The 57,671-nt window shown below is 38.8% G+C and carries 54 protein-coding genes and 2 riboswitches (2 of these 56 cut by a window edge); of the genes, 17 read left to right on the top strand and 37 right to left on the bottom strand.

Annotated elements, in window-relative coordinates; all coding sequences use genetic code 11:
* Positions 1–200 carry the 5' portion of an MgtC/SapB family protein gene (locus AC4HCY_RS10995; RefSeq protein ID WP_491094276.1) on the bottom strand. Its footprint begins 463 nt before the window's first position, so only the first 200 of its 663 coding nucleotides appear in the window; its start codon is at positions 198–200; the stop codon falls past the left edge of the window.
* Between the two features lie 188 nt (positions 201–388).
* Here AC4HCY_RS10995 and AC4HCY_RS10990 point away from each other — a divergent pair, with 188 nt between their 5' ends.
* Positions 389–1,222, top strand: a complete 834-nt coding sequence (locus AC4HCY_RS10990; RefSeq protein WP_491094275.1) for an aminotransferase class IV — start codon at positions 389–391, stop codon at positions 1,220–1,222.
* A 64-nt stretch (positions 1,223–1,286) separates the two neighbouring features.
* On the opposite strand, the gene AC4HCY_RS10985 is transcribed toward AC4HCY_RS10990, so the two are convergent.
* Positions 1,287–2,657, bottom strand: a complete 1,371-nt coding sequence (locus AC4HCY_RS10985; RefSeq protein ID WP_491094274.1) for an alanine/glycine:cation symporter family protein — start codon at positions 2,655–2,657, stop codon at positions 1,287–1,289.
* Positions 2,658–2,961: 304 nt separating this feature from the next.
* On the opposite strand from AC4HCY_RS10985, the gene AC4HCY_RS10980 reads away from it, so the two are divergent.
* Genes AC4HCY_RS10980 through AC4HCY_RS10970 form a run of 3 tightly spaced genes read left to right on the top strand, consistent with a single transcriptional unit; the run spans position 2,962 to position 4,205 of the window.
* Positions 2,962–3,405, top strand: a complete 444-nt coding sequence (locus AC4HCY_RS10980; RefSeq protein WP_491094273.1) for a cell wall hydrolase — start codon at positions 2,962–2,964, stop codon at positions 3,403–3,405.
* 18 nt (positions 3,406–3,423) lie between these two features.
* Positions 3,424–3,873 (top strand): hypothetical protein, encoded by a 450-nt coding sequence (locus AC4HCY_RS10975; protein WP_491094271.1) that lies wholly within the window; start codon positions 3,424–3,426, stop codon positions 3,871–3,873.
* A 26-nt stretch (positions 3,874–3,899) separates the two neighbouring features.
* A complete protein-coding gene (locus tag AC4HCY_RS10970) occupies positions 3,900–4,205 on the top strand; it encodes a hypothetical protein (RefSeq protein WP_323433130.1) in 306 nt (101 codons plus the stop codon).
* Positions 4,206–4,222: 17 nt separating this feature from the next.
* Here the strand turns inward: AC4HCY_RS10970 and AC4HCY_RS10965 are convergent, their stop codons facing one another.
* On the bottom strand, positions 4,223–5,971 hold the full coding sequence (locus tag AC4HCY_RS10965) for an ABC transporter ATP-binding protein (protein WP_323433131.1): 1,749 nt from the start codon (positions 5,969–5,971) through the stop codon (positions 4,223–4,225).
* 619 nt (positions 5,972–6,590) lie between these two features.
* Entirely contained in the window at positions 6,591–8,588 is a 1,998-nt protein-coding gene (locus AC4HCY_RS10960; RefSeq protein ID WP_491094270.1) for a methyl-accepting chemotaxis protein, read from the bottom strand.
* A 252-nt stretch (positions 8,589–8,840) separates the two neighbouring features.
* Here AC4HCY_RS10960 and AC4HCY_RS10955 point away from each other — a divergent pair, with 252 nt between their 5' ends.
* Positions 8,841–10,118 (top strand): GGDEF domain-containing protein, encoded by a 1,278-nt coding sequence (locus AC4HCY_RS10955; RefSeq protein WP_323433134.1) that lies wholly within the window; start codon positions 8,841–8,843, stop codon positions 10,116–10,118.
* Between the two features lie 30 nt (positions 10,119–10,148).
* Here the strand turns inward: AC4HCY_RS10955 and AC4HCY_RS10950 are convergent, their stop codons facing one another.
* Together AC4HCY_RS10950 and AC4HCY_RS10945 are read right to left on the bottom strand one after the other, a co-directional pair.
* Positions 10,149–10,682, bottom strand: a complete 534-nt coding sequence (locus tag AC4HCY_RS10950; RefSeq protein WP_323433135.1) for a cob(I)yrinic acid a,c-diamide adenosyltransferase — start codon at positions 10,680–10,682, stop codon at positions 10,149–10,151.
* 109 nt (positions 10,683–10,791) lie between these two features.
* Complete coding sequence (locus AC4HCY_RS10945; RefSeq protein ID WP_323433136.1) at positions 10,792–11,484, bottom strand: Crp/Fnr family transcriptional regulator; 693 nt, start codon at positions 11,482–11,484, stop codon at positions 10,792–10,794.
* A 99-nt stretch (positions 11,485–11,583) separates the two neighbouring features.
* Here AC4HCY_RS10945 and AC4HCY_RS10940 point away from each other — a divergent pair, with 99 nt between their 5' ends.
* From AC4HCY_RS10940 to rbr, 4 genes are all read left to right on the top strand, one after another.
* Positions 11,584–12,318 (top strand): ATP-binding protein, encoded by a 735-nt coding sequence (locus tag AC4HCY_RS10940; RefSeq protein ID WP_491094269.1) that lies wholly within the window; start codon positions 11,584–11,586, stop codon positions 12,316–12,318.
* Between the two features lie 12 nt (positions 12,319–12,330).
* On the top strand, positions 12,331–12,663 hold the full coding sequence (locus tag AC4HCY_RS10935) for a cupin domain-containing protein (protein ID WP_491096110.1): 333 nt from the start codon (positions 12,331–12,333) through the stop codon (positions 12,661–12,663).
* A 6-nt stretch (positions 12,664–12,669) separates the two neighbouring features.
* Positions 12,670–14,232: a hydroxylamine reductase gene (gene hcp / locus AC4HCY_RS10930; protein WP_491094268.1), complete on the top strand. Its 1,563-nt coding sequence runs from the start codon at positions 12,670–12,672 to the stop codon at positions 14,230–14,232.
* A 141-nt stretch (positions 14,233–14,373) separates the two neighbouring features.
* Positions 14,374–14,907 (top strand): rubrerythrin, encoded by a 534-nt coding sequence (rbr, locus tag AC4HCY_RS10925; RefSeq protein ID WP_323432148.1) that lies wholly within the window; start codon positions 14,374–14,376, stop codon positions 14,905–14,907.
* A 29-nt stretch (positions 14,908–14,936) separates the two neighbouring features.
* Here rbr and msrA read toward each other — a convergent pair whose 3' ends face one another.
* The gene (gene msrA / locus AC4HCY_RS10920; protein ID WP_323432147.1) at positions 14,937–15,407 is read right to left on the bottom strand and encodes a peptide-methionine (S)-S-oxide reductase MsrA; all 471 of its coding nucleotides are present in this window, start codon (positions 15,405–15,407) and stop codon (positions 14,937–14,939) included.
* Positions 15,408–15,542: 135 nt separating this feature from the next.
* A complete protein-coding gene (gene helD / locus AC4HCY_RS10915) occupies positions 15,543–17,831 on the bottom strand; it encodes an RNA polymerase recycling motor HelD (RefSeq protein ID WP_491094267.1) in 2,289 nt (762 codons plus the stop codon).
* Positions 17,832–17,980: 149 nt separating this feature from the next.
* Here helD and AC4HCY_RS10910 point away from each other — a divergent pair, with 149 nt between their 5' ends.
* Positions 17,981–19,306, top strand: coding sequence for a transposase (locus tag AC4HCY_RS10910; RefSeq protein ID WP_491094266.1), 1,326 nt, complete (start codon positions 17,981–17,983; stop codon positions 19,304–19,306).
* Positions 19,307–19,598: 292 nt separating this feature from the next.
* Here AC4HCY_RS10910 and AC4HCY_RS10905 read toward each other — a convergent pair whose 3' ends face one another.
* Positions 19,599–20,417: a PHP domain-containing protein gene (locus tag AC4HCY_RS10905; protein WP_323432145.1), complete on the bottom strand. Its 819-nt coding sequence runs from the start codon at positions 20,415–20,417 to the stop codon at positions 19,599–19,601.
* Between the two features lie 339 nt (positions 20,418–20,756).
* Positions 20,757–20,895, top strand: a riboswitch (cyclic di-AMP (ydaO/yuaA leader).
* 3 nt (positions 20,896–20,898) lie between these two features.
* On the opposite strand from AC4HCY_RS10905, the gene AC4HCY_RS10900 reads away from it, so the two are divergent.
* Positions 20,899–21,600: a C40 family peptidase gene (locus AC4HCY_RS10900; RefSeq protein ID WP_323432144.1), complete on the top strand. Its 702-nt coding sequence runs from the start codon at positions 20,899–20,901 to the stop codon at positions 21,598–21,600.
* Position 21,601: 1 nt separating this feature from the next.
* Here AC4HCY_RS10900 and AC4HCY_RS10895 read toward each other — a convergent pair whose 3' ends face one another.
* From AC4HCY_RS10895 to AC4HCY_RS10815, 17 genes are all read right to left on the bottom strand, one after another.
* A complete protein-coding gene (locus tag AC4HCY_RS10895) occupies positions 21,602–22,606 on the bottom strand; it encodes an asparaginase (protein WP_323432143.1) in 1,005 nt (334 codons plus the stop codon).
* Between the two features lie 23 nt (positions 22,607–22,629).
* Entirely contained in the window at positions 22,630–23,247 is a 618-nt protein-coding gene (locus tag AC4HCY_RS10890) for a DNA-3-methyladenine glycosylase (RefSeq protein ID WP_323432152.1), read from the bottom strand.
* 30 nt (positions 23,248–23,277) lie between these two features.
* Positions 23,278–24,159, bottom strand: a complete 882-nt coding sequence (locus AC4HCY_RS10885; RefSeq protein ID WP_491094265.1) for a DMT family transporter — start codon at positions 24,157–24,159, stop codon at positions 23,278–23,280.
* A gap of 170 nt (positions 24,160–24,329) precedes the next feature.
* Positions 24,330–24,707, bottom strand: coding sequence for a desulfoferrodoxin (locus AC4HCY_RS10880; RefSeq protein ID WP_323432141.1), 378 nt, complete (start codon positions 24,705–24,707; stop codon positions 24,330–24,332).
* Positions 24,708–24,787: 80 nt separating this feature from the next.
* Positions 24,788–25,744: a 1,4-dihydroxy-2-naphthoate polyprenyltransferase gene (locus AC4HCY_RS10875; RefSeq protein WP_323432140.1), complete on the bottom strand. Its 957-nt coding sequence runs from the start codon at positions 25,742–25,744 to the stop codon at positions 24,788–24,790.
* A 27-nt stretch (positions 25,745–25,771) separates the two neighbouring features.
* Positions 25,772–26,599, bottom strand: a complete 828-nt coding sequence (nudC, locus tag AC4HCY_RS10870) for an NAD(+) diphosphatase (protein ID WP_323432139.1) — start codon at positions 26,597–26,599, stop codon at positions 25,772–25,774.
* 14 nt (positions 26,600–26,613) lie between these two features.
* The gene (gene ychF / locus AC4HCY_RS10865) at positions 26,614–27,702 is read right to left on the bottom strand and encodes a redox-regulated ATPase YchF (protein WP_323432138.1); all 1,089 of its coding nucleotides are present in this window, start codon (positions 27,700–27,702) and stop codon (positions 26,614–26,616) included.
* Between the two features lie 104 nt (positions 27,703–27,806).
* Positions 27,807–28,739 carry a pseudouridine-5'-phosphate glycosidase gene (locus AC4HCY_RS10860; RefSeq protein ID WP_323432137.1) on the bottom strand — a complete coding sequence of 311 codons (933 nt, stop codon included), beginning with the start codon at positions 28,737–28,739 and terminating at the stop codon, positions 27,807–27,809.
* Positions 28,721–29,665, bottom strand: a complete 945-nt coding sequence (locus tag AC4HCY_RS10855) for a carbohydrate kinase family protein (RefSeq protein WP_323432136.1) — start codon at positions 29,663–29,665, stop codon at positions 28,721–28,723. The genes AC4HCY_RS10860 and AC4HCY_RS10855 overlap by 19 nt, the downstream gene beginning before the upstream one ends.
* 93 nt (positions 29,666–29,758) lie before the next feature.
* Complete coding sequence (locus AC4HCY_RS10850) at positions 29,759–30,379, bottom strand: HutD/Ves family protein (protein ID WP_491094264.1); 621 nt, start codon at positions 30,377–30,379, stop codon at positions 29,759–29,761.
* Between the two features lie 27 nt (positions 30,380–30,406).
* Entirely contained in the window at positions 30,407–31,771 is a 1,365-nt protein-coding gene (locus tag AC4HCY_RS10845; protein WP_491094263.1) for a B12-binding domain-containing radical SAM protein, read from the bottom strand.
* Between the two features lie 18 nt (positions 31,772–31,789).
* Positions 31,790–33,112, bottom strand: a complete 1,323-nt coding sequence (locus AC4HCY_RS10840; RefSeq protein ID WP_491094262.1) for a B12-binding domain-containing radical SAM protein — start codon at positions 33,110–33,112, stop codon at positions 31,790–31,792.
* A complete protein-coding gene (locus tag AC4HCY_RS10835; RefSeq protein ID WP_491094261.1) occupies positions 33,113–34,477 on the bottom strand; it encodes a B12-binding domain-containing radical SAM protein in 1,365 nt (454 codons plus the stop codon).
* Positions 34,474–35,097 (bottom strand): class I SAM-dependent methyltransferase, encoded by a 624-nt coding sequence (locus tag AC4HCY_RS10830; RefSeq protein WP_491094260.1) that lies wholly within the window; start codon positions 35,095–35,097, stop codon positions 34,474–34,476. The genes AC4HCY_RS10835 and AC4HCY_RS10830 overlap by 4 nt, the downstream gene beginning before the upstream one ends.
* Before the next feature lie 46 nt (positions 35,098–35,143).
* Complete coding sequence (locus AC4HCY_RS10825; RefSeq protein WP_491094259.1) at positions 35,144–36,439, bottom strand: B12-binding domain-containing radical SAM protein; 1,296 nt, start codon at positions 36,437–36,439, stop codon at positions 35,144–35,146.
* Positions 36,436–37,440: a GNAT family N-acetyltransferase gene (locus AC4HCY_RS10820; protein WP_323432129.1), complete on the bottom strand. Its 1,005-nt coding sequence runs from the start codon at positions 37,438–37,440 to the stop codon at positions 36,436–36,438. Before AC4HCY_RS10820 ends, AC4HCY_RS10825 begins: the two co-directional genes overlap by 4 nt.
* Positions 37,441–38,520, bottom strand: coding sequence for a hypothetical protein (locus AC4HCY_RS10815; protein ID WP_491094258.1), 1,080 nt, complete (start codon positions 38,518–38,520; stop codon positions 37,441–37,443).
* A 157-nt stretch (positions 38,521–38,677) separates the two neighbouring features.
* On the opposite strand from AC4HCY_RS10815, the gene AC4HCY_RS10810 reads away from it, so the two are divergent.
* A complete protein-coding gene (locus tag AC4HCY_RS10810; protein WP_491094257.1) occupies positions 38,678–39,235 on the top strand; it encodes a hypothetical protein in 558 nt (185 codons plus the stop codon).
* 43 nt (positions 39,236–39,278) lie between these two features.
* Here the strand turns inward: AC4HCY_RS10810 and AC4HCY_RS10805 are convergent, their stop codons facing one another.
* A complete protein-coding gene (locus AC4HCY_RS10805; protein ID WP_323432126.1) occupies positions 39,279–40,046 on the bottom strand; it encodes a MerR family transcriptional regulator in 768 nt (255 codons plus the stop codon).
* A gap of 248 nt (positions 40,047–40,294) precedes the next feature.
* Positions 40,295–40,386: riboswitch (glycine riboswitch) on the top strand.
* 194 nt (positions 40,387–40,580) lie between these two features.
* Here AC4HCY_RS10805 and gcvT point away from each other — a divergent pair.
* From gcvT to gcvPB, 4 genes are all read left to right on the top strand, one after another.
* Complete coding sequence (gene gcvT, locus AC4HCY_RS10800; RefSeq protein ID WP_323432125.1) at positions 40,581–41,687, top strand: glycine cleavage system aminomethyltransferase GcvT; 1,107 nt, start codon at positions 40,581–40,583, stop codon at positions 41,685–41,687.
* A 270-nt stretch (positions 41,688–41,957) separates the two neighbouring features.
* Positions 41,958–42,341, top strand: a complete 384-nt coding sequence (gene gcvH / locus AC4HCY_RS10795) for a glycine cleavage system protein GcvH (RefSeq protein ID WP_323432124.1) — start codon at positions 41,958–41,960, stop codon at positions 42,339–42,341.
* A 1-nt stretch (position 42,342) separates the two neighbouring features.
* The gene (gene gcvPA / locus AC4HCY_RS10790) at positions 42,343–43,683 is read left to right on the top strand and encodes an aminomethyl-transferring glycine dehydrogenase subunit GcvPA (RefSeq protein ID WP_491094256.1); all 1,341 of its coding nucleotides are present in this window, start codon (positions 42,343–42,345) and stop codon (positions 43,681–43,683) included.
* Entirely contained in the window at positions 43,680–45,146 is a 1,467-nt protein-coding gene (gene gcvPB, locus AC4HCY_RS10785; RefSeq protein ID WP_491094255.1) for an aminomethyl-transferring glycine dehydrogenase subunit GcvPB, read from the top strand. The genes gcvPA and gcvPB overlap by 4 nt, the downstream gene beginning before the upstream one ends.
* A gap of 59 nt (positions 45,147–45,205) precedes the next feature.
* Here gcvPB and AC4HCY_RS10780 read toward each other — a convergent pair whose 3' ends face one another.
* The 7 genes from AC4HCY_RS10780 to AC4HCY_RS10750 form a co-directional block, all read right to left on the bottom strand.
* The gene (locus AC4HCY_RS10780) at positions 45,206–46,093 is read right to left on the bottom strand and encodes a cell division protein FtsX (RefSeq protein ID WP_323432121.1); all 888 of its coding nucleotides are present in this window, start codon (positions 46,091–46,093) and stop codon (positions 45,206–45,208) included.
* Between the two features lie 6 nt (positions 46,094–46,099).
* On the bottom strand, positions 46,100–46,768 hold the full coding sequence (locus AC4HCY_RS10775; protein WP_323432120.1) for a cell division ATP-binding protein FtsE: 669 nt from the start codon (positions 46,766–46,768) through the stop codon (positions 46,100–46,102).
* A 24-nt stretch (positions 46,769–46,792) separates the two neighbouring features.
* Positions 46,793–47,965: a coiled-coil domain-containing protein gene (locus AC4HCY_RS10770; protein WP_323432119.1), complete on the bottom strand. Its 1,173-nt coding sequence runs from the start codon at positions 47,963–47,965 to the stop codon at positions 46,793–46,795.
* A gap of 21 nt (positions 47,966–47,986) precedes the next feature.
* A complete protein-coding gene (locus AC4HCY_RS10765) occupies positions 47,987–49,681 on the bottom strand; it encodes a M3 family oligoendopeptidase (protein WP_491096109.1) in 1,695 nt (564 codons plus the stop codon).
* A 270-nt stretch (positions 49,682–49,951) separates the two neighbouring features.
* Positions 49,952–50,905, bottom strand: coding sequence for a P-loop NTPase family protein (locus AC4HCY_RS10760; protein WP_491094254.1), 954 nt, complete (start codon positions 50,903–50,905; stop codon positions 49,952–49,954).
* 458 nt (positions 50,906–51,363) lie between these two features.
* Complete coding sequence (locus tag AC4HCY_RS10755) at positions 51,364–51,933, bottom strand: hypothetical protein (RefSeq protein WP_491094253.1); 570 nt, start codon at positions 51,931–51,933, stop codon at positions 51,364–51,366.
* A gap of 162 nt (positions 51,934–52,095) precedes the next feature.
* Positions 52,096–52,524, bottom strand: coding sequence for a GNAT family N-acetyltransferase (locus tag AC4HCY_RS10750; RefSeq protein WP_491094252.1), 429 nt, complete (start codon positions 52,522–52,524; stop codon positions 52,096–52,098).
* A gap of 574 nt (positions 52,525–53,098) precedes the next feature.
* On the opposite strand from AC4HCY_RS10750, the gene AC4HCY_RS10745 reads away from it, so the two are divergent.
* Positions 53,099–55,345 carry a helix-turn-helix domain-containing protein gene (locus AC4HCY_RS10745; protein WP_491094251.1) on the top strand — a complete coding sequence of 749 codons (2,247 nt, stop codon included), beginning with the start codon at positions 53,099–53,101 and terminating at the stop codon, positions 55,343–55,345.
* 169 nt (positions 55,346–55,514) lie between these two features.
* Here the strand turns inward: AC4HCY_RS10745 and AC4HCY_RS10740 are convergent, their stop codons facing one another.
* The 3 genes in view from AC4HCY_RS10740 to AC4HCY_RS10730 are tightly spaced (at most 17 nt apart) and all read right to left on the bottom strand, a layout consistent with a single transcriptional unit that may run on beyond the window.
* Positions 55,515–56,483 (bottom strand): ABC transporter ATP-binding protein, encoded by a 969-nt coding sequence (locus AC4HCY_RS10740; RefSeq protein ID WP_323432114.1) that lies wholly within the window; start codon positions 56,481–56,483, stop codon positions 55,515–55,517.
* A 1-nt stretch (position 56,484) separates the two neighbouring features.
* Entirely contained in the window at positions 56,485–57,498 is a 1,014-nt protein-coding gene (locus AC4HCY_RS10735) for an ABC transporter ATP-binding protein (RefSeq protein WP_323432113.1), read from the bottom strand.
* Between the two features lie 17 nt (positions 57,499–57,515).
* Positions 57,516–57,671, bottom strand: partial view of an ABC transporter permease gene (locus AC4HCY_RS10730; protein WP_323432112.1) — the end only. It continues 762 nt past the right edge of the window; only the last 156 of its 918 coding nucleotides appear in the window; its start codon lies beyond the right edge, outside the window — the gene reads right to left on this strand; its stop codon occupies positions 57,516–57,518.

The raw sequence follows: 57,671 nt of genomic DNA, 5'->3' as shown, positions 1-57,671 counted from the left end.
ATCGGATCCATGCTGGTTTGATTTTTAAACAAGTCAAAGGCATATAGATTTCCTATGATGACAAGTGAGGAAGCCACACTCACAAGTATATGAGTTCGCAAGCCGGCAGGACGGTTTGAGGTCTCCCTTTCCAGCCCCACAAGTCCTGCCAGAATTGCTGCTATTCCCAGCCGCAAAAGCACCTCAAATAAATCGGGCATAAACATCCCTCCTGTTATAGTATATATTAGATTATATGCAAAATTTAGCAAGTTTAAAAGCAATAAATAAAAGACAAGTGCTTCATAAGCCTAACCCCATAAAGAATGCAGCGAAATAATGCAATTCGAAAAAATAGCTTAAATTGTGGTATAATACCTATGATGAAAATAATATAGGAGATGATAGCTTGAAAAATGAAATCATTGAAAAATACCTGATATGTAATGGAAGCATGATAGATCGAGAATCATATAAGCCCTGCAATGATTTCGCAGCAAACATAGTATATGAAGTAATAAGAGTCATTGATGGAGTTCCTCTGTTTTTAGAGGAGCATATGGATAGATTGGTGAAGTCCTCAGAAATGATCAGTATGGATATAAGACCATTATCCGGCAGTATTGCTTCAAATATTAAAAAGCTTATAGAGGTTAATAATAAACCTGCTAAAAATTTAAAAATTCTTGTTTACAAAGGTGACAAAAGCTACATTGATTACTCTATATTCTTTATTCAGAGCAATTATCCCCAGCCTGAGCTTTATGAGAAGGGAATCAAAGCCATATTGTTCAATGCTCTTAGGGAAAACCCGAATGCAAAAGTCCAAAACTCCGGATTAAGAGAAAGAGTTAATAAGGCCCTATCAGAGAGCAGTGCTTATGAAGCGCTTTTGGTAAATGAAGCAGGTGAAATAACTGAGGGCAGCAAATCCAATGTGTTTTTTGTAAAAAACAATTCACTTTATACTTCACCTAAACAAGAGGTGCTTCTTGGGGTCACCAGAACCCGTGTAATTGAACTGGCCAGAAGCTTGGGCATAGAGATCATTGAAGCATCTATACATAAATCTTTTTTAGAAAAATGTGATGGTCTTTTCATAACCGGAACTTCACCAAAGGTGCTTCCGATTTCGAATGTGGATGAGTTTAACTATGAGTCTTCTAAAAACGAAACTATATTATCGATTATGAAGGCCTATGATTCGCTTATTGAAGATTATATCAAGAGGCATAAAAATTAAATCTTTCTTTTTTAAAATATAATAAAGCGAGGAACTGCATCCTCGCTTTATTATATTCTTTATTTTATGCTTTTATATTTTTCTTTTCCTCTATATATTGCTTTGAAAAGAATTCCTTAGTGAGCTTGACTATGACTCCGCTCAATCCCAGGACACCTATTAAGTTAGGGATAGCCATCAAACCGTTTAAAGTATCAGCTAAATCCCAAAGCATATTCAAGCCGCCGATAGAACCTATAACTATAAATGGTATCCAAATCATTCTGTAAATTTTATTGACCTTAGGTCCGAACAGATATTCTGCGCAACGTTCTCCATAATATGCCCAGCCCAGTATAGTTGAGAATGCAAACAGCAGTATTCCTATGGATACTATATATCCGCCTATTCCAGGAAGGCCTTCGTTAAATGCCATTGTAGTCAATGCTGCACCTGTTTCTCCGCTGTCCCATACTCCTGACAGCATGATAGATAATGCAGTAATAGTGCATATTACTATTGTGTCCATAAATACTTCAAATACTCCCCAGAGCCCCTGGCGTACGGGATGATCCGTAGTTGCCGCAGCATGGGCTATAGGAGCGCTTCCAAGACCAGCTTCGTTGGAGAATACTCCACGTGCAATACCTTTTGTCATAGCAAGCTTCACAGTTGAACCTGCAAAGCCTCCAACTGCAGCAGCAGGTGTAAATGCATTGCCAAAAATCAATCCAAAAGCTTCTCCAACGTGAGAGATATTCACTAATATTATTATTACACCGCCAACAATATAAAACGCCGCCATGAAGGGCACCAATAGTTCAGTAACCTGCCCTATTCTCTTTATGCCGCCGATTATTACTATTGCTGCTAAAACTGCTATTACAATGCCAGAAGCCAGTTTGGGTACCCCAAAGGTTACTTCGAGGGATGCTGCGACGGAGTTGGACTGAACCATATTGCCTATACCAAATGCTGCAAGAGCTCCAAAAGCAGCGAATATATATGCCAGCCACTTCCACTTTAACCCGTTTGTGATATAATACATGGGACCTCCGACGTAACGTCCGTCAGGAGTCTTTTCTCTGTAGTTAACAGCAAGTACAACTTCTCCATATTTAGTAGTCATGCCGAATATAGCAGAAAGCCACATCCAGAATACAGCTCCCGGCCCTCCGGTAGCTATAGCAGTAGCAACTCCGGCAACGTTTCCTGTTCCAACAGTTGCTGCCAACGCAGTTGCAACAGCCTGGAAGGCTGTTACTTCGCCTTCGCCCCTTTGTTCCTTAGAGAACATTTTCATCAACGTGCTTTTAAGAATATAACCCAGTTTGCCAATAGACATAAAATTAGTGCGAAAAGTGAGCCAAACACCAGTTCCTACCAATAGTACCAACATGTATGGGCCCCATACAAAGCCATTGATAATGCCGTTGATTTCCATTAACTTGTCCATGGAATACCTCCTCATTTTTTATTATACATAAAATATCCCCTCAATAAACAATGTGCTGCTATACTTTATAGAATTTGCAAAAGTTTTTTGAGCGATATTAAATGCCTCCATTTATAACTTTACATTACAATTCTACCAATAATTTTTATGATTTACAACATAGATTGCAGTATTATTAGAATATTTTAATAATTGTTTATTTTTTAACATTGTTTGCTTATTTATTTTTTATAAATATTTTTATTGTGTCAGTATGGATTTTGATACATATAATGTTATTAACATTGTGCTAGAGGTGTATTTTATGGCCTACGACATTAGAGAGCTATTTGCAAGACTGATTAAATGCGAAGCCGGCGGTGAAGGCGAAAATGGGATGAAAGCGGTAGCTACGGTCGTCATGAACAGAGTCAATGTGCCCAACGGCGAGTATCTCAGAACCGGCGAAGGTGATTTGAGAAGGATTCTCAATCAACCCGGCCAATTCGATTGCATGACCTCTGTTCTTGGCGGCATGCCTAATCCACAAACTATATGGGCAAATCCCCCGGAACAAATACATTACGATATCGCTGATTGGGCATTGGCAGGGAACAAAATCTTAGGAGCAGCTTGGAGCCTTTGGTACTTCAACCCTTTTCAGCCTATATGCCCCCAAATATTTCCATACAACGGAACCGGCAGCTTTTCTACCAGAATTGAACAGCATTGCTTCTACAACCCTACCCAATTATACTACCTTACCTGATTTGAAAGGAGTGCAAAAATGAGCTGTATGGATTATAGAGTTAACAATATACCTGTTATGCCTCTTCAGCAAATGGGAGGAGCCGGATATCCATATGGAACCTCTGGAAATCAAATGATGCAATACCAAACGCCTGCAATCTCTCAAGGCATGAGCCAGGCGCCGCAGATTCAACAGATGCCTTCAGTAGCACAAATGCCTTCAGTAGCTCAAATGCCAATGCAGGAAATGCTGCAGTCAGCAATCCCTCCTGTGATTATGGACACCCAATATACACAAGGATATTTAAAAACCCAAATAGGTTCCAAGGTCAAAGTGGAGTTCTTAATAGGCACTAACATGCTGGTTGATAGAGAGGGAACTTTAGTAGATGTCGGAATCAGTTATATAATTATCATTGAGACTGAAACAGATGACTTACTCTTATGCGATATTTACTCCATAAAGTTTGTAAGGTTTTATAGGTGATAAAACCTGCTTAAGGGGATGATTGATTGAAAGCATACTTGATTAGTTATGATATAAGCAGGAACAGTAAAAAAACATACAGCTTATATAAAGTAATAAAAGACTGCACCGATCAGGATAGTTGGGTACAGTGCTTCAATAATCTATGGATAATCAAGTCCAGTCAGGATATAAGCACAATATATGAGTCCATCAAAGAAGTTCTGGATAGCTATGATTGCTTCCTAGTGGTTGAAATCACGAATAACTGTGATGGATGGCTTGAAACAAATATCTGGGATTATATTGGCAACAGTATATTTAATAGGGATAAAATTAGCCCTGAGATTTAAAATTTCAGGGCTGATTTTTATATAGACATCTCATCATCATCCATAAATTGTGCATAATATAAATTAGCATATTCACCATTATTCTTTATCAATTGGCTATGGCTGCCTTTTTCAACAATGCCATTATCCGTAAGCACCAGAATGGTTTTTGCATTTCTTATAGTAGAAAGGCGATGAGCTATTACAAAGGTTGTTCTGTTTGCCGAAAGTTTTTCCAGAGAATCCTGAACTATTTTCTCGCTTTGATTATCCAGTGCAGAAGTAGCTTCATCCAAAATCAATACAGGAGGATTTTTTAAAAATACCCTGGCAATGCTTATCCTCTGCTTCTGCCCTCCCGACAGCTTGACTCCTCTTTCTCCTACATAAGTATCGTAACCATTTTCCAGCTCCATTATAAAATCATGGGCATTGGCTTGCTTTGCAGCTTCAATAACTTCTGATTCTGTAGCCTCCGGCTTGCCGTATCTGATATTTTCCATTACCGTACCTGCGAATAAATAAACATCCTGCTGTACGATCCCAATATTTTTCCTTAAGGATTTCAATTTAATATTTTTGACATCTATATCATCCAGTAATATTCGGCCTTCCGTTGCTTCATAAAATCTTGGTATGAGGCTGCAGATGGTGGATTTGCCGCCTCCTGAAGGCCCTACTAAAGCTACAGTCTCTCCAGGCTCTACATTCAGGTTGATATTCTCCAAAACATACTTGCCTGTGCTATACCTGAATGATACATCATCAAATGTAATTTTGCCTTTCACTTCATTTATTTCTATGCTATCTTCACTATCCAATATATCAGGTTCAGTGTCTAATATGTCCAAAAATCTTTCAAATCCTGTCATGCCTTTCTGGAATTGCTCAGTAAAGTTTATCAGTGCTCTTATGGGATTTAGCAAAGTGTTTATATATAGCAGAAAGGCAACCAGATCAGTGGGCTTTACACTGCCTGTCCGCATGAGAAGGGCGCCTGTTATGATTGTAATAACATATATTATCCCTTGAAACAAGGTTACGCCGCTAAAAAACTTGCCCATATAACCATAACTTTCTTCTTTTGTATGAAGAAATTCCAGGTTCCCCTTATTAAATTTGAATATTTCAATATTTTCATTTGAAAAGGATTTGACCACACGGACCCCAGAAATGCTGTCTTCAAGCTGAGAGTTTACATCAGCAATCTTCTGCCTGTTTCTCATGAAAACCGATCTCATCTTTTTATTATATATAAAAGCAAAATAAGCCATAGGAGGTATAAAGGCAAATACTATTAATGTCAGCCTCCAATCAACGCTGAGTAAAATCAGGAAAGAACCTATTATTTTAACTAAAGAAATAAATATTTCTTCAGGTCCATGATGAGCGAGCTCTGAAATATCAAATAAATCATTTACAATCCTTGACATGAGTTGACCGGTCTTGTTGTTATCATAAAATGAGAAGGATAGTTTTTGGAGATGATTAAATATGTCATTCCTCATATCATACTCCATTCTTGCTCCCATAATATGACCCCAAGCCGTTACAAAATAATTGCAGGCATATTGTACAAAATAAAGAACCAACATCAAAAGCCCGATCTTTATTATAAGACTTGCAGAGGCTCCGCCTCCCTTTGCGATGGCCTCATTCAATAAGAATCTTACTACTACCGGAAACAAAAGATCTACACCTGCTGCCGCAAAAGCACATAACATATCCATAAAAAATATTCTTTTATACGGACTATAATATTTTATAAACTTTTTTATTTTTCCCATACTCATACCCCCAATTCAGCAAATTAAATTAAAGCCTATCTTCAATAATATCCATTATATCACATCACTAATACCATTATTATGAAGTTTATCATTCTGCCTTATTTTTAAAAAATATTATTAAAAAATTTATAAATTCTCATACTAAAATTGATATATCTATTGCATTTTCAAAAGCAAGCATTTATAATAATATTATACCCCCTAGGGGTTATAGGTAATAATTATATGAGGTGAAAGTTATGAATATATCCATTTCGGAAAATGCTAGGCATCAGCTTATGGAAGGCGGCTCAAAAAATTATAGAATCATAGTCAAAGGCTATGGCTGAGCAGGCCCTGTATTTGGATTGGCTCCGGGAGAGCCTCAAGAAGGAGACGAAGTATTTTCGTCAGATGATATCAAGTTCTCAGTGGAAAAAGATATTTCAGATTTAGTGCCCGGTTTCCAAATAGATTACTATAAGGGCATATTCCAAAGAGGATACGTAGTTTATGCTGACGGTTCAAAAAGAAGCTGCTAATCTAAAGCAGCTTCTTTCCATACCAGTTTTTATGCGCCATAAACAGGCTCATTCTTCTCGTTATACACATTAATATCAGGTAACTTTGATTTTATTTATATTTTAAATTTGGATACTGCCTTTTGCAATTCTATAGCCCGGTTGGCAAGATTTTCAGCACTGCTCGCCACTTCATTGCTTCCAGAAGCAACCTTCTCAGACATCTCATTCACATTTTCTGCTGTTGCCAATATTTCTTCGCTTGAAGCAGACTGTTCTTCTGTAGCCGATGCTACCTCTTGAGCAAACTCATTTATATTGTTTATATCTTTTATTATGCTTTGTATTATAGTATTGGTTTCCTGAACCGAAGCATATATTTTTTCAAATGTGCCGCCTGCAGAATTTATATGTCCGGCACTTTCTTCTATCTTTACAGTATTGCTCTTAGTTTGCTCCACTGCATTTTGAATTACATCATCAACCTTATCGATAAGCTCTGCAATATTCTTAGTAGCTTTTGAAGAATCTTCAGCCAGTTTCCTGATTTCGTCAGCAACAACGGCAAAGCCTCTTCCTACATCCCCAGCTCTGGCGGCCTCTATAGCAGCATTTAGAGCAAGCAGATTAGTCTGCTGAGAAATATTTTCTATCAATTTTACTATATCCCTTATCTCAGTAGCAGACTTTCCTGCTTGAAGAACCGATTCCGACAGCTCGTTGATAGACTCATTTATTATGCTCATTTCACTTTGAATAGTGTTCATATCTTCTTTACCGCTTTGGGAGTTTTGTACCGCTTCATCAGCTTTATCCCTTGCTGTAGCACCGCTTAAAGAAACCTTGCTGACTATTTCTGCCAACTTGTTCGTGCTTTCGGCAACTTGCCCAATGGAGCGCGCCATTTCGTCCACTGTTTTTGTCAGCTCCGTCATCGAGCTGGATTGATTTTGAGCAGTGCTGGTCATTTCCTGAGTGATGGATGTGCTTTGCTCCGCCACTGCCCCAAGCTCTTCAGAAGCGAGTAAAACATTGGATATCATGCTTTTCATTGAGTTTTTCATTTCATTGATTCCTCTGCCTAACTCACCTATTTCATCCTTCAGGCTCATCGTCTTCTCAGGTATATTTGCAGTAAAGTCGCCATTTGCATATGACTTCACTGTTTTTGCAGCTTGTATTAATTCTTTTGTAACAAATCTTGATAATATAATAGCAATTAAAAATACTGCCAATATTATTAGCCCTACAAAGGCTATCATAATATTTTTAACATTAGCTGCCTGTTTCATAAGATCTGAAGAAGGAACGGAAACCAAGAATTTCCACCCAGGTGTGCTTGGAATGTCTTCATAAATCAAATAAAAATCCGCTCCATTGGGATCGGTATACAACTCGTTGCCATTTTGATTATTCAATATGCTTTCATATTTTTCATCCAGCCCTACGTATCCCAGTTCCCTCATATCTTTTATGTTTGTCTTCATAACATATTCCTGGTTCTCATGAGCTATTATCAGACCATTCCCATCTATGATCCATCCAAAACCGGAACCGCCCAAATTGATTTTTGATGAAATTTCACTTAAAAAATCTACGCCTACAACAATATTTACTAAGCCTACATTTTTACTATCATTTTTGACTGCGTAGGATATTACAGATATGGGCATAGGATGCACATCAGTCATAAAGGGTTGAGATACCAAATATTCTTGCCCTTCCAGAATAAGCTTCTTATATTGCTCTTGCTCTGAAATATTCAGATCCACATTTAATGTAGACCATCCTATTCCATCAGAATTGGCTACAGTCATGCTTCTGTGCCGGCCTTCCAGCACCATAGATTTTAAGAACGGCTTTATTCTTTCAAAATCCATAGATTTGACAATATCTGATTGGGAAACCATTTTCATCTGTTCCAGAAAGCCCCTCATCTCATTACCTACTTCATTAGCTTTGGCATTTACAATCTGCCTGCTTGATTCTATAGTAGACGACTTTATGACATCCATCACCTTAAAATTTAATAGGGTTCCAAGGCCAATCATCATAATCGTTAGTGTCAGTCCAAACCATAGAATAATTCTGGTACTAATGCTTCGTATTTTCAAAACTCTTCCTCCTTACATTGCGCTCATATTTATGGTGAATATTTCCACACTTAACTATTATATATAATAACCCTAAAATTCTACATAATTCAATAACATTCTTGCCGTATTTACACGATATGTAGAGGTGTCATAATTTGTCCCGCGAATTTTTGTTAACTATAACCAATTGACAATATTGTTATTTGATTTCATCCAATTATTAGATATAATTATAGTAAATAGCATTTTAGTTTAGGGGGACAAGCTATTATGCCTAAGAATGAACCTTGCTTTAACGACATTTCCGTATATAATGAGAAGCTTAGACAGGCTTACGATATAATTGAGAAAAGTTCCATAGTAGTCTTTGAATGGTCTATAGGCCCCGGTATTCCTGTAAAATATCTGACCGATAATATTTCAAATTATGGCTATAAAACGGAGGACTTTTACTCCGGCAAAATTGATTATTGGGATTTTGTCCATAAGGCCGATGTAGAATCAACAAAAATTGCAGTATATGAAAAAAGAGCTTCTGCTGCCAAAGAATTTAAGCATACATATAGAGTTGTCTGCAAGGACGGCGCAATCAGATGGGTGGAAGAGTGGACCCTTTGGGAGAGGGATTCGGATGGAAATCCCATTGCTGAAAAAGGCATAATCCGAGATATAACAGAGCAGGTAGAAACTGCAGAGAAACTTAAATTGAGTGAGGAAAGATACAGAAAACTTTTTGAAAATGCTTGTGCTCTTATTTGCACCTTTGACAACAACGGCAGATTTACTTCGATCAACAATGCCTGCGCCGGTATTACAGGCTACTCAAAATATGAGCTATTAAAAATGAATATACTCGATCTGTTGCTGCTATCAAAAGAAAATAAAAGGATTCTTACAAATGATCTCATAAATTTTGTACGTGAAATTCAAAACGACAGCATAGAATTAACAATTCTCACCAAGAACAAAGCTGAAGTGATTTTGGAGGGTCGGCTCCTGATAATAAATGACAGTGATTCTGATGCTGAAATTCAGGCAGTTTTTCAAGATGTGACCTTACGAAAAGAAGCAGAAAATAAAATCTTTCATTTAAGCTATCATGACAAGCTTACAGATCTATATAATAGGGCTTATTTCGATGAAACTCTGGAAAAAATGGATAAAACCGAAGAATATCCATATAGCCTTATAATTGGGGATATGAATGGACTTAAGAGCACCAATGATCTATTTGGGCATAAAGCCGGTGACAGGCTTATTCAGATGATGGCGGAGATACTCAGGGCATCCTGCAGAAAATCTGATGTGATATCAAGGATTGGCGGAGATGAATTTGCAGTAGTACTGCCTAAATGTTCAAGTAAAGAGGCCCGAAATATTTGCAACAGAATAAAAAAACTATGTCTGACATATGAGAATGACATGATTAAGCCGGATATAGCTCTGGGATTCGGCACAAAAGAAAACAATTCAAAATCCAATGATGATCTAATACTTGAAGCCGACAGAAAAATGTATTTAGATAAACCCTATGTTCGGAGCATCTGAAAATAACCCGATAAGTCTATCGGGTTATTTTCATTCTCTGCTAAAATCCACGAGCACGATCTCGCTTTCCAGAAACCTTGCCATAGCATAGATCGCATCCGATAGCCTGTTTACATATTTCATAAGGATCTCACCTAAGGGTTCTTCTCTATTAAGAGTTATTATTCTTCTTTCCGCCCGCCTGCATAGGGCTCTGGCCATATGCAGCGCCCCGCTGGCCTTGCTGCTGCCCGGAATTATGAATTGAGGGGTATTGTTGGTCCTGCTCATAAAGTCATCTATAAGCCTCTCCAAATCAAGCACTGCTTCCTCTGTCACCCTATGAGGAAATTTACTTGCGTCTTTTGTGGCCAGCTCTCCGGCTACATTAAAAAGTAATCTCTGAATCCTGTTAACTTCATTTACTACTTCTTCATCGTCTATAAAGTTTTTAGCAAATCCCAAGGAACAATTCAGTTCATCGATGGTACCGTAGCACTCTACCCTGATGCTGTCCTTATCAACCCTGGTGCTGTCATAAAGGCTGGTCTGACCTTTGTCGCCGGTTTTTGTATAAATCCTCATGCACATCCCCCTTTTATAAATAAATTGATCCAGTATGCCATTTGATTCCAATTGCTGATGCCGCAAAGCAACCTAAATGATGCTGGCACAACCAGTTAAATGAGCATTATTATTCTGCCATCAATTTAAGAGCCTCAATATCTTTTATAACTACCGATGATTTATAAAAATCCAGTACACCTTCATCTCTGAGCTTGCAAAGCTCTCTTGATAAGGCCGGCCTGGACACATTAAGAAAATCCGCCATTTCATTTCTATTTAAGGACATCATAAAAGACAAAGTTCCTATTTTATTATAATGATCGATCAATAAACTGCTGATTCTCCCCCTAATGCTTTTTATGCTCAGATAGTCTAATTTTTTATTAAGAAGCAAAGCCTTGTCTGATACAATTTTTAACATATTCATGATCAAAAACCTATGACCCCTGCAGAGCTTTGGGCATTCACCTAAAATTATATCTGATGACATAAACATCACTTGACTTGCTTCCTGGGCTATCACTGTAGCCGGCCATTTCTTCTGATCCGAAAAAGCAGCCATTTCCCCAAACATATCTCCAGATTTTACTACCGTTATTATCACTCTGTCTCCGATAGAATTCTCCTTTGTAATAGCTGCACTGCCGGATAATATGATGCCTAATCCTTCATATTCATCTCCGGCAATTTTTATAAATTCATTTTTATTATACTTTTCAACCTTAGGTTTGAGACACATAAGCATGGAACTTAATTCTTCAAGCTCTATTCCGCGGAATAATGAGCAGGCTGCAAGGGCGTTCAACCATTTATCATACATTTCGCAATGCCTCACTTTCGTATCTTTAGTTACCGAATTTATCATTTGATACTATTATACTTAATGCATATGAATATGTAAATGAAGGAGATAACTATTATGATCAGAAAGATAATAAAAATCGATGAAGAAAAATGCAATGGATGCGGTTTATGCATAAACGCTTGTCATGAAGGAGCTTTACAGCTTATAGACGGTAAAGCAAAATTGATTTCAGAATCCTATTGCGACGGGCTCGGCGCTTGTTTGCCCGAATGTCCTACGGGTGCAATTAATATTGAAGAAAGAGAAGCCGATGCTTTTGATGAAGAGGCAGTAAAAGTTAACATTGAAGCAAAGAAGAACCCTATTACTGAGACGTTAGCCTGCGGTTGCCCTGGCTCTCATGCAAGAGCTATCAAGAAGGCTGCACATAAGGAGCATTCAGCCGGATGCTGTGATCATAATTCAAGCGAACTGCATATGGAGTCTCAATTAAGACAGTGGCCGTGCCAAATAAAGCTTGTTCCTATAAATGCACCGTATTTTAATGATTCTCATCTGCTCATCGCTGCAGATTGCACTGCTTATGCTTATGCTAATATACACAGCGATTTTATGAAAAATAAAATCACGCTAATAGGATGCCCAAAATTGGATAATTCAAATTATGCAGAAAAGTTGGCAGAAATATTGAAGCATAATGAAATTAAAAGTGTAACCGTTCTTAGAATGGAAGTTCCCTGCTGCGGCGGTTTATCACACGCCGTAAAGGAAGCACTGCAGAAAAGCGGAAAAATGATACCCTGGAGAATAGTAGTCATTGGTACAGACGGTACAATAATCGAAGAATAAGGAGGTGATATGATGCTGGAAAGCAAACAAAGCTTTGCTATCACAGATGAAAAAACCATCGAAAGAATAGTAGATGACGAAAATGTCAACATCAACCATATGGTTCTGAATACCGGCGAGGGACTTCCGGAACATTATTCAAATTCAAATGTGTACATGATAGTTATAAGGGGTACTATTTCACTCCGGCTTGATGAGCAGGATACACATACTTATTTGAAGGGAAGCATAATAAATATTCCATACAATGTAAAAATGAATGTATTTAACGATCATAAAGAAACTTTGGAGTTCTTTGTAGTAAAAGCACCATGTCCAAAAAACTATAATAAAATTAGGGGGTAATATTTAATGAGTAACATGTTCTGTTTTCAGTGTGAGCAAACTGCAGGGGGCAAGGGCTGCACAAAAATAGGTGTATGCGGCAAGCAGCCTGAGGTTTCAAACAAGCAGGATGACTTGATATGCGCATTAGCAGGTCTTGCCAGAGCTTATCATGGCAAGGCTCCTTCAAAAAATGCTGTTGGGTTGATGCTTAAGGGCCTGTTTACCACAATCACAAATGTAAGCTTCAATACCGTTACTATCGAAAAGCTGATCGATGAGGTAAGAAAAGAAAAGGAAAGTGCCGGAAATGCCCAGGACTTCCCAATAGAGAACCTCTGGTCCGCAGACTCCGATATAATGTCGCTCCGATCAACTTTGCTTCTGGGTCTAAAGGGTATGGCGGCATATGCTTATCATGCTTATGTATTGGGCAAGCAAAATGAAGAGGTAAACAATTGGTTCTTTAAAGGCATGTATGCCTTCGGCGAGGATCATAGCATTGAAGAATGGCTGAGCTTGCTCATGGAATTTGGAATGATCAATCTTAAATGCATGGAGCTGCTGGATGAAGCTAATACCTCAGCCTACGGAACTCCTGTTCCGGCCAAAGTGACTACAATAATTGAAAAAGGTCCCTTCATAGTTGTTTCGGGTCATGATTTGCTGGATCTTAAGCAATTGCTTGAACAAACAGAAGGCAAAGGAATAAACATATATACTCACGGTGAGATGCTTCCTGCGCACGGATATCCTGAGCTGAAAAAACACCCTCATTTAAAAGGTAATTTCGGAACAGCCTGGCAGAATCAGCAAAAGGAATTCGATAATGTTCCCGGCGCTTTCTTATTCACAACTAATTGTTTGATGCCTCCTAAGCCTTCCTATATGGACAGAGTCTTTACAACCGAAGTTGTATCTTACCCGGGACTTGTTCATATAGATGAAGCAAACGGCAAAAAAGACTTTACCCCAGTTATCGAAAAAGCAATGGAACTTGGAGGGTGGAAAGAGGATAAGGTTCTCACCGGCATAAACGGCGGCACCGAATTGATGACAGGCTTTGGTCATGGCACAGTGCTTGGTGTTGCAGACAAAGTCATAGACGCAGTAAAATCAGGAGCCATAAGGCATTTCTTCTTGGTCGGAGGATGCGACGGGGCAAAGCCCGGAAGAAATTATTATACGGAATTTGTCGAGAAAAGCCCTAAGGATACGGTTATATTGACATTGGCTTGCGGAAAATTCCGTTTCAATGACCTGAACATCGGCGAAATAGGGGGGCTACCAAGGATAATGGACATGGGTCAATGCAATGATGCATACTCTGCCATAAAGGTTGCTGTCGCTTTGTCTCAAGCATTTAAATGCAGTGTGAATGAATTGCCTTTAACCTTAGTGCTCTCATGGTATGAGCAAAAAGCCGTTTGCATATTGCTCACCCTACTGGCATTAGGTATAAAAAATATTTATATAGGCCCTTCTATACCTGCATTCTTCTCCCAGAATGTACTGAATGTGCTTGTTGAGAAGTTTAATATTACACCCATCACTACACCTGAAGAGGACTTGAAAAAAATATTAGGATAATTCATAAGCAATAGCTCAAAAGTTCAGCCGATTTTTAATGTTTTTCTACTAATCATCAGTATCCATTGCCATTTCACTCCAGTTATCTTATAATTAAAGAGTAGTTGATTAAAGTACAAGTATTATAAAAGAGGTGGTAAAATGGATATAAAAGGAACAAAAACAGAAAAGAATTTATGGGAAGCCTATGCCGGTGAGTCCATGGCAAGAAATAAGTATAGCTACTTCGCTTCCGCTGCAAAAAAGGAAGGCTATGAACAGATAGCTGCCATTTTTCAGGAAACATCAGATAATGAAAAAGAACATGCTAAAATCTGGTTTAAACTTCTCAATGGTATAGGAAATACATCAGAAAACCTTAAGCACGCTGCAGAAGGCGAAAATTACGAGTGGACATCTATGTACAAAGGATTTGCTGAAGAAGCAAGAGCAGAAGGCTTCACAAGCATTGCGAACCTTTTTGAAATGGTCGCTGATGTTGAGAAAGAGCATGAGGAAAGATATCTGGCGCTATTAAAGAATGTAGAAGAAAATACTGTATTTGTGAAAGACGGCAAGGTCTATTGGAAATGCAGGAACTGCGGTCATATCCATGTAGGAGAAAAAGCCCCGGAAGTTTGCCCTGTATGCTCTCATCCAAAAGCACACTTTGAAATATTGGCAAAAAATTGGTAATAAAATTATAGGGTGAGCCATGGCTCACCCTATAATTTTATGTGACAATAGCCGCCCGGATTTTTCTTCAAATATTTTTGATGGTATTCCTCCGCATCATAAAAACATTTGAGAGGTTCCACTTCTGTAACTATCGGCTCAGGATATTTTTTCTGCTCCTCTTCAAGACTTTTCTTGATTATCGGAATATCTTCAGCATTAATGTAGTAAATCCCTGTTCTATATTGAGTTCCTTCGTCAGGGCCCTGGCGGTTCAATATTGTGGGATCTATGACTCTCCAGAATCTTTTCAGCAGCTCTTCCAAAGAGATCTGCACTTCATCATATCTTATATAACATGCTTCAGCGTGTCCGGTCTCTCCGGTTTTTACTTCCGAATATGAAGGATCTTCGGTATTTCCGTTAGCATAGCCAACCTTTGTCTCTATAACGCCTCTGATTCTTGACATATATTCTTCCATTCCCCAGAAGCACCCGCCTGCGAGTACAATTTCTTTCATATGCATACCTCCAAACATTTTTATCATTATATAGGACGCAATGACTAAAGCTGCTATTTCAAGCTGATTCGACTTGCCTGCTGCACCTCAACAGCAATATCTCTGCTTTAATATATTATAATCCTCGTATGATTTTTATAACAGCCGCAATAGAGGCGATATCTCTTCAAAATAATATATGAAGAGCCTATGAAGCGATCTTGTCATAGACACATACAGCAGCTTTATATCCATCTCTTCCATTCCATAGTTATCCCTGCTTCCGTTAGCTATGAAGACCACATCAAATTCCAGACCCTTAGAGAGGTAAGAAGGCAGTATCACGATTTCGCTGTTATATTCTTTTTCTTTTCCTGTTATAAGCTTTGGCTTATATTTAGAGGCCTTTAAATAAGAATATGCTTCCTCGCTCTCATCTATAGTCTTACATATTACTGCCACAGATTTGTAGGATTCGGGCTCCAGTGCATCCAGGTCTCTTTCAATCTGAGCGCATATCTCCCTTAGATTACCCTTCTGCATCACACGTACAGGAGCTCCATGCCTTATTACCGGTTTCCCCACAGGAAAATTCCTATGCTTGATATTGCTCAGCACGGCATTTGCCGCATTCATAATCTCTACAGTGGTTCTGTAACTTTGTTCGAGCACAAGCAGTTCACAATACCTGCCCTCAAAGACCTTATCCTTTATATCTCCCCAATCTCCGGTGCCTCTATAGGAGTGTATGCCCTGAGCCAAGTCTCCCAATATGGTAAAGGAGGAATCCTTTATTATTTTCCGGATGACTAATATTTGAAATGGGCTGAAGTCCTGGGCTTCATCTATTACGATATGCCTTACGGGTATTTTCTCATCTATGCCATGTATTTTGTACTTCATGTAAATTATAGGAGCCAGATCTTCAATTTCAATATGTCCTGCCCTGAAGGCCTGCATAGAATGTCTGATCATAAAATCGATCAGCTCTGATGAAATATTTTCAATGGATAGCTCAGGTCTTGCCATGTAATTCTGCAAGAAATCCTTATAGTACTCGAAGGGGTTCAATTTAGATATTTTCTTTATATAATCCGAAACAGCTTTTTTTGAATGGGTTTCAATTTTATTTACCAGATCATTCTTATTATCAATTATATCGATAATAATACTTTGCCTGTCCGCCGATTCCTCCATCATATCTTTTATTCTGTTTATTTCTCTGACACAAGCCTCCTCCAAGCTTTCTATTATAGCTTCTTTCCGGGCTTTCATCCTGTTTGCCATATGCTTTTTAAGTTCGTCTATCCTTTTCACAATGGGTAATTTGCTGTATTCATTCAAGAAAAGGTTATTTAACTCATCATACTTAAATATAGTTATAGAATTCAGCTTGAAATCCTCCTGGGGAATGAAAGCCTTTTCCACAGTTTGAATGTAATCATCAATGATTTCCTTAAAAAGCATAGAGCATTTGAGCTGCGATTCCATCTTCATCAGCTTGTTTCTTGCCGATTGGCTCTTATCCTTGTTCTCATTGACAAATATATTAATTTTTTCATATCCATCCGCTATCTTTAATTTCAAGCCGATAATTTGAAGAGCAAAATCTTCAAAGGTAGTCTGGCGGGCTTTCTCTACCCCCAGTTCCGGCAGAACCTCCGATATATAATTCAGGAAAAGCCGGTTAGGTGCAATGATCATAAAATTCTCGGGCTTAAATTGCTTTTCGTAGGTATAAATAAGATATGCTATTCTGTGGAGTGCAATGGTGGTCTTCCCGCTTCCTGCAGCCCCCTGCACTATTAAAGGAGTCCACATATCGGCTCTGATTATCTTGTTTTGCTCGGCCTGAATCGTACTGACAATGTCCTTCAGCCTATTATCTGCATTAGCGCCTAGAGAAGCCTGCAATATTTCGTCATTGGTAGTTATATCAATATCATATATTTCTTTCAGGCTGCTCCAGTCTATCACATACTGCCTTTTTAGAAGGAGTTCTCCTTTTATGATGCCATCAGGACATGAGTATTCTGAATCGCCAAGCCTTGATTCATAATACAGATTTGCAATGGGAGCACGCCAATCCGTAATTATTAGCTCCATTGTATCCTCATCTATCAAAGCCATTTTGCCGATATAATATTTTTCTCCCGAATCGTTTTCCTCCTCTTTAAAATCAATACAGGCAAAATAGGGTTTCCTTTTTGCCTGTGTCAGATTTACCAATTTTAACTCTGCTCTATCCTGGAGCATTGTATTGATCATGAGATCTATATACTGCTGACTGCTGTCAGAGTTGAAATGCTTCTTGCCCTTTGCCACTTGTTCATCTATATTGCTTTTGCGAGCTATAAAGGCATTCAGGCTTTTATCCACATGCTTTAAAGTATATTCTAGCCTGGCCTTCTCCTCGCCATAAGCAGGATGATTTTCAGCAGACATTAAGTCACCTCCTTAGAATAGAGTTGTCGGTGTTCAGCAAAGCTGAACCCATTGATTTTACTTGATTTATAGTAACTGGAAACAAGTAACTTCACCTCACATGCTCCAAACCTGCTAAAATAGGGGTTTAGGAAGGGGGATGAGGTCATTTGTTACCACCAAATCAAAGCCATTTAGCTTATAGATTAAATCTCTATCAGAACGTTAAACAAACTGATAGTATTGCAAAAATTCTTTCACATATTGATCTTTCTTGTGTCTATGACCTTTGTAAACGTTTTTACTCCAGCAATCCATGGGGACGTATCGCAAATTATCTTCCTCAAGATGCTTTAAGGTCACTATTAGTGATGTATCTTGCAGGTTTTACATCCATTAACAAATGGGTCAAAGAACTAAAAGATACACCCCGGTATGCTTACCTATCCGGATTTACCCCTGAGAAAACGCCCTCAAAAGCCTATTTCTCTTGGTTTATGTCTAACCTGTTTGGAGAGGATTTTGACATAAATGATATCATGACTCAGGGTACGTTGCTTAAGAAGATATTTGAACTTGTATTCGTCAATAAATCCATTGCGCTTGGTATTATTGATCCCCATGATAAAGTGATTTTTGATGGTTGCAAGGTCAAGACTTTCTGTAAGCAGAAGTATGTTCCGGAAAAGTACTGTAGGTGCTCCAGCAATAGCATTAAGCCTTTTAAATGTTCTATGTGTAAAGACCCAGAAGCCACCAAAGGATATGACCATAACCTTGACCGATATTTAATAGGCTATGGACTACATTTTGCAGCAACCCCTATAGTTGATAATCAATCCAAATGTTTACCGCTTACTTTTTTTGTTGCAGGAGCCGATGTCCATGATTCCAAAGTAGCTTCACATCTTTTAATGTACCTTTATCACGATATGAAAGTGGATTTTAACCATGTCATCCTGGATTCAGGCTATGATGCATACTACATTTACTGGTGGATCTCTTTGCTGGGTGGTAAGCCGATTATCGCGATCAACCCAAGAAACTCGCAAACTCCTACACAAGAGAATAAATACGGGTTACCTGTTTGTTCTGCCGGTCATGTTTACTATTACTGGGGAATTGATAGAAAGAAGCGTAGATACAAGTGGCGATGCCCTTTGAAAGCATCAAAGAAATTAGCTAAGAAGCTTAAGTGTGATAAACCTTGTTGTGATTCCAACTATGGCAAGACAGTCTATACTCACATTGAAGATGACATCCGCTGGTTTACACAAGTCCCTAGAGGCTCGCAACTCTGGAAAGACCTATACTCAAGAAGAGCACGCATCGAATCTGTGATCGGCGATACGGTCCTCAATAACGGATTAAAGTCCCCATTATTCCGGGGTACAAAAAACTTCTTCGTGAGGACTGCCTTGGTATGCATGACCCAACATGCAAAAGCCATAGCTGAAGTCCTTGAGAGTATAGATTACCAGAAAAATGCCGCTTAATCCATAGGAAATTTAATCCTTTACTCCTATGTTTAGCTAAGCTCTGCCATTTTACAATGGTAAACTCTTCCTATCAACTGCACCTTTTTTAATTTTCAATGATCAGTCCTTTTGTTATTGCTTTACTGTTAATTACTGTTACTTTTTGGTGTCCGTAACCAATTTATTTCACTTTACTGAACACCTACATAGAGTTCAGAACTAAGAACTCAGGGTGAATGTATTCCTTTTGGGTCTTATTAGTTTTGTTAGTTCAGTGATTTATGTTTCATTCTATTGCAATAACTCTAATTTATATACCAAGCCTTATGCTGCCGCGCGCAATACTTGGTATGCCGATTTTCCTTGCAGCAAAAAAGGTGCCGTGACAGTCAGAGCCTCCGGTTATAAAGAGATTGTTAGCCTGGCAAAATTTACTGCAATGCTTTGTTATATCGGGGTTATTCTCAGGATGGTAGCATTCTATGCCCATTATGCCCTCATCCAGCATGCCATGCAATATGTCTTTAAAATTAAAGCGATAAAAGGGTGCGCCCGGATGAGCCAACACAGCTATACCGCCTGCGTTTTTTATCACAGAAATAACTTCTTTGGGATCAGGAAACTTCATTTTTTCAAATGGATTTCCCCAGCCGTCGAAAAGGGGGAAGAAATCTTTTGTATTACTGCAGATCTTCTTGTCTATCAAATAGTTTAAAGCTTTCCATCCGCCCCGCTTCGGATTATTCTGATAACGGCCGTAATCCGACAGGCTCACGTCAAGGCCTTTCTCATAGAGGAATTTTATGCTTTCCTCATCTTTTTCTTCCATAAAATCTCTATTCCGGGATATCAGCTTTAGCAAGCCGTCGTCAAGTATATCTATGCCATACCCAAGTATATGAAGATTAGCTTTATTAAAGGAAGTATCAATTTCTACACCCGGTATAAAGGCTAAGCCTGCCTTTGCCGCAAGCTCAGCCGCTGTCTCTACATTTTCTACTGAATTATGATCCGTAATAGCAAACATGCTTATATTATTCTTAATTATTTCAGCAACGGCTTCATCAGCGGTCCACGTCCCGTCTGAAGCTGAAGTATGAATGTGCAAGTCTATCTTATCATTGTTCAAGATATTATCCTCCATTCAAAAATAGTAAAAATCTTTCATAGCAAGTGAAAGATTTCAATAGCTATTATACTACGAAGCTTTATCCTGCACAATATGTATTATATGCAATTTTTCCCTTCTAAAAGCGCATAACAAATTAGAGCACCGCCTCTTCAATCATTTTTATAACCGCTTGGCACAGTTGAAAATAAATGCATGGACGGAAACAGCGGCTTTATATGATCAGGATAACTATAGCTTGTTGAAATTTACTATATAATGCTCAATAAGTCATATTATGAATATTATATATCTTCTTCAATATATTACAGGTTTAATTATATGCTTCTGTCTTATATAATTACAAAAAAGCCTAGTCCACCTTTTGTGGAGCGGAGGAACTAACTCTGGGGTGAATAAACGGGCTCTTAAAGGCCGTTTAAGGGAAGCTCTCAACCTAATCCGTCAACTAACTTCGCAGGCTGATGAGAGGAGAATATTGATGCAAGGAAGATATTCGAAGCTGTGCTTCACAGTCTTCGCAATGGTATTAGTCATTTTTTTGTCCGCTAATATTGTACAAGCTGATTATGGCTATACTACACTGAAAATGGGCATGAGGGGCTCTGATGTGAGCACGCTTCAGACCAAGCTCAAAGGTTTAGGATATTTCAATAATAATGTTACAGGCTATTTTGGAAGTATAACAAAAAATTCAGTCATCAGATTTCAGAAAGCAAATGGTTTATATGCTGACGGAATAGTAGGCAAAAATACTTACAGGGCATTGAACAACAGCTCGTCAGCTGCCTTAAGCTCCAGAGGAACGGTTGAGAGAACAAGCGGGAGCAATATCGTGGCGGCAGCAAAATCTTATATGGGAGTGCCCTATGTATGGGGCGGAACTTCTCCAAGCGGTTTTGACTGTTCCGGTTTTGTCCACTATGTCTATGGTAAATATGGAATCTGGCTTCCAAGGACTACAGAATCTTTATATCCCACCGGAACCTATATAACCAAAGCTAATCTCAGAGCAGGAGATCTTGTATTCTTTACAACTTATGCTCCGGGTGCATCCCATGTGGGGATATATATAGGCAACGGCGACTTTATCCATGCCAGCAGTTCAAAAGGCGTAACTATTAGCAATTTAAGCAACAGCTATTATGCACAAAGATATTTCGGTGCAAAAAGAGTGATGTAGCCTATATTTCATTCTCGTAATATTCGCCTTGCTCCATGATACGTCGCAATTTCTCCATATCACGAGTCAAGGAAAGAGCCAGCATAAGCTTTATTCTGGCTTTCTGGCCCGGAAGATTTCCGCCTAGGATTATTCCCATATTTCTCAGTTGCTTACCGCCTCCTTCATAACCATAGGTATCCAATACTCTTCCGGTAGGACATCTCGATACCATTACTACAAAAACTCCATTATCTATGGCATATTTTATGCCCTCAATCATTTTAGGAGGCACATTTCCTCTCCCCAGGGCCTCAAGCACAATGCCTTTGGCACCTGTATCCACTGAGTATTTTATAAATTTTGAATCCATACCCGCAGCACATTTTATCAGATCCACATCGGTCTCAATTCCATCTGTAGGTATGTACTGTCTGTTTATTACATCTCTATGGAATATTACCCTGTCGTTATCTACAACCCCCAGAGCCCCGAATTCCAAAGACTTGAAAGTATCCAAGCTCAATGTGTTCGTCTTGGTAACTTCTCCGGCTGCATTTACTGTATTGTTCATTACCACCAGTACACCCTTATTTTTTGAGTACGGTGAAATCGCTGTACATACGGCGGCTGCCAGATTGCTGGGTCCGTCATAGCCCAATTCAGAACTGTTTCTCATAGCGCCGGCAACGACTATGGGCTTCTCACAGTTTATGGATAGATCCAGAAGATAAGCAGTTTCTTCCAATGTATCCGTCCCATGGGTAATTATTACTCCGCAAATATCATCTCTGCTGATGGTTTTCAAAACCAGGCTGCGTAACTCCATCATTTTTAATGGGCCTATATGAGGTCCCGGCAGCTTGCCGAAATCTATGGATTCGATTTCAGCAAATTTATCGATATTCGTCACCAAAGACATGATCTCATCATTTGACAAAGATGGTATAGCGGCACCTATCCGAGGGTCCACCGTCATTGATATAGTTCCACCTGTGAATATTATGGCTACCCTAGGCTTTTTCATTGCATAACCCCCAAAATCAATTTTTATATAATGCTTACATATGGATTATCTTTAATGTAAAACCTCCAAGGAAAATCTCTTGCCTCTTCGGCATAATCAATGCCTATCCTCTTTGCTTTTACAATCTCAAAACTATCCTCCTGCGCCTGATTTTCACATATAAAAAGTCTATCACCCGTCAAATCTTCTCCATTTAATTCCTTGGTTATATTAAAAGCTTTGCAGAGCTTTCCCGGCCCATTGGTCAAATTCTTAACTTGGCTCTTCTTCAGCTCTTCAACAGCTTTCCCATACCTGTAATTTGCCATATGTTCCAAGCCTTTTACAGGCTCTGCGGCCCTGATAAGTACAGCCTGGGCAATTTCTTTTTCTGCAGCTACAACATTTAAGCAATAATGCATGCCGTATATGAAATACACATAAGCATGCCCCTCTTCACCATACATGACTTCTGTCCTGGCCGTTCTTCTGCCCTTATAGCTGTGAGCCGCCTTATCGTCATAGCCCATATATGCTTCAACCTCTGCAATCCTTCCTATAAGCTTCTCATTCTTGACTATATGCACTAAATATTTGCCAAGAAGCTGCTTTGATAGATCAACAGCATTTTCCCTGTAGAAACTCCCATTAAGCTTTACCAACTCCAATTTACCTGCTGAATCAAAATGCACCTAACCGACCTCCGATTTATGTTCTTCGTCTTTCTTCGCTGATTCCTTAGTTACAGCGATGCTCCTCAAAGTAACAGATATTATGACGATCGCTCCTCCTAAAATTGCATATGGACTTGGTTTTTCGCCTGCAAATAAAAATACCCAAATAGGATTCAATAAAGGTTCAAGGACGGTTATCAATATTGCCTCCAATGCCGACAGATGCTTCATAGCCAATGCATATAAAATATAGGCAAAGCCAAGCTGAAATATACCCAATAATATGATGCCTAATATGCTTTGCATATCAGGTATCTTCCCTATCATAAAGGGAATTGCAACAATGAAGGTGAGCACATTTCCTATAAAAGTGGTTTCAACAGGAGATCCATCCTTTTGAAGCCTTAGAGCAATTGTCACGCAAGCAAGAAAAAAACCGCTTATGACAGCAAGCAAATTACCCAGCATGCTTCCTGAGCCCACATTATCTATAAAGAAAAGCAGCATGCCTGCAGCCACTGCGGCAATAGACAAATAATCGTACCATTTTATTTTTTCGTTAAGAATCCAGACACCTAATATTGCAACAAAAATTGGAGCTGTAAACTGCAGCAGTATTGCATTAGCTGCTGTTGTAAGCTTGTTTGCGGTTACAAATAGAATTACAGTGGATGCATAGGCTACGGCTCCTCCTAATTGAGCTTTTGACCATGTAAACATAGGCTTTCTAAGATATAGCCAAACCACAATAGAAGAAATGAAGCTCCTGGCCCCCGCTATTGCTATAGGATTCCAGTCTACAAGCTTGATAAGGATTCCGCCGGTGCTCCAAAGTATTGAAGCCAGTATAAGAAAAACTATTGATTTATAACGTTGATCTTTAAATATTCCTGTATTCATTTCTTCACTCCACATCAATTTATAACTTAGTATTATAACATCATTCTTATTCTACCTTTTATAAAAAAATCCTTTGAATATATCAATAAAGATATAAAATATATTGTTCAAGCTTTAACATAAAAACAGAGTTGTTAACCCCAACTCTGTTTTTTACTCTATACTTCAGGTTATAGATTTGATTTCCATAGGCCGTGAAGATTGCAGTATTCGTAAACATCTACGCTGTCTTTATCACAGAATACAGCTTTGGGTTCCTGCCCCGGATTTAAATGAATCCTTTCAATTCCGTTATCAGATACAACAGCAATCCATTCAATGAAGTGCTCAGGTATCATAGGATGCGGTACAGACCCAACCTCTACTACTATTTTGCCATCCTTCCTGGAGGCAGCCGGTACATGCTTTTCCTGAGAAGCATCAGTAGTGTTTGCAACCAGCTTTGTCATCGGTTTGCCGCAGCATACGAGCTCCCCTCCGCCGTTTTTTATAAGCTCTACAATATTCCCGCATACACTGCAGCGGTAAAAAGTTACTTTTTCTTTCATGTTATACCCACCTCTCAAATAATTATTTCTTTGTAAAGTATGGCTATCAATAATAATTATAAATAATATACCATTCTATGTCAAATCAAAACGCTTATGACCGCTCCAAGTCCTAATGCGATGGCCAAAGCCCCGTTAATGATAATAAAGTTCTTGACTGCCAGCACAAAGGTATCTTTTTTGCTCTGATGTTCATAAAAAAGCTTAATATGCTCGCTGACCAGGAAATAAGTTGCAAGAAGCAAAATACAAAAATATGGAATTGCCTTCAATACAATTAAAATCAAAAGTATCAAATATGCAAAATGATACGATGCTATGAAAACCTTCAATGCCTTTTCTTTTCCTATATATACGGGCAAAGTATATCTGCCGTTTTGAATATCATCTTCTATATCGCATATGTTATTGGCCAGCATTATGTCACCGATTCCTATAACTGAGGGCAATGACAGCAGGATTATATAAAACAATTCCGCAATGTTAACCCTGAGATTCAAGATGCCTCCGCTGATTCCTAATGTTATAATGCCCCGGTCAAGCACATGAATATATATGGCCAATACAGGTATAAAGAAACCCATAACCCCGCCCGAAAATATCTCTCCGAAGGGAGTGCGGGATATAGGCACCGGACCATAGGAATAAGCTATACCTATTATAAAAGACATTCCGCCAATGAGAAGCACAATGATATTGGTGTTTAAATACAGCAAAAATCCAAATGCTGCAGCTATGGCCAATAATATAAAAATCGTTGCCCTTACGCTTCTTTCGCTCAAATTATATCTGACAATAGCATTATGGCTTTCGTACCCATAGCCATATTTCACATTTGCTTTTTTATAGTCCTGATAATTATTGATTGCAGTAGTGGCCATATCTATACATAATAATGAAACAAACATCAATAGAAAATTTCTTAATATAAAGCTATCATATCTATATATTGCATAAAAAGTTCCTATTAAAAAAGGGATGATGCTCGCTGCCTTGGTTTGTATCTCGACCAGCTTCAAAAAACTGTTTATGGTCATATGCGACTCTCCTATTTTGCTCATATATCATTTGTTGTTCCCGATGAACCAATCTATCAATTTTCGCGAAATACTTATGCTTCCGGGGATTTGAGGCATATCACCTACCTCAAACCAATCAGCGTGCTGTATCTCATTTTCCTGCAGCACAATTTTGCCTTTATCATATTCTGCCGTAAAGCCAATCATCAAAGAATTGGGGAATGGCCATGGCTGACTGCCAAAGTACTCAATATTCTTAATTTCAATGCCGACCTCTTCCCTAACCTCTCTTCTTACACATTCCTCCAGGGATTCTCCTGCCTCAACAAAGCCTGCCAATACGCTGTAAAAACCGGTAATTGAATTTTTATTCTTAGCCAAAAGGATTTTATTATCTTTTACTATGGCTACAATGATAGCAGGGGATAGCCTCGGATAAAAAAAGAGCCCGCAGCGTGGGCATATCTTGGCATGCTCATCAATTTTATCCACAGTCTTTTCCCCGCATTTTCCGCAAAACCTATGCTTTTCATCCCAATTTACTATTTGAACAGCACGACCTGCTATCTGAAAGAAAACATCTCCTATTTCAGAATATGCTTGCCTGAGATTAAAGGCTTCCATGCCCCTAGGAATAGTCTTTTCTTCAGGCAGCCTTGATGCATAGCAGGGATTATTATCTATACTGCCTATATAAAAGCTTTTTCCAGCTAAATCTTCGGCGAAAACATCCATGGAATCCGGAATCTTATAAGCCTCGTCAGTCTTTTTTAATAATATTTTATCCTTATGAAACAAAAACCAAAAATAGGGCTCTCTATCATCAGCCGAGGGTAAACTGCCCAGATTAAAATCATCTATAAACAATTCCATATTCCTCTCTCTTGCTATACATTAAACCTGAAATTGATGATATCTCCGTCTTCCACGATATATTCCTTGCCTTCCAGGGTAGCCAGGCCCTTTTCCTTAACCTTCTGCATGGAACCAAGTTCCTTCAAATTGCTGAACTTGCACACCTCTGCCCTTATAAAGCCCTTTTCTATATCGGAATGAATCTTGCCGGCTGCCTTTCGCGCTGAAGTGCCCTTATTTATCGTCCATGCCCTCACTTCATCGTTTCCCGCAGTAAGGAAGGAAATCAACCCAAGATACTCATAGGCGGTCCTGGAAAGCTTATCAACCCCGGATTCAGTTATTCCCAGATCCTCCAAAAACATCTCCCTGTCTTCAGGATCCAATTTGGCTATCTCCAGCTCCGACTTTATACATAATTGAATAAGAGGCGTATCAACATTTTTAGAGTGCTCCATAAGAGCTTCCTTAGAAGGATAATCGTCAGCCCTGAGCTGGTCTTCATCCACATTGACAACTAAAATCATAGGCTTTTCAGATAAGAAGCCAAAGGTTTTAAGATGATCCTTCTCCTCATCGCTTAGATTCAGATTGTGTATCAAAAGCCCATTTTCAAGACCTTCCTTACACTTTTTAAGCACTTCCAGTTCAGCCAGATTTTCTTTTGTGACCTTTTTAGAGGTTTGTATTCTTTCTATTCTATTATCTATCACTCCCAAATCGGCAAAAAGCAGCTCCATATTTATGGTTTCTATGTCCCTCATGGGATCGATGCTGCCTTCGACATGAATAACATCGTCAGATTTAAAAGCCCTGATTATATGTATCAAAGCATCGGTTTTTCTTATGTTATCCAAAAATTGATTGCCTACTCCTTTGCCTGTGGAAGAGCCGCTCACCAGGCCAGGGACATCGATAACCTCAATGGTTGCATATGTCGTTTTCTTGGGTTCATACATTTGACTGAGGAAGTCAATCCTTTCATCCGGTATCTTCGCTATGCCGAGGTTTGCATCGACCTTGCCCGTTGAGAAGCCTGCTACTTCCTGATCTGATCCCGTCAACAGATTAAACAAAGTAGTTTTGCCGACAGACGGCAGTCCTATCAATCCAATTTTCATTATAATACGCAGGGATTACTATATTAAATAACCCTGCTTTTCAACTCCTTTTCTAAGATATACAATTGTATTGTATCATAAAATTCTTATTCTTTGCATCATGTTTATAGACCGCATTGCCTTTCAAGCTTTGCAAGTTCAACTGCAAGCTGAGACCCAACCATCGCATTATTATATATGAGAGCAATATTGGATTCCAGGCTCTCTCCGCCTGTGATCTCTTTTACCTTTGCAAGTAGGAATGGAGTGGATTCCTTTCCTTTTATACCTTTTTGCTCCGCTTCTGCAACAGCATTTCCGATAGCCTTTGTAATCATATCATAGTCCATCTCATATTTTTTCGGTATAGGATTGGCTATGACTATCCCACCGTTAAGGCCCAGATCCCATTTTGCCTTAAGAATATCAGCAAGCTTCTTTACTGAGTCTACTCTATAGTCAACCTTATAACCGCTTCTCCTCGTATAAAAAGCCGGCATCTCACCCGTACCAAAGCCTATTACAGGCACTCCCTGAGTCTCTAAATACTCAAGTGTCAAGCCTATATCAAGTATTGATTTTGCTCCCGCACATACCACGGCCACATTGGTGCGGGCAAGCTCCTGAAGATCCGCTGAAATATCAAAGGTTTCCTGGGCTCCCCTATGTACTCCGCCTATCCCGCCTGTTGCAAAGACCTTGATACCTGCCAGTGCTGCGATAATCATAGTAGATGCTACTGTGGTAGCTCCATCAAGCTTTTCAGAAACTATAAAGGGCATATCCCTTCTGGAGGTTTTCACAACATTCTTTGCCTTTCCCAGATATTCTATTTCCTCCTCCGTCAAGCCGACCTTCAGCTTTCCCTGAAGAATTGCAATGGTAGCAGGTACTGCTCCATTTTCTTTCACGATTTTTTCCACATTGAGTGCAGTCTCCACATTTTGCGGATATGGCATTCCATGAGATATGATGGTTGATTCCAAGGCAATAACAGCCTTTTCGTTTTTTATTGCATCTGCAACTTCCGGTTTTATATCTAAATATTTTCCCAGCATAAATTTATCTCCTTCATCTTTGATTTTATATTTTGCACCGATATATCAGGATTAATGGTATCCTCGTGTGAAAGAGCGAGTATTGATGCGGCTACAGCCATATTGGCGCTTTCCTTGATGCTCAGATTATAATAATGCCCATAAGCGAGAGCTGCCATAAAGGCATCCCCAGCTCCTGTAGCATTGACTACTCTAATTTTGGGCACTTGTATGTGAGCAATACTGCTTCCGTCATTGTAGAATATTCCGCTATCACCCAGGCTTATAAAGACCCTTTTGACTCCTTTTGCCAGAAAATATTCCGAGGCTCTCTTCAGATCATCATCATCTTTTATTTCAATTCCCGTGAGCATCTGAGCCTCAAGTTTATTAGGCTTGATGGTGTGGAAATATCCAATCAATTCTTTAACCTTTTTTGCCTTTGCAGTTGAAACAGTATCAAGAAAAAAGTCAGTTCCTTTGTATGTCGTAACGATATATTCGATCACTTCTCCGGGTATATTGGTGTCAATAACGCAGAGCTTTGAATCCTCGATCACATTCCTTTTTTCTTTTATAAAATCAACGCTCATGCTTTCACAAATATCCATATAGGATATTGCCGCAGCCATATCGCCTGACTCGTCGAGTATAGACAGATATGTAGAGGTTGACTCTCCTTTAAGCACCAATGTATCTCTCATATCAAGCCCGATCGATTTAGCTTCTTTAAGTATGGCATAGCCGTAAGGATCGTCTCCGATAACGCTCAACAGCCTTGTTTCGATTCCAAGCTTCACCAGATTTTCCCCAATATTTCTACCCACTCCTCCGAGGGATACTTTTATCTTCCCCGGGTTTGAGTCTCGGGGAATGAATCTTTCATAGGGAAAGCCCTGTATATCCATATTTGCGCCGCCTACAATTGCAATATAGGAATTACTCATCTTCTTGACTCCTTTATTATTTTAACTGATCATATCATAAATTTACTACAAAACCATCTATTAGTCAAAATGAGATTAAATATCAAAAAGGCTTCAGCAATATATTCGAGCCAGGATTAAGTCAGCTCTGTCACTTTTTATATTAAATATCTCGAAATCCGAAGAACCGCACTCGCAATCCTTTGCTTTTATTAATATAATATCTCCTTTATGTATAATATTTTTGTCTTCCCCGGCAGCTTTGATGCTTACCTCACCATTGACACAGTACATAGCCTGCACACATCGGAAAAACCCCTTTTTATTTTGGAAGTCAACGGCTTTAGTTGCCTCTCCATCCAGATGTATGGCTTCCAGATCTCCCTCACAGCCTTCCCTCATCATCAGATTGAAATCTACCACTTTTCCATAGCTTTTAGTCGTCCAGCTTCCGCTGAAGGAGTCCTGATCAAATCTTTTCAGAACCTTCTTATAGTGACCTTCATGCTCCAGAAACAATTCTCCTTCAATGATCATAATGATCCTGCTTATACCCGGCAATGAGGTAAAAACAGACTCTTCTGCTTCAACCTGTGCCGAGCTCAGGCGCCAAATAAAATTGCGCTGGCTGTAAACAGCATCCTTGGGGTAAATTGCAAGCTGTGTTGTTGTACCGCCTGACCAAAGACTTGTTTGAAGCTGCTCTTTTTTTATAATTTCAATTTCATACTCCATCTTTAATACCACACCTCTCAATCATTATCAATTTTTGATCATCAAGGAAATATATTTATTAAAAGCCTTTAAAGAGCCTGTAAAAATCCTTATTATATTCATCAATCCATATCGGTCAATCATTTCTGTTTTTTTGTTTACAAAAATATTTACATATAGATTTGTCACCAGCAGTTCCCAATAATATCTTCGCAGGCTCATTCCGGAAGGGCGGATCATCACTTGTCCAAAGCTCCACTTTTCATAATCCTTTGCATTATAGAGCAACCTGTCTTCATATTTTTTATACATCGGCAGATTAGGGAACGGAGTCAAGGGACTGATACTGGTTATCTGGGGTTTAAGGCTTTTTATATATCTTCTCAATGCACTGAAATCATTCGCATCCCAATCCGGATGAGCCATAAAGGATGCCCAAACATCCACGCCTAGTTCCCCAAGGATTCCGGCCGCCTTATAGTTATCCTCTATTGTGGATTTTTTCCGGTAGTCCGCCAGCTCCGCATCTTTAAATGTTTCATAGCCCACTAAGACAGCCTTCAAGCCGCATTCTACAAACTCTTTAATTGCATTTTTATATAAAATTATGCCTTTGACCGAACCATATACTATAAAGTTCTTCTTTATACCCATTCCTCTTATCAAGCTAAGAAATGCCTTGATTTTTTCTTCGCTCGCAAAAAAATCGTTATCCATCATCATTATAGTAGGCTCTTTAATTTGTACCATATCCCTTTTGGTCAGTTCCGGATCAATTAAGACTTCCTCATAGCCTTCAATCCTCCATCTCAAGCAGAAATCACAAACTTTCCCACAGCCCACACCAAACTCCATTATCGCTGCGGGACGATAGCCAAAGTAGGAGTATTCACGACGATACTTTTCAGTAGAAGACCTATCAGGCGTCAGGTAAGCATTTCTGCCTTTCTTTCCTGTTGATGCATAACTAAATTTTTTGGATCTGACTCCATCGATTTTGGATCTCATTGACCCTAGAGCTAACCTTTCATAGAGCTCTATAAGGTTTTCTTCATTTGTATATTCAAAGATATGATCTACGGCGTCATGAAAAAAAGCTTCAGAATTTAAATATGCTTGTGTTCCTCCCACAATGGTGTGCATCTGATCATCCACGTTTTTTACTTCAATGCAAAGGTCGAGAACTTTATTTACATCAATGCATAAACTGGTGATGCCCACGGCTTCCGGACTGCATAATTCTATTTTATCCTTCAGACTTATAGTTTCAATCATCATATCAAAAATCTCTACATTATGGCTCTCCTTTAAAACCCCATAGATCATCTCTAAGCCCAAGGGCTCTGAAAACATGAAATCGCTCAGGGTTATAGCCTGTTTGATCCTCGGGGGCCTTACCAATAATATTTTCATTTCATTGCCTCCTCATAGCTAAAAGATATTTGGCGTAATCCTTTGTTTTATTTGATGCCGGTAATATAGATTTACTATGCAGTTAAACAAATACTTACCCGGATTTTTGATAAATTCTCTTCGGAAAATATTCCTCTTAACTATTGAGGGAATGGTAAATAAAGATTCATAAAGCTGCCAATAAGCTTCAGTAAGCTCCTCAGGCGACATATTGGCAGGCATATAAACGGCCTCCGTACCGTCAAAGCTGTAAATATCCTCCTTGACCAGACGTTTTTGCTTTTCTATTTCTTTAAAAAATCTTGTGCCGGGTATGGGGGTCAATATATAAAACCTGGGTACCCCTATTTTGTTTCTCTCAATGAATTCCTTTGTGTCCTTTATTGAAGCAATGGTGTCTCCTTCTCCGCCAACGACCATTTCCGTCGATACATCAATGCCATGGGACCGTATATTCCTGATCAACCTGGGATAATCAGACGGATTTGCCCAGCCTTTATTCATAGCCTTTAAGCTCTCTTTAGAAATGCTTTCAAGACCAAAGCTCAAGGTGGTACAGCCGCTGTCAGCTAAGATTCTCAGCAATTCGTCATCTTCTCCTATTCTGATGTCGCACTGGCTCATCCAGGACATATTCATGCTTTTTATATGTTTCATCAGCTCCAGTAAATATTCTCTATCAGAGAAGATATTATCATCTAGAAGCAGGAATTTTTTAAATCCTAAATCTGCTACTTGCTGTATATCTCTGATCACCTCTTCCAAAGATTTTTTGATATAGTGCCCTTTATATAAGCAGGCCACGGAACAAAAACTGCAGTTGTTGGGACAGCCCCTTCCCGCCTGTACGGGAAGAAAATCCCCTATTGGCTTGTCCATGATCAAATCAAACCTTGGCAGAGGTGTTGAAAAGCTTCCGTTTTTTAACTCATTTCGGTATATTTTTTTAATCCTTCCCTTTTTAAAATCCTCTAACAGCTCTTTCCATACCAGCTCCGCATCGCCAACCACAACAGCATCACAGTATTTCAACGCTTCTTCCGCCATGATGCTGGCCATATAGCCGCCTAATATCACTGTTTTCCCTCTTTCACGAAAAGCCCTGGCCAGATCAATAGAGCGTATGACCCCATGACCCATGGTGCTTATGCCGATCAAGTCCGCATCGGTATCCATCGGTACTTCCTCCAGCAATTCCAATACAATCTCTACAGTCCAATCCTCCGGAGCCATGGCAGCCAATAAAGGCATAGCTAAACCGACAAAATACAATCGTTTCTTTTTTATTGGGCGTTTAAATTTATCATAAGGACTGGGTTGAATCAATAATAATTTCCTCATTTATTTTCCTCTCCAAATTTTCTGCAAATACTGCCAGCTTACAAAGCTGCTGCCTATGAGCATTTTAATATTAGCTCTGATACCATACTTTTTTATCAGCGCAGCCATATGCTTTGGTCTCATAATAACCTTATAATATGAAGTCAACAGCTGCAAATAAAATTCTGATATGCCCATATGCTTCGGCTTAAGGGCTATATGAGCCATATCCCAGAGATGATAATCTTCGCGGCGGATCAGCAATTCCGGCAGGTACATATCAAAAATATCTGTCCCGGGCAAGGGCGTTAATGGCTGAAGGTTCACAAACCTTACTTCAAGAGCTTTTAACCAGGCAGTCAGTTCTTTAAAATCTTTTTTGCTGAAATCCAGCGGAATTATCAATGTGGCATAAAGCTCAATATCCATGCTCTTCAGTATTTCTATGCATTTCTCGTTGATCTGCTTTGTGGTTCCTTTACGATAATCATCCAAGTCCTTGCTTCTTATGGACTCAATGCCGACTATTACTGCCTGCAGGCCGCAATCTTTGAATTCCTTCAGAAGGCCTTCATTCTCAACAATAAAGTCTGCTCGCCCGTATACAAGAAACCTCTTTTTAATATTTCTTTCTCTGATAGCGGCTATGAAAGCCACGACCCGGTCCGCATCATACAAGAAATCATCATCCACTATATATATTTCTTCTTCTTTTATGGCTTCCAGTTCGTTTATAACATCTTCAACAGCCCTTGCAAAGTACTTTCCATCTGTAATTTCTCTGCAAAAACAAAACTGGCAGTTATATGGACAGCCAAAGGAGGTCTTGATCAATGCACATGGCTTGTGAAACATATAATAATAATGCTTCCTATACTGTGAGACAGCCTCACGGGCAGGATGCTTATATGAAAAGCTGTATTTTTTTGGTCCTGAGTCCTTGAGCATCTTTCTGATATCCGATTTGCTCTTGCCTTCCAGCAAGGCTTTCAATGCTTCATTAAATCCGTCAATGCCATTTCTGTCAAACACGAAATCTATATACCGGCATTTGAAATCCTCAGGCACTACCTCCGCATGAACGCCTCCGACCCCTGTGCTTATTTCCGGCAATAATCCTTTGGCTTGCTCCGCCAGCTTTTTTATAATCCCTACATGGGTGATATAGCCCGTAAATAATATAAAGTCCGGCTTCTCATTTAACAGGACAGACTCATATGGGATTTTCTCCAAAATCATATCTACTATTTTTATATCTATGCTTTTTTTGATAAAATCAGGTATATTGGAGACCAAGTATTCCAATTCAAGGGGTTCGCATATCATAACATGCTGAAGCCCAATGGTTTCTTTGTGGGGCCTTGGTCTTACGAGCAGTACCTTCACTTTTTCACCTTCTTCAATGTATAAACTGCAATTCTGGGCATGAAAAATTTCTCTTTGATTACCCCCAGTTCCTCTATTTCCAACCGTGGCTTAACCAGCTCCCTGAATTGAAAATCCGAAGGATAACAAGCCATGCCGGTTGTAAATTTTACAAAGAATAAGCAAAGCCTATCATAAAAGCTGTTGCCGCTGGCAAAGGCCATAAATATTCTTCCATCGTCTTTTAAAATATTTGATAGATCAGCTATAACCTTGGCTTTATCCTTATAATAGGGAAAGGAGTGGGTGCAGATTATGATGTCAGATTCATCATCATACTTGTCCAATTCTGCCGCATCCATGCAGATATGATCGGCGTTGGGGTTCCTCTTCATTGAAATTTCAAGCATTGCCTCAGAATAATCTATCCCTGTAATATCATAGCCTCCATATCTCTTTCCTATCTCTTCAATCAATTCACCGGGCCCGCAGCCCAGATCCAGAACCTTTAAATGCTTATTGCCTCTATAGCCTTTTTCTATGAGCTTCAGTATATAATTTCTTGTAGGTTTTAATGAATACTTTTGAACCCATAATTTATCATATCTGCTTGCCCAAAAATCCCATATTTTGGAAGTCATAACCATCCTCCTGTTTTATCACTTAACTAACTGCAATAACTCTAATTTAACTGTTGTGTCGACTTATATATTTCCATATGCGTTTTGACTTTAGCAGCCTCAAATGTGTCCAATAAAACAAAATATAAAATAGTGGGACCAGAAGCCTGGGCTTTAATACCAGATGAAGAAAGTCATATTTTTTTAAATCCTGAGTTATCAGGTCTTTCTTCACTTTTTCATAGCTGCTTGTACCCTTTATCGGAGTAAATACAGATATGGTATAAACGTCAATATCATGCTTCCTGATAAAATCTCTAAGGTCAATAAAATCTCTAAGGGAATAATCCGGATGCACCATAAATAATGCCGTTAGATCTATGGAGTTTTCTTTCAGCAGCGATATAGCCTCAGGATAACGCAGCGCGTCTGTTGACTTGTGATAGTCCTCCAATTCCTCGTTATTGATAGATTCAAAGCCAACGATCACTTCTGCCAGCCCTGCTTTTTTCAATCTAGGCAGCAGATCTGCTTCCTTTATAATAAAGTCTGCTCTTAAATATCCGATTATCTTAACCTTTAAATCAATTTTGCTTACGGCCTCTATAAAAGCTAAAGCATCTTCACGCATTGCAAAAAGAACATCATCTACAATCCAAAAATACTCTGCTTCAATATCAGCCATTTCTTCAACCATTTTATCATAATCGCTCTTTATATATATTCCGCCATTTACACACCTGCAGTAGCAATACTCACAGCCATAGGGACAGCCTATGCTTCCTTTAATCAATGCCACCTGTTTTTTCTCCAGATATGATGTCTTGGGACTGATCATTCGAAACAAGCGGCGATCGGCTTTGATTGAGTCTGCTGCTTTTATATAATGCTTTCCTCCAACCTTCCATATGCCGTCTGCCGAACCGGCTTGATCTATGAAATAATCTACCCCTGCCTCGATCAGCTTGTTCTTTGAATCCGAAATATGCCTGATAACCTGCTTAAAAACCGATAAGCATTGGGAATGAATGACATAATCTATGTTTTTATGATGAAAAGCAGATGCATTAAGCTGGGCATGAACTCCACCTACAATAACAATCGTTCCTGGATATTTTGCCTTGCAAGCGCCGGCTTCCAGTATGATTTCCTCTTCAGCTACGTTATAACCGGTAAGGACTATAACATCCGGCTTGATTTCTTTTGGCTCCTTGAGTCCGAATAAATCATCGGCTATATGGCACTCAATGCCCATAGAGTCTAATACAGCCTCCAGATAGCAAAGCTCCAAGGGTTCAACCTTTACAGGGTCGAATAATGAAAACAGGGTTTTGACTCTCACTTTTTTCAAAAAAACAATCATAAGAGTTCCCCCTTTACGCGCTCTATCTCCGGCTTGAACGAGGCTTCCTTCAAGTCCATGTTAAACACATGGTGCCGGATTTTATAGGGCTTGTATGAAAATATAGGCACTAAACGCTGCAAAAGCTTATTGATAATAGGGTTGCTATGATGCAAATATAAATATTTATCCACTTCTGTGCATCCTATCTTCAATTTGCTTTCTTCTGCTGTTTGACCGAAGTTGATGGTCCTATATCCCCTCTCTATGGCTGCTTGAATGATCTTAAGCAGCATATTGTAATAAAGGTCATAAGGCTCGTTGTACTCCTTGCGAAAACCGCCAAATAAAAAGCAAAGCTCTCCTCCCAGCTCTTTTAGCTGGATGAATCCCAAAAGCTTGCCGGAGCCTGAATCGATAAATTCGAAAAAATCTGCTTCATAATCGGTAAAGAATTGCATAGGCAGTATCTCTAAGGGGTTTTGGGTCCTATCCATTATGCTCAAATACAAATCATAATGCTCCTTGCCGAATCCTTTTCTGTCTAAAGATTTCACTATAAGGCCTTCTCCTTTTTTAAGCGCCTTCTTAATCCGTCTCCTATATGAACTGCGCAGTGCTTTTAGATAATCTTCAAAAGAAGAAAATCTATTATTAAAAACAAAGGTTGATAAGGTTCTTCCTGCAACGAGCCTTTTAAACCCGGGATCGGCATTCAGCACTACCTTCAGCCCCTTCATCTCTTCTATGGCTCTTTCCACAGAAGAAACCTCTCCCCAATAGCCTTTGCAGCAGAGTGAGATAGGCAATCCAATGATTCTGACATCGGCTCTCAGCGGGAAAGCATATTTGAAATTCAGCAGGTTTAGCTTTAAAGAATATGAGAGGATAAAGCTGTCTTCATTAAAGCTATATATTTGACCGCATGGATTTACTTTTTCCAGGAGCTCCAGCAATACTGACAACTCATGTTCAAAAGGTAAATTTGATTTGATATCCGATAAATTGCTATAGACAGCCAATTAATGCACATCCTTTATATAGGCTTTATAGCATTTGTGCCTGCTATCTGCCCATTTAATGCCAAAGCTCTTTGAAAGAGTATTATTTTCGAGGATCCAACCGGATTCAAAATTAGCATACCGACCTTTAACGCATTGAAAACAATGGTCAAACAATGCTAAAATCGCTCCCCGCCCTTTTTCATTGGGTATCACTCCCATTTCAACAATTTTAAAGGTATCTATTTTATCAGAAAAAAATTTATTTTTAATCACAGTTGATAAGCCTAATGTCTCTGAAGGCTTCATCAATTGATGAAAATCGGGATACCAGAGCATGAATCCCACAGGCGTTCCATTTTTTTCAACAAACAAAAGATTTTCAGGTTTTAACAAAAATCTGAAATCCTTAAACAGCTCTAAATCTTCTTCAGCTTTTCGCGGATAATAAAAGAGATGCTCTTTAAAAGCGTCATTATTTATTTGAGTATATATATATGCTTCGGCTTTCAAATCCCTGAAATCAACTGGGCGAACCACATACCTTTCTCTGATCCGCCTCTGAAGTCCAGAATTGAGCAAACGCTCAAGTGAATGCATATCCTTTTTGTAACTTATCATTTCTATCGCTTTGAAGCCGCTTTTTTCAAAAAAGTCATGATAAAAAGGCGGGTTATGTGGCATACCAAAGCTTTGCCGCTCCTCATAATGGCTGGCTAAAAATCCCAAACCGTAATTTACATGAATGTTTAAAGAGCCCGATATTTTATCAGCACCCTTTTCTTTAGCCAAGGCTTCGGCTCGATCTATTATTAAATCAAAAGCCTCCATATCGAATTTTTCGGCTTCAAAGAAGCCTATCTGCAGAAACTCAGGCATCCTATAAGCATATGCCAATATGCTTATCATTATGATTCTGCCGCCATCCATCACCATCAACGGCTCCAGGTAAGCGGACTTGCATAATTCACTCTTGCCGCTCAACAAACCCTTTAGCAGCCCTGACATAGAATTTCGCTTAAAAGGATTATTCAAATATTGATTTTCATAAAACTTGAAAAAAGCTTTTACATTCATATCGTCAACTTGCTTTAATTCCATTTTTCCTCCTGCAAACCACTGTGTGCTTATACTATTTATTATATTAAATCTCTGATCATAAGACAACAAACATGCTGTCAGGCACTTTACATTGATTTTTTTCATATGGATATAATAAATTCAAAGTAAAATTTATTACTTTCAAGGAGGGCAATTAATGAAAGCAAAGAAATTAATATCGATATTTATCCTTGCTGCTGCACTGTTTGCAGGATGTGCAAAGCCTGCGCCTGCGCCTTCTCCGGCTCCAACGCCTTCAGATGCTACACCGGATAAGGTCACAACTGCTTCTATAGTTGATAATGCGGCGGCATTTGAAAAGGCAATAGGCAGCAGCGGCACATGGATCATAGCTATCACAAAAGACCTGACCATTGATAAGGAGCTGGTATTGGACGGCGAATTTAAAAATGGCAAGAAAGACGCTGAGGGCAAGGATATCATACAAAGGAAAATCGCCCTTTATGCCCAGGATGCTAACAGAAACATCACTGCCCGATATACTTTAACAGCACCAAGGCTCACCATCAACAGCCCCGAGGCCAGCATCCAGCATGGAACCTTTAAAGGAGACCTTTATGTTTCATCTAAGAATTTTAAGCTTGTAGATGCTACTGTTGACGGAAATGTATATTTTACTGCAGATGAAGCCAAGGGTACCTTTACAATGGATGATAAGAGCAAGGTCACCGGAAAGCAGGAGATCAAGAAATAAGCGAAAGCGGTTGGATGCCCCAACCGCTTTTTCAAGCTAACAGCTACTTCCTTTCCAGGCCAGTATAGATCAATATCGCATGTCTAAAAAATTCTGCCGTACCCGGCTGCTTTTCATCATAGTAAGCCCTGAACCTTTCATCATCAACATACATTTGGGCAACACCCGCATGGGCTTCCTTACTGTATTCATTCCAATAATATGTGAGCCATTGCTTGTGAAGCTCAGCTGCTTTTTGAGCGGATTCACCTGCGGGATCACCGGTTTTAAAGGCCTCAGAAAGTTTTTCCTTAACCTGCTCTCCAAGCTTTGTTACCTTATCATAGTCTTCTCGGGTCATGCCCATAACTTTTTTATTGGACCTATCAACTACATCATCACCATACTTTTCTCTTATCTCATTTCCATATTTCTTTTCATTATCATCGATCATTTTTCGCTTAAAGCCTTCGAATTTTTCTTTATCAAACATTTTTATCCTCCCTTCCGCAAAGGCTATGGTTTTTTCCACATTCGCTATCAACGCATCCAATTGGCTTCGTTTTTCAAGGAGTCTTTCACGATGTTCTCTAAGTGCAGCGACCCCGTCAAAAGCAGGTGAAGATATCAAATCTTTTATCTTGTCCAAGCTTATATCCAGCTCTCTATAAAGCATTATTTGCTGCAGTCTGTCAATTTCCGCCTGGCCATATATACGATATCCCGATGAATTGATTCTTGCCGGCTTAAGAATACCGATTTCATCATAATACCTAAGAGCCCTTGTGCTGACACCTGCCAACTTTGCCAAACCTTGCACTGTATATTCCATGTGTTTGCCTCCTTTCAAAATCAATATACACCTTTACGTAACGTTAATGTCAACATAATTTTAAAATATTTGGGTTAAATATATATCAGGGGTTGAAATACTTGGAATATATTTATATAATTATAGCAATAAATGAATATTCAACCGGATGAAAATGGCGAGAGATATCATAATAGATAGCCGAAGGAGCAATTATAAAAAGGAAGCCATCTTTTTACAAACACTCTCAGGCAAAAGGGATCGTCATGGGACGGACCTCTGAAGAGTCCGTAAAACGGCGCCGTAGGGGAAATACACTGTGAGTGTAGAAGCTCTCAGGTAAAAGAACAGAGTGGATATAATGGCATCTTTTATTATTATGCTATTATATCCATTTATATTTTGGACACAATACAACTGTATATCATTTGATAACTGCGTATGAACTTTAGGAGATATTATTCCGAAGCCTAATGCCATTCGGCTTATAGATATAAGCATCAGCGGCAAAGGCTATCGGATAAATATATTAAAATTAAAAGGAGGAATAGTCTTATGAGTGATCCTAAAAAGACGGCGCTTTATAATTCCCATGGAAAATATGGCGGAAAAATCGTAGATTATTCAGGTTGGGCACTGCCGGTACAATATGAGGGTATAACCGCAGAACATGAAGCTGTTAGGAATAGCGCGGGTTTATTCGATGTATCTCATATGGGAGAAGTTGAGATAAAAGGAAAGCAGGCTACAGACTATATTCAAAACCTGATCACCAATGATATATCTAATATGAATGAAAACCAGATAATTTACTCTCTCATGTGCTATCCCGACGGCGGCATCGTCGATGACCTTTTAGTCTACAAGTATACAAATAATCATTATATGCTTGTAATCAATGCGGGCAATGTTGATAAAGATGTTGAATGGATGAAGAATAATATAGGAGCCTATGATATGCAGTTTGCAGATATATCGCCTGATATATCTGAGGTGGCCTTTCAGGGGCCTAAAGCAGAAGAAATACTGCAGGAGCTGACAGATACAAATCTGTCTGAAATTGCATTTTTCTATTTCAAAGAAAATGTGAAGATTGCAGGCAGAAATTGTCTTGTATCCCGCACCGGTTATACAGGTGAGGATGGCTTTGAAATCTACATGAAGCATGAGGATGCCGAATATTTATGGGATAAAATACTTGAGACCGGAAAGGCTAAAGGTGCAAAGCCTGCCGGCCTTGGATCCCGTGATACTCTGAGATTTGAAGCAAACTTGCCACTTTACGGCAATGAGCTTTCCGCGGAAATCACACCCCTGGAAGCTGGTTTTGGAATGTTTGTAAAACTTAACAAACCCGGATTTATCGGAAAAGAAGCCCTTGAAAAGCAAAAGGCAGAAGGTTTAAAACGAAAAATAGTAGGCTTTGAAATGATCGAGCCGGGCATTCCAAGGCATGGATATGATGTTTTAGCTGACGGAAAAATTATTGGTTTTGTAACAACAGGCTATAATTCTCCTACGCTAAAGAAAAATATAGGCCTTGCAATGGTTGATATCAAATACTCGGAGCTTGATACTCCGTTAGAAATACAAATAAGGAAAAAAACTGCGAAAGCTAAGGTAGTCGGCAGAAAGTTTTATACCAAGCATTACAAAAAGTAATTAAGATTTTACTGCAATAACTCATTAATGCATATGTTGCACTGACTGATAACGATTGCAAATGTCCCAGGGCATGCTCTCTTGCTCCTGTGGAGCAATTCACCTTATGCTTCGGGACTAAGAGTTTGTAAGCTTGCATAGGGTTGCGTCAAAACTAACAAACTCTAAGCTCCTTCACAATTAACTCTTTTATCAGTCAGTACAACAGGCTAAAACAAAGTTTTGCAGTCTGAACAATGAATAATTAAAAAAAGTTTAGGAGGAGTAACAATGGAAGTAAAAAAGGATTTGTTTTATTCAAATGACCATGAATGGGTAAGAGTCGAGGGAGAAAAAGCCTATATAGGAATCACAGATTATGCTCAGCATTCTTTGGGAGAAATAGTATATGTTGAATTACCGGAGGTTGACAATGAACTTAATGCCGGAGAGGTATTCGGGGTCATAGAATCTGTTAAAGCGGCTTCCGACTCATATCTTCCGGTTTCAGGCAAAGTCCTTGAGGTTAATGAAGAATTATCGGATTCACCTCAGCTTATCAATGAAGATCCATATGCAAGCTGGGTAGTGCTTATAGAAATGTCCGATAAATCCGAGCTTGATAATCTTATGAATGCGCAGGAATATGAGGAATTCTGCAGTAAGGAGGATTAATATGCATAGGTATATACCAAATACAGAAGCTGATGAAAAGCTGATGCTCGGAAGCATCGGTGCAGAATCCATTGAAGATCTGTTTGTAGATATACCGAAAAGTTTGCGTCTCGACAGAAAGCTCAATATTCCCGGTCCTCTATCCGAGCTGGAGCTTTCTGCTCATATGAAAGATCTGAGCCATGCAAATAAAAGCACTGAGGATCTGGTCTGCTTCCTTGGAGCGGGGGCTTATGATCATTATATACCTTCCATTGTAAGGCATTTGGCGATGAGATCAGAGTTTTATACTGCATATACACCTTATCAGCCCGAAATAAGCCAGGGTACCTTGCAGGTGATATTCGAATATCAGACTATGATCTGCAAGCTCACCGGCATGGATGTGACCAATGCATCTATGTATGACGGAGCGACCGCCTGCGTAGAGGCTGCTATGATGGCTGTAGAAAGCGCAAAGCGTGACTCCATAATCGTTTCAAAAACAGTTCATCCTGAAGTCAGGAAAGTATTGAAAAGCTATATGAGGTTCCGCGATGTTGAAGTGATCGAAGCTGATATGGCAGACGGTGTTACTGATGCAGAAAAACTGAAATCATTGGTGGGAAGCAATACCGCTGGTGTTATTGTGCAAAACCCCAATTTTTTCGGTATAATAGAAGATCTGTCTGAGGTTGAAAAAATAGTCCATGGAAATAAATCTGTATTGATAGATTATGTAGATCCCATTTCTCTGGGGATACTGAAAAGCCCTGCCGAATCCGGCGTCGATATCGTTGTAGGAGAGGGTCAGTCCTTAGGTAACAGCATGAGCTATGGAGGGCCATACCTTGGATTCATGGCTACCAATACCAAGCTGATGCGAAAAATGCCCGGAAGGATTGTCGGACAATCTGATGATGTGGACGGAAAAAGAGCCTTTGTTCTTACATTGCAAGCCAGAGAACAGCATATACGCAGGTATAAGGCAACCTCCAACATATGCTCAAACCAGGGCCTTAATGCTCTTACTGCTGCCATCTACATGACTACAATGGGTAAAAAAGGTATTAGAGAAGTGGCTGAACAAAGCACAAAAAAAGCTCATTATGCAATGAAACAGCTTACAAAGAGCGGCAGATTCAAGCCATTATTTGACAAGCCCTTCTTTAAGGAATTTGCGGTTACAAGCGCTACAGAAAGCAATAAAATTAATAAGGAGCTATTAAAGCATAATATTCTCGGAGGCTATGAGCTGGAAAAAGACTATCATGAATTTAAGAACAGCTTGCTGCTGTGTGTCACTGAAAAAAGGACTAAAGAGCAAATCGACAAGCTTGCTCAAGCGATGGAGGTGATATGATGAAGGATTACAATAAGCTGATTTTTGAAATTTCCAAAGAAGACAGGAAAGCCTATAGCCTTCCTCCCTGCGATGTAGATGAAGCAGAATTGAATAGCTTGATCCCTGATTCATTTTTAAGGGATAAAGAAGCTGAGCTGCCGGAAGTGAGCGAAGTCGATGTTATAAGGCATTTCACCAATCTCTCCAATAAAAATTATGGAGTGGACACCGGCTTCTATCCGCTGGGCTCCTGCACCATGAAATATAATCCTAAAATAAATGAAGATATGGCGGCTTTGGGAGGATTCAGCAATATTCATCCCCTTCAGCCCGTAGAGACAGTGCAAGGAGCTCTTGAGCTCATGTATGAGCTTGATAACTTGCTTTCGGAGATAACGGGAATGGAAAAAGTAACCCTTCAGCCTGCTGCGGGAGCTCATGGTGAACTGACCGGCTTGATGATAATCAAGGCCTATCATGATAATAGAGGAGACAGAAAAAGAAATAAAATCATAGTTCCGGATTCGGCTCACGGAACAAATCCTGCTAGTGCAGCTGTCGCAGGTTTTGAAATAGTGGAGATAGAATCTGATAAAAACGGAGCTGTAAATCTTGAAAAACTGAAAGCCGTATTAAGTGATGAAATAGCAGGATTAATGCTGACAAATCCCAGCACCTTGGGACTATTTGAGCATAACATAAAAGAGATAGCAGATCTTGTGCATGAAGCAGGAGGTCTTCTTTACTACGATGGTGCAAATGCCAATGCTATTGTTGGGATGACGAGACCAGGTGACATGGGCTTTGATGTAATTCATCTCAACCTGCATAAAACTTTCTCCACTCCTCATGGCGGAGGCGGACCTGGAAGCGGACCTGTCGGAGTAAGAAAGGATCTGGTTAAATTCCTTCCGGTGCCAATTGTTGAAAAAAAGGATGGCAAATATGTGCTGGACTATGATAAACCCAACTCCATAGGCAAGGTTAAAAGCTTTTATGGGCATTTTGGGGTTGCTGTAAAAGCCTATGCATATATACTGTCAATGGGTGCCGATGGATTAAAGGAAGTAAGTCAAAAGGCAGTGCTTAATGCAAACTATATTATGAGCAAGCTGAAGAAACATTACTATCTGCCCATAGATCAAGTATGCAAGCACGAATTCGTTTTAGGCGGACTTCTCAATGATGAAAACCATATTTCTACTCTGGATGTGGCTAAACGCTTGCTTGACTATGGCTACCATCCTCCTACAATTTACTTTCCGCTCATCGTAAGTGAAGCTATAATGATCGAACCTACTGAAACCGAAAGCGTTGAGACTCTTGATGGGTTCATCGATGCAATGATAAAAATAGCAGAGGAAGCTAAGGAAAGTCCGGATATCTTAAAAACCGCTCCCCATGACACACCGGTAAGAAGAATAGACGAAGCTAAAGCTGCAAGAAATCTGATATTGAAATGGGATAAAAATAAACAATAAAAGAGAATGCCCTCCGATATGGAGGGCATTCTTGATTATTTAACCAAGCTTCTTGTGGTCTATTCGACCTTTGCCGACAGCAAGCCAAAGATACCGCCAACTATTCCCAAAACCAAACTTATCACTATACCCAGAATAAATAAGCTGCTTTCCAAAGCTTCACGGGGAGGCAGCGGAATAAATGGGAGCGGGCCGGCCATTTGACTATAGAAAGCTTTTAAAGCGAGCACTGCAAGAGCAAACGCAGCCATGGCTCCTGCCATAGTCAATATCAAGCCTTCAATCAAAAATGGGAATGCAATAAATGATTCAGAGGCACCCAAAAGCCTTAGAGTATTTATTTGCTCCCTGTTATTATATATCCCGCTCTTTATAATATGTGATATCGTTATCACCGTTGTTATGCTTACAGTAGCCATGATCAGCCACCCCAGCGCTTCAAACACTCTTATAATACCCCTCAAACGCTCCAAAACATCCCTGTTATCCCTTATTTGTTCTATATCGGGTACAGACTTCAGGCCTTCGAGAACCTTTTCCATTTCCCCAAGCTGGATCTTTACCTCTATGAATGGGCTGAAGGGGTTATCATCCAGGTATTTCAGAACTTTTGCTTCTTCCCCCAGGATTGCGGACATCCTGTTATAGGCTTCATCTTCATCAATAAGCCGGGCACCCATGACGCCATTAATTTTCTTAATGCTTTCCACCATCTGCAAAATACCATCATCTTCAACGCTATCACCAAAAAATACGTTTATTTCTGCTTCGCTCTGTATTGTGTCGACTACATAGCCGCTTATCCACCAGCTTGAGAGCACCATGATGAGTATAAAGAAAATAAGCCCTATGCTTAAAATAGAAAATATATTAGTCATCATATTAATTTTTATTATTGTTTTGGCTTCTTTGAAAAAATACCCTATATTGTATATTATATTGTTCATTATTCATTAACCCAGCCTTTCCTGACGGATGCTTCCATTGCTTACGCAGATCAGCTTTCCTTCTCTAAAGCTCTCAATCAAATGAGTTGCATGGGTAGTAATGATCACCGCCGTATTCTTATCTTTAAAAGAAGTCAATAACTCCAATATATTTAAGGCGTTATCTTTATCAAGGTTTCCGGTAGGTTCATCGGCAAGTATCAATAAGGGCCGCCTGGCTATTGCCCGAGCAATAGCCACTCTTTGGCACTCCCCCCAGGATAGATTTTCTGCCAGTGCGGAAATCTTGTGTTTAAGTCCCACCTTCACCAAGGCATTAATCGCATCCTCCTTCATTTGTTTTTGTGGAATATTCAAAAAACGTATGCCTAGCATCACATTTTCAACGGCTGTTCTGCCTTTTATAAGCCTGAACTCTTGAAAAACAGGACCGATAGATCTTCTCAGCTTCCTTATTTTTGAAGCTTGTCCTCTGATTATAGGCTGTTTTAGAACCGCTAAAGAACCGGATGTAGGATACTCCACTCCCATAAAAAGCTTTAAGAGGCTGGTTTTGCCTGAGCCGCTGGGACCTGTAATATAGATCAGATCACCCGGTTCAACCTGTAAGTTTATATCGTTTAACGCTATTGTACCGTCACTGTACTTTAAGCTCACGTTCTTTGCCTCAATCAAGTCCATCGCCTCCTGCATTTTTAATCAATATAAATTGGGTTTAACGGTCAAATTTATGTAATCTTCCATGATCTCTACAGATTGCAGAGTATAGCTGCCGAGCAAGGGCTCCAGATCCAACGACAGTTTTTTTTCTCTAAATAATTCCTCTATGGTTCCTGCTGCCAGCGGCATGTCATAAAAAACCCCTTCTTCTGCTTCAAATTCTAAAATATGCCCTTCTGCAATGATGAATACTCCTGATAATTTCAAGTTCTTTTCAGGAAGTTCAATCACAATCTTACCAGGTTTAAAATCAAATATCATCTCAGCAATATCAACCTGGCTGGAAACTATATCATTAAAGCTTTTTTCATTTAAGGACGCCTTGATCCCAAATATGGAAAAATCAAACGTCAAAGCGTCGGGAGGAAAATTGCCTTCTTCGATGATGCCGGAAAACTCTTTTTCAGCTTCCGAAAAAAGCAGCTTAAGTTCCTTCCATACATGCTGCATATCAGCAATCTGCTTTTGATAGTACCCTTTTTTCACTGTCAGGGATGTCAAATATTCCTCCATATCAATTTTTAATTCTGCTTTTTTAGCAATCGCTGCCGTTAATTCTTTATGCTTAAGCTCCAATAAGGCCAGCTTTTCCATGAGCTCAGCTTTAGCGCCATTCAACTGCTCTTTGCTTGACTCCAGCTGCTCCAGCAATACCCCCGTATCCCGGGTCAGATCCCGCAAAGTATTAATCCTCAATATAAAGGAAGACAAGCTGTCTGAATTAAGAATTATTTCAAGGTAAGATATAGGGCCCATCCTCTGGTAGCTCCTCAAAACCTGTTTTAAGCCTTCCTGCTTTTTTCCAAAGGAATACTCGGCATCAGCGATTGCCAATTCAAGCTCTTGGGCTTCCCTGTCAATTTCTTCTATTTGCTGGTCAATCTCCTTTTCCTCTGCTTCTATTATCTCCATCTCTTGAGCCAGCGTAAATAAGCTTTGGAGTATTTTCTTTTCATTTTCGGATATCCCGGCCAGCTCCTCTTGCAATTTCGAGAAAGGATCCGTCCCACCCGCAATAATCCTTGTATGCGGAATTGTCAAAGCTATTGCCAGGCTCAGAATCAAAAACCATTTAACATTTACTGATTTAAACATGCGCTCACCCTTATTCAAGCTTCTATTCTCTTTCAGCATCCGCAAGGCCTTTTTCATACGCTTTGCCCTTGTTTCGAACTAAAGCTTGCTGTCATCTATTGTATCAAGCCACTCTTTTATTGGTCCTACAACCTGTTTAATAATTCCGTCTGCAAAGGGATTTTTTAGATTTGCAGTCTCCACTAATTCTAAGAAAGGTTTGCTTCCCCCTTCTTTGCAAAGCTTTATATAATCTGCCCACGCACTCTCCCTGTCTTTTCTGGACTTGATCCAGAATTGGAAAGCACAAACTTGGGCTAAGGTATAATCAATATAATAGAAAGGTACTTGGAATATATGGCCTTGCCTGAACCAGTAGCCCCCCCGGTTTAGGAAGTCATTATCCGCATAATCTCTGAATGGCATATACTTCTTTTCTATTTCCCTCCACTTTGCTTTCCTTTCCCCAGGAGAAGCTTCCGGATTTTCATATACAAAATGTTGAAATTCGTCTACCGTCACCCCGTATGGGATAAAATTTACGGCTCCGCTCAGGTGGCTGAATTTGTATTTGTCTTCTTCATTCTCAAAAAACAACTTCATCCAGGGCCATGTAATAAACTCCATACTCATAGAATGAATCTCACAGGCTTCTGAAGTAGGAAAATTATATTCCGGAATCTCATAATCTCTGCTTAAGTAGGATTGAAAAGCATGACCTGCCTCGTGGGTAAGCACATCTATATCTCCGCTTGTTCCATTAAAATTAGAGAAAATAAAGGGAGATTTGTAATCGGGAATATAAGTGCAGTAGCCTCCGCTCATCTTTCCTTTTTTGCTGACCAGATCCAGCAGTTCTCTATCCGTCATATATTTAAAGAACTCGTCAGTTTCCTTTGATAATTCTTTATACATTCTTTTACCCATATCCAGTATCCATTCAGGAGCTCCCTTCGGAACAGCATTACCTGTTGTATACTCCAAAGGTTCATCATAATATTTAAGCTCATCAAGGCCGAGCCTTTTTCTCTGTCTATCCTTCAATTCAGATACAACCGGCACTAAATCTTCATAGACTTGTCTCCTGTAATTTGCTACCATCTCTGCATCGTAATCAGACCTCGACATGCGGGCATAGCCCATATCTACAAAGTTCTTATAGCCTAGCTTTTTAGCCATCTCATTTCTTACCTTAACAAGCTCATCGTATATCTCATCAAATTTGGATTCATTTTCTTCAAAGAAGGCAATATAGGCCTCGTAAGCTTTCTTTCTCATAGCCCTGTCTTTAGACTCCATAAAAGGTCCCATTTGGCTTAAATTTCTCTCTTCACCTTCAAAGCTTATACTGGCTGATGCAATAAGCTTATCATATTCAGTTACCAATTTATTTTCTCTTACTAAATCCTCCATTATCTCTTCAGAAAAAGTCTTCAGCTCCAATTCAGCCAATGTGAAAATCTGTCTGCCCCAGACCTTCGCCAGCTCTTCTTTGAATCTTGAGCCTACCAAGGCTTTATAATATTTAGATGCAATATTTTGGTACTCAGGCATGTTTTCGTCTAAAAAATCCTTTTCTCCTGCATAATATTCATCTTCGGTATCAATGGAATGTCTGATATAAACTAAATTCTCCATGGTTTCAACGCCTGAACGTATCTTATTGATCTCTCTCATTATTTCATTTTGCTCTTCAAAAGAATCTGCAGCATTAAATCTGTGCAGCAGACTTTCAAATTGTTCACTAATTTTTATCAGATCAGGCCTTATGTATTTATAATCTTGAAACTTCATCATAGAATCCCCCTTTTATTGTAATAGCATCATACTATCATATTATGAAATTATATATGTGCAGTAAAAGGAAATTTTTAAGCAATAAGCCTTAGCTTGGTAATCATTATATCAGTTTTCCTCGTAAATAATCAATTTCTAATTCACCAAACTCACCATTATTTCTATTTTTTCTTGTACCCCGTGTAACCTTGTCCAAATACTGTGCTAAGTGCTGAGGCAACTCATGCTTGCTACCGGTAAGGACAGTTAAATAAACTGCTATATCTATTAGATTTTAATAAATTTTTTATCGTTATACTGCCAGTCATAATTTCCGCTAACTGTGAATTGCATTTTCTCTGCCATAATATCAAATTGAAGCATAACAGGAAATGATATTAGTTCGAATTGTTCATTGCCAATATATTTCATTGGCATGTATGGCCAAAACAATGATGTATATATTAGCTTTGTTTCACCATCAAAGCTAATATCCCACGTGTCTTCTCCTCCTTCGAGCTGATAAGTTCCGCAATACTTTTCTATTTCTGACAATTTGTTTTCTTCCTCATAGTATTTGTACCCGGCAGTTTCTGTTATTTCACGTATATAATTATCCCAACACTCATTTGTTGTATCTATCTTTAGCTTGTCACAGGACAAAGTATCAAATATTTTTGCCATTTGCTCCTGTTCATAAGCCAAGCTAGCATAGATGCTATCATCTCCTATATATTCATGTGTTTTAAAAAAGCCGTAAGGTCCTGGAACACTTAAAATAAGCTCTCTCCACCAATCACCACGTGCCTTGAACGCTTTTTCAAAACTCTGTCTTATATCTGGTCTGTATAGAAAAACTATTAGTGGATTTAAAGGTCTTATTATTTCAAGGATCTGTTGGAAATAGTTTATTATCTGTTCTTCATTCCATGCACTATTTAAAAGATACCTGTCTAAAGAGTGTAAAAAACATCCTTCTGTAATGCAAACTTGCTTACCTTGCTCAATCTCCTCTTTAAATTTTCCCCATTTCTGCAACATTACCTGCCTATTTAATTCCATACCATCTAATGAATGTATATCATCTGCTTCAAACTCTTCATGCCTTATCGGATGTTTTTCGCATTCTTCATGAAGCCAATATATTTTATCCTGATATGCAATTTGTTTATATACACTCTTAGATGTCGTTGATTTTCCAACTGTTGAATGACCATCTACAAGGATTAATTGATGTTTCATTTTTCCCCCTCCTCCAAACCGGACTAGAACTTTTCGATTCACCCGTTTTTCCAACGCAACAGTTTACTTGCCTCCTTCGACTTTCAGCACAATAATGTGATCTTTATAGCCTCTTCTGATATTACCTAGTGATTTATGAAAAATAGCCAGGTATTTAAATACCATATTTGTATTGATTATCCAAAAGGGGTATGATAAGATTTTAATGACAGCTATTGATAGTAATAATTTAAATTTGATCTTTCATCGGTGCAGTTAACAGTATTAGCCTGGAGAATATCGATAACATTGAAGATTTAAGCGAGCAATGCAAAAATGCATTAAAAGTCATAAATAACATGGATTCCCAGTTAATACTACTTGCGGATAGCATAGTGGATAATATCAAGGATATTGATAAGGGGTTTTGGACCCAGGTTCAAGAGCAAAGAAACTTACAAAATTCCAGATTTGTTAGATTAATAAAATAACATGCTTCCTAAACTATTGATTATAATCGCTGCAACTCCACTTGCAAAAATAAATACAATAATCTTTAATATCTTTTTTTTACCTGAGTAATATATTGCTGTTGCAAATATAGCTGAAAATATTACTAAAGAAATAATACATAATAGCTGCCCGGATATTCCTATGCTTTCTGCAACTTTATACTCATCCTGATATTGCATATTCTTGCTGACTAAACTATCAACCATTGGCTGTATTCTCAAAAGTGTATTTGCATATACAAATGACAGTAAATAAGAATTTGATTTTTTTGAACTTATTAACAAAACTAAAGATATTACAGCAAGTACAAGGGTTGCAACTAGTCCACCCGAACTGTGTAGCGCTTGATGCAAATTGGTTAATTCTTCATGCATTACTCCTGTTAACACAAATCGTTGCTCTATACCTAGAATCATACCAACTAAATAATGTCCAAACTCATGAACTTGATAAGCTATTATTTGCGCACCTATCGAAATTAAAAAAAATATTAATAAATTCTCTTTGGATTTAGTTTCATAACTTAAATTTATCATACTCTTTTCCATCTCCTCTCTTGCAATAATCAGCCTTCATGTAGCCAGATTTTCCTAGTTACAGTAGACGCACCGGTTACCTAGCACACTCCGCAAAAATCTCGTAATGCAGAATTGCCGAACATGTTTCACATAATAAGAAGAGTATGCCTTAACTATAGCTCATAATTTTTTGGACAAATGATAAAGCCTATGGTCTTTAGGACAATCCTCCAATATACCGAAAATTTCATATCCATTTTTAAGATAAAAATCTTTAGCTTGAAAATCGTAGGTACTTAAATATGCAATATGGCACCCCATACTTCTCGCCTTATCTTCCACAGCACTCAACAATTGTTTCGCAATTCCTTGATTGCGAAATTCTTCTTTTACCCATAATGTATCAATAGATAGAACTTGCCACAATGCAGAGCATGCCAAAATCCCGCCAATAATCTCTCCGTTCTCATCTTTTATACATCTGTTAATGCTGATAAACGGTTTTTCCTGAGTAAGCGATATTGATTCGAGATTAAATTGCAGCAACATATTGCCTATATGCTCGGCTTCATCTTCCCTCGGAATTGTTATTTCATATCCATTATTCATTTTCCTCACTCCTCACAGAACTCAAAAAATTTGCTTTACATAATAAAATAAATGCACATTACAATTATTATAGTGAAGTCTGACAGCTGAACTATTTCTGATCCCTAAATCATTTAAAGAAATTGATTGAAACATCATGCGTCCTAACCATTACTAGCAATATACTTTACATCTTCAATTATTCCCGCTTTAGCTAGATGAGTTGGAGCACCGTCTGGAATTAATAGGGCATCTATGTCACTTAACAGTTTATGCGGAACATATTTTAAACCCTCACACTATGTTATAATATTACAATTGCCTTTATTTTTCAATATATTTGGATTCATTTTAAAAAAGAAGCACTCCGAAGAGCGCCTAAGTAAAATTTGGGGAATTATTTATGTATCTATGTTAACAATCGCATGATTTTTCAGCTATGAATCTGAATACCACTTTTTTGCTATAGCGTATTCTGAAATTTCAAAAACTTTTCACAAAAACTTGCCAAATTTTTCATCGATATTTTTCAAATAATTCTTAATTTTCAATTATAATATAAAAAGAATGCAAACAGTTATAGGAGGGGATTCCTATGACATTTAGTAAAGCTTGGCTTAAAGGTATGGAAAGCGAAATAAAAGCTATCAACAATGTTATAACTTCTACCTTGAGGGGCAGCGGGAAGCTTATGCTCATTTCCGGCGAAAATAGTCATGAAAAAAATACAATAATCAATTTTACTCAGGATGTTTTAAAATTGAAAACTGAAATATTTTCATGCTTTATCAAAGGTGAAGATTTTAGCTCATACAGTTCTGTGCTGAAACATCTCCTCAATGAATGCAATGCAAGATATCCGGATGTTTATAAAAAAATTTCTAATATGCAAAGCTTTAATCTCGGATCAGCAGCAACAAGCATTAATAAGGCAGCAAACACTATAATTCTTGATGTGCTTGAGCTCATTGCAGAAGAACATCCCTTAGTCTTGCTAATAGACGAAGTCGATTTTTACGGATCCAAATCTTTGGATTTGCTTAAGGAATATTCATATTTCATTCCATACAATAGATTTACTATCATATGTACATTAAAGAATGCCTGGGACACAGAACTTATAGCCCGATTTAAGTTTGATGACTTCACACAGCATATAGCATTAACACCGTCAGATTCTATAGAGATTACGGACAGCTATCATATTGCCTCATTATTTAATAAATTCGGATTTGCGTCAGATAATATCAATTTCATTATCAAATTATTTTTACGCTGCAATGTGCAATTGATGAATAATAATATAACTCAAATATATGGCTTAATGCAATACTTAAATGATGATGATTCCTTAAATTATTATGATGCTATGTCCTGCTATATCATACTTTTGTTGAGAAATGGTAAGAAGTGCGATGCCCTTATTCTTGCAAGGCAGCTAAACCACAAGCTTACAAAAAAGCTGAAAAAGCTGGAAAGCGATGATATAAATAAAACTAAAGCTATGAGATGCTTCATCCTCGGCAATTATTATTTTTATGCTAACAAGGGGAGGGCCGCTGTAAGCATTTTAAAAAAAGGACTGGCTTATATGGATAATGATATCTTCTGCGAATACCAAAATACTATTGGATGTGCTTATATGTCAATCGGAGATTGGGAAAATGCAGAAATGAGCTATCTGAAAGCTTATGAAGCATCAGTAAACGAGGGAACTTTTTTACCTCATTTGCATATCAATCTGATCCAGCTTTATACTTTTAAGTGCGAATTCAACAGAGCAAGCTATTACTATAAGGCATTAAAGGATGTAAAATTCCAGTTCAAAAATGATTTTACCGAAACCTTGCTAAACTTGCTGTTTATGCCTATATCTGAAGCAATAGGCTATAGAGAAAACACGAATATATCCTATGAAATGCTCGTTAATAAGCTCTTGAACAGATCCTATTGGGTGACCATACCTTTATATCATATTTCTTATTTACGCTTATACATCATCGCAGGAGATCATCTATTCAGGTGCAAGGACTATAAAAATTCGATGAAATTATATGAAAAGGCGCTTATCAATTACGATGATGAAATAAATGAGCCTTACATGAAAGATTTTATAAATATCAGAATAATGGCATGCAGAAGTATGCTTGGTTTTAAAGCCGGGAGATTTATTATGGATTTAAATTTAAACTACAAAACAAAATCCCGATTTCATAAATACATGCTATGCTCTATGTTTTTCTTTGCTTATTTCGTGTTTCTTTCATCAGGCGACAGCATTAAAGCCAGAAAATACCTTATACGCTGCATAAGATATGCTCAGTCCTCAGGTAATCTTATATATAAAAGCATGGGATATTACGAGCTATATAAGCTTTATTCCTCATTTAACTGCAAAAAAGCGAAACTGTACTACAAAAAATATCTTGAAGCGGCTTCTGCTATGGGAATATCGCCGAACAACATTCCATATACCTATATCGATGCCATAAAGCGGGATGATGAAAGGATCAGCACTATAATAGACTTTGTTAAGAATAATTATAAAAAAGACATAAGCCTCTCAATGCTTTCGGATGAGGTCCATCTCAGCGAGACTCATATATGCCACCTTATAAAAGAAAAAACAGGCTATACCTTTAAAGAGCTTCTACTGCACACCCGTATTCAAGAAGCACGAATAATGCTTACAGGAACCGTATTAAACATAGCTGATATTGCAGCCGCAGTAGGATTTTCCAGCTCCAAGTATTTTTGCGAAGTATTTAAGGAAATGTGTGGTTTTACACCTAACAACTATAGAAAAAAACACCATAATCATAATATAAAGGAATTTGTCTGATGAGTCTGTTGTGCTAACTGATAACGATTGCAGAGCTACGGAGCTAAGCGTTTGTAACCTTGCATAGGGTTGCGTCAAAAACAAGCTCTAAGTCCCTTCACAATGCACTCTTTTATCAGTCAGTACAACAGGTTATTTTAATAAAATCAAAACTTAAGCCGGTAGAAATCTACCGGCTAATTAAATGACATGCCGAATAATGGGATCTAGAAACTTCTTTTAGTTCAGGCATTTTTATTTCACAAACATCCATAGCATATTTGCATCTTTTTCTAAATTTGCAGCCGGGTAATGGATTTATAGGGCTTGGTACATCGCCTTCCAATAGTATTCTGTTTCTGCCTTTTTCAATTTTAGGATCTGGTATGGGGATAGCAGAAAGCAGCGCTTTTGTATAGGGATGTATTGGATTGGAATACAACTCGTGGCTGCTTGTCAGCTCAACAATGGTTCCCAAATACATTACCGCAATTCTATCGCTTATATGTTTTATCATGCTTAGATCATGTGCTATAAACATATAAGTCAGATTCATATCTCTTTGAAGCCTCATCAATAAATTGACTATCTGAGCCTGTATTGATACATCAAGCGCTGATATTGGCTCATCACAAACTATGAATTCCGGTTCTATGGCTAATGCACGGGCTATTCCTATCCTCTGCCTTTGTCCTCCGCTGAATTCATGAGGGAATCTGTTAGCATGTTCTATGTTCAAACCTACCTTTTCCAGCAGCTCATATATTCTGCTTTGCCTGTCTTTACCCTTATATATGTCATGTATATCTATTCCTTCTCCTATTATGTCTCCTACAGTCATACGCGGATTCAACGATGCATAAGGATCTTGAAATATCATTTGAGCTTTCTTCGCATATTTTTTCCCTTCGGCTTTATCCAAGTCATTTATATTCCTATCTTTATAAAAAACTTCTCCTTCAGTGGGTTTATATAGCTTTATTAAAGTCCGTCCTACCGTAGTTTTACCGCATCCGCTCTCACCTACTAATCCTACGGTTTCACCCTGACCGATGTCAAAGGTTACATTATCAACCGCTTTTAGTACCTGGCCTTTGCCAACATTAAAATACTTCTTCAGATTTTTAACATTAATAAGGGGTTTAGCATTATCCCACATTTTAAATTACCCCCTTTAGAATACTGCTCTCTATGCCGGAAGCATATTCATGCATAAGCCAACAAGCGGCTTTATGACCATTATTAATATCAAAGTAGCCCGGTTCACAGTGATGACATACTTTCATTGCATAATCACATCTTGCCGCAAAAGAGCATCCGTTCGGCGGCGAAAACAAATCCGGCGGAGTTCCGTCAATTGATATCAGCTGCTCCTTGTTGTGACTATCGAGTCTTGGTACCGATTTCAATAAACCCCATGTGTAGGGATGCTTAGGATTATAGTAAATATCTTCGACGCTGCCATATTCGATTATTTTTCCCGCATACATGACGATAACCCTTTCGGCTAAATCTGCAACCACTCCCAAATCGTGAGTTATAAGAATAATTGCTGTGTCCAATTTTCTCTGCAGTTCCCTCATCAGGTCAAGGATTTGTGCCTGTATGGTCACATCCAATGCAGTTGTAGGCTCATCAGCAATAAGAAGCTTGGGACCGCAGGCCAAAGCCATTGCAATCATAGCCCTCTGCCTCATGCCTCCACTATACTCATGTGGGTATTGCTTAAGTCTCATAATCGGATTAGGTATTCCGACTAATTGAAGCATCTCTGCAGATTTCAATACAGCTTCCTTCTTTGTAATTTTGCTATGCTTCATCAGCACTTCTTGTATTTGCCTTCCAACGGTCATGGTAGGGTTTAAAGAAGTCATGGGGTCTTGAAATATCATGCCCATTTCCGAACCTCTCACCGCCTGCATTTGCCTTTCGTTAAGGCTCAATATATCTATATCATTAAAAATGATGGTGCCGTTTTTTACCCTCCCCGGAGGTGAGGGTATCAGTCTCATAATGCTCTGGGCAGTAACGCTTTTTCCGCAGCCTGATTCTCCTACTATGGCTATAGCCTCTCCTTTACTGAGATCAAAGCTTACTCCCCTTACGGCCTTTACCTCTCCCGCATAGGTATCGAAGGAAACCTCTAAATCTCTTACTTCCAATAGCTTGCTCATTTTTACATCTCCTCCCTTTATTTCCTAAGCCTTGGATCTAACGCATCTCTCAGGCCGTCGCCGATAATGTTGAATGACAGCATCGCCAAGCTTATGAATAAAGCCGGAAAGAATATCTGCCATGGACATGTAGTCAATGTTCTTTGACCAGCCGATGCCAATGAACCCCAACT

It is taken from the genome of Lutispora sp. QWL-02 (assembly GCF_058315355.1).
Note: the sequence above shows the minus strand (reverse complement) of the source record. Positions and strands in the feature narration are given on the sequence as shown.

Excerpts from the sequence above, each read along its gene's own strand:
- AC4HCY_RS10855 (WP_323432136.1), bottom strand. The coding sequence starts at position 29,665 with ATGAGTAATTCCTATATTGCAATTGTAGGCGGCGCAAATATGGATATA.
- AC4HCY_RS10760 (WP_491094254.1), bottom strand. The coding sequence starts at position 50,905 with ATGAAACATCAATTAATCCTTGTAGATGGTCATTCAACAGTTGGAAAA.
- AC4HCY_RS10770 (WP_323432119.1), bottom strand. The coding sequence starts at position 47,965 with ATGAAAAAGGCCTTGCGGATGCTGAAAGAGAATAGAAGCTTGAATAAG.
- AC4HCY_RS10950 (WP_323433135.1), bottom strand. The coding sequence starts at position 10,682 with ATGAGGATTTATACAAAAACCGGCGACAAAGGTCAGACCAGCCTTTAT.
- nudC (WP_323432139.1), bottom strand. The coding sequence starts at position 26,599 with ATGGAATTGTTTATAGATGATTTTAATCTGGGCAGTTTACCCTCGGCT.
- AC4HCY_RS10850 (WP_491094264.1), bottom strand. The coding sequence starts at position 30,379 with ATGGAGTATGAAATTGAAATTATAAAAAAAGAGCAGCTTCAAACAAGT.
- AC4HCY_RS10940 (WP_491094269.1), top strand. The coding sequence starts at position 11,584 with ATGATCAGAAAGATAATAAAAATCGATGAAGAAAAATGCAATGGATGC.
- AC4HCY_RS10780 (WP_323432121.1), bottom strand. The coding sequence starts at position 46,093 with ATGAACAATATAATATACAATATAGGGTATTTTTTCAAAGAAGCCAAA.
- gcvH (WP_323432124.1), top strand. The coding sequence starts at position 41,958 with ATGGAAGTAAAAAAGGATTTGTTTTATTCAAATGACCATGAATGGGTA.
- AC4HCY_RS10740 (WP_323432114.1), bottom strand. The coding sequence starts at position 56,483 with ATGTGGGATAATGCTAAACCCCTTATTAATGTTAAAAATCTGAAGAAG.
- AC4HCY_RS10745 (WP_491094251.1), top strand. The coding sequence starts at position 53,099 with ATGACATTTAGTAAAGCTTGGCTTAAAGGTATGGAAAGCGAAATAAAA.
- AC4HCY_RS10815 (WP_491094258.1), bottom strand. The coding sequence starts at position 38,520 with ATGGAATTAAAGCAAGTTGACGATATGAATGTAAAAGCTTTTTTCAAG.
- msrA (WP_323432147.1), bottom strand. The coding sequence starts at position 15,407 with ATGAAAGAAATTGTACTCGCAGGCGGGTGCTTCTGGGGAATGGAAGAA.
- AC4HCY_RS10965 (WP_323433131.1), bottom strand. The coding sequence starts at position 5,971 with ATGGGAAAAATAAAAAAGTTTATAAAATATTATAGTCCGTATAAAAGA.
- AC4HCY_RS10900 (WP_323432144.1), top strand. The coding sequence starts at position 20,899 with ATGCAAGGAAGATATTCGAAGCTGTGCTTCACAGTCTTCGCAATGGTA.
- ychF (WP_323432138.1), bottom strand. The coding sequence starts at position 27,702 with ATGAAAATTGGATTGATAGGACTGCCGTCTGTCGGCAAAACTACTTTG.
- gcvT (WP_323432125.1), top strand. The coding sequence starts at position 40,581 with ATGAGTGATCCTAAAAAGACGGCGCTTTATAATTCCCATGGAAAATAT.
- AC4HCY_RS10980 (WP_491094273.1), top strand. The coding sequence starts at position 2,962 with ATGGCCTACGACATTAGAGAGCTATTTGCAAGACTGATTAAATGCGAA.
- AC4HCY_RS10845 (WP_491094263.1), bottom strand. The coding sequence starts at position 31,771 with ATGAAAATATTATTGGTAAGGCCCCCGAGGATCAAACAGGCTATAACC.
- hcp (WP_491094268.1), top strand. The coding sequence starts at position 12,670 with ATGAGTAACATGTTCTGTTTTCAGTGTGAGCAAACTGCAGGGGGCAAG.
- AC4HCY_RS10895 (WP_323432143.1), bottom strand. The coding sequence starts at position 22,606 with ATGAAAAAGCCTAGGGTAGCCATAATATTCACAGGTGGAACTATATCA.
- AC4HCY_RS10985 (WP_491094274.1), bottom strand. The coding sequence starts at position 2,657 with ATGGACAAGTTAATGGAAATCAACGGCATTATCAATGGCTTTGTATGG.
- AC4HCY_RS10735 (WP_323432113.1), bottom strand. The coding sequence starts at position 57,498 with ATGAGCAAGCTATTGGAAGTAAGAGATTTAGAGGTTTCCTTCGATACC.
- AC4HCY_RS10885 (WP_491094265.1), bottom strand. The coding sequence starts at position 24,159 with ATGAATACAGGAATATTTAAAGATCAACGTTATAAATCAATAGTTTTT.
- AC4HCY_RS10945 (WP_323433136.1), bottom strand. The coding sequence starts at position 11,484 with ATGTATGATAAATGGTTGAACGCCCTTGCAGCCTGCTCATTATTCCGC.
- AC4HCY_RS10810 (WP_491094257.1), top strand. The coding sequence starts at position 38,678 with ATGAAAGCAAAGAAATTAATATCGATATTTATCCTTGCTGCTGCACTG.
- AC4HCY_RS10750 (WP_491094252.1), bottom strand. The coding sequence starts at position 52,524 with ATGAATAATGGATATGAAATAACAATTCCGAGGGAAGATGAAGCCGAG.
- AC4HCY_RS10825 (WP_491094259.1), bottom strand. The coding sequence starts at position 36,439 with ATGATTGTTTTTTTGAAAAAAGTGAGAGTCAAAACCCTGTTTTCATTA.
- gcvPA (WP_491094256.1), top strand. The coding sequence starts at position 42,343 with ATGCATAGGTATATACCAAATACAGAAGCTGATGAAAAGCTGATGCTC.
- AC4HCY_RS10755 (WP_491094253.1), bottom strand. The coding sequence starts at position 51,933 with ATGATAAATTTAAGTTATGAAACTAAATCCAAAGAGAATTTATTAATA.
- AC4HCY_RS10860 (WP_323432137.1), bottom strand. The coding sequence starts at position 28,739 with ATGCTGGGAAAATATTTAGATATAAAACCGGAAGTTGCAGATGCAATA.
- AC4HCY_RS10840 (WP_491094262.1), bottom strand. The coding sequence starts at position 33,112 with ATGAGGAAATTATTATTGATTCAACCCAGTCCTTATGATAAATTTAAA.
- AC4HCY_RS10935 (WP_491096110.1), top strand. The coding sequence starts at position 12,331 with ATGCTGGAAAGCAAACAAAGCTTTGCTATCACAGATGAAAAAACCATC.
- AC4HCY_RS10955 (WP_323433134.1), top strand. The coding sequence starts at position 8,841 with ATGCCTAAGAATGAACCTTGCTTTAACGACATTTCCGTATATAATGAG.
- AC4HCY_RS10805 (WP_323432126.1), bottom strand. The coding sequence starts at position 40,046 with ATGGAATATACAGTGCAAGGTTTGGCAAAGTTGGCAGGTGTCAGCACA.
- rbr (WP_323432148.1), top strand. The coding sequence starts at position 14,374 with ATGGATATAAAAGGAACAAAAACAGAAAAGAATTTATGGGAAGCCTAT.
- gcvPB (WP_491094255.1), top strand. The coding sequence starts at position 43,680 with ATGATGAAGGATTACAATAAGCTGATTTTTGAAATTTCCAAAGAAGAC.
- AC4HCY_RS10830 (WP_491094260.1), bottom strand. The coding sequence starts at position 35,097 with ATGACTTCCAAAATATGGGATTTTTGGGCAAGCAGATATGATAAATTA.
- AC4HCY_RS10765 (WP_491096109.1), bottom strand. The coding sequence starts at position 49,681 with ATGAAGTTTCAAGATTATAAATACATAAGGCCTGATCTGATAAAAATT.
- AC4HCY_RS10975 (WP_491094271.1), top strand. The coding sequence starts at position 3,424 with ATGAGCTGTATGGATTATAGAGTTAACAATATACCTGTTATGCCTCTT.
- AC4HCY_RS10880 (WP_323432141.1), bottom strand. The coding sequence starts at position 24,707 with ATGAAAGAAAAAGTAACTTTTTACCGCTGCAGTGTATGCGGGAATATT.
- AC4HCY_RS10875 (WP_323432140.1), bottom strand. The coding sequence starts at position 25,744 with ATGACCATAAACAGTTTTTTGAAGCTGGTCGAGATACAAACCAAGGCA.
- helD (WP_491094267.1), bottom strand. The coding sequence starts at position 17,831 with ATGTCTGCTGAAAATCATCCTGCTTATGGCGAGGAGAAGGCCAGGCTA.